The 40,477-nt window shown below is 69.4% G+C and carries 44 protein-coding genes and 1 tRNA gene (1 of these 45 only partly in view); 28 read left to right on the top strand and 17 right to left on the bottom strand.

All coding sequences use genetic code 11. From position 1 onward, the window contains the following. Nucleotides 1-69 precede the first annotated feature (69 nt). Nucleotides 70-1,743, bottom strand: coding sequence for a GMC family oxidoreductase (locus AB6A69_RS15155; protein ID WP_371061394.1), 1,674 nt, complete (start codon nucleotides 1,741-1,743; stop codon nucleotides 70-72). 117 nt (nucleotides 1,744-1,860) lie between these two features. Between AB6A69_RS15155 and AB6A69_RS15150 the strand changes: the two genes are divergently transcribed. The 4 genes from AB6A69_RS15150 (at nucleotide 1,861) to AB6A69_RS15135 (ending at nucleotide 6,026) form a co-directional block, all read left to right on the top strand. Continuing rightward, a complete protein-coding gene (locus AB6A69_RS15150) occupies nucleotides 1,861-3,096 on the top strand; it encodes a TRAP transporter substrate-binding protein (RefSeq protein WP_371039441.1) in 1,236 nt (411 codons plus the stop codon). A gap of 105 nt (nucleotides 3,097-3,201) precedes the next feature. After that, nucleotides 3,202-3,870: a TRAP transporter small permease gene (locus AB6A69_RS15145; protein WP_371061393.1), complete on the top strand. Its 669-nt coding sequence runs from the start codon at nucleotides 3,202-3,204 to the stop codon at nucleotides 3,868-3,870. A gap of 4 nt (nucleotides 3,871-3,874) precedes the next feature. Then, nucleotides 3,875-5,233 carry a TRAP transporter large permease gene (locus AB6A69_RS15140; protein WP_371061400.1) on the top strand — a complete coding sequence of 453 codons (1,359 nt, stop codon included), beginning with the start codon at nucleotides 3,875-3,877 and terminating at the stop codon, nucleotides 5,231-5,233. 13 nt (nucleotides 5,234-5,246) lie between these two features. Then, nucleotides 5,247-6,026 (top strand): IclR family transcriptional regulator, encoded by a 780-nt coding sequence (locus AB6A69_RS15135; protein ID WP_371061392.1) that lies wholly within the window; start codon nucleotides 5,247-5,249, stop codon nucleotides 6,024-6,026. A gap of 403 nt (nucleotides 6,027-6,429) precedes the next feature. Here the strand turns inward: AB6A69_RS15135 and AB6A69_RS15130 are convergent, their stop codons facing one another. From AB6A69_RS15130 to AB6A69_RS15120, 3 genes are all read right to left on the bottom strand, one after another. Next, on the bottom strand, nucleotides 6,430-7,278 hold the full coding sequence (locus AB6A69_RS15130) for a polyphosphate kinase 2 family protein (RefSeq protein WP_371061391.1): 849 nt from the start codon (nucleotides 7,276-7,278) through the stop codon (nucleotides 6,430-6,432). Between the two features lie 100 nt (nucleotides 7,279-7,378). After that, nucleotides 7,379-8,902, bottom strand: coding sequence for a malonyl-CoA synthase (locus AB6A69_RS15125; protein ID WP_371061390.1), 1,524 nt, complete (start codon nucleotides 8,900-8,902; stop codon nucleotides 7,379-7,381). A 13-nt stretch (nucleotides 8,903-8,915) separates the two neighbouring features. Continuing rightward, the gene (locus tag AB6A69_RS15120) at nucleotides 8,916-10,163 is read right to left on the bottom strand and encodes a malonyl-CoA decarboxylase (protein ID WP_371061389.1); all 1,248 of its coding nucleotides are present in this window, start codon (nucleotides 10,161-10,163) and stop codon (nucleotides 8,916-8,918) included. A gap of 293 nt (nucleotides 10,164-10,456) precedes the next feature. On the opposite strand from AB6A69_RS15120, the gene AB6A69_RS15115 reads away from it, so the two are divergent. After that, the gene (locus tag AB6A69_RS15115; RefSeq protein ID WP_371055387.1) at nucleotides 10,457-10,654 is read left to right on the top strand and encodes a hypothetical protein; all 198 of its coding nucleotides are present in this window, start codon (nucleotides 10,457-10,459) and stop codon (nucleotides 10,652-10,654) included. A 58-nt stretch (nucleotides 10,655-10,712) separates the two neighbouring features. Here the strand turns inward: AB6A69_RS15115 and AB6A69_RS15110 are convergent. Together AB6A69_RS15110 and AB6A69_RS15105 are read right to left on the bottom strand one after the other, a co-directional pair. Next, nucleotides 10,713-10,788: transfer RNA gene (locus AB6A69_RS15110), tRNA-Ala, on the bottom strand. Between the two features lie 104 nt (nucleotides 10,789-10,892). Then, nucleotides 10,893-11,213, bottom strand: coding sequence for a TIGR02300 family protein (locus tag AB6A69_RS15105; protein ID WP_371061388.1), 321 nt, complete (start codon nucleotides 11,211-11,213; stop codon nucleotides 10,893-10,895). 102 nt (nucleotides 11,214-11,315) lie between these two features. Between AB6A69_RS15105 and AB6A69_RS15100 the strand changes: the two genes are divergently transcribed. The 3 genes from AB6A69_RS15100 (at nucleotide 11,316) to AB6A69_RS15090 (ending at nucleotide 13,899) form a co-directional block, all read left to right on the top strand. Next, nucleotides 11,316-12,002, top strand: coding sequence for a M48 family metallopeptidase (locus AB6A69_RS15100; RefSeq protein ID WP_371061387.1), 687 nt, complete (start codon nucleotides 11,316-11,318; stop codon nucleotides 12,000-12,002). 62 nt (nucleotides 12,003-12,064) lie between these two features. Further along, entirely contained in the window at nucleotides 12,065-12,718 is a 654-nt protein-coding gene (locus AB6A69_RS15095) for a GntR family transcriptional regulator (RefSeq protein ID WP_371061386.1), read from the top strand. Further along, the gene (locus AB6A69_RS15090) at nucleotides 12,715-13,899 is read left to right on the top strand and encodes a cation:proton antiporter (protein WP_371061385.1); all 1,185 of its coding nucleotides are present in this window, start codon (nucleotides 12,715-12,717) and stop codon (nucleotides 13,897-13,899) included. Before AB6A69_RS15095 ends, AB6A69_RS15090 begins: the two co-directional genes overlap by 4 nt. An 87-nt stretch (nucleotides 13,900-13,986) precedes the next feature. Here the strand turns inward: AB6A69_RS15090 and AB6A69_RS15085 are convergent, their stop codons facing one another. After that, nucleotides 13,987-14,949 (bottom strand): acetyl-CoA carboxylase carboxyltransferase subunit alpha, encoded by a 963-nt coding sequence (locus tag AB6A69_RS15085; protein WP_371061384.1) that lies wholly within the window; start codon nucleotides 14,947-14,949, stop codon nucleotides 13,987-13,989. 59 nt (nucleotides 14,950-15,008) lie between these two features. Then, on the bottom strand, nucleotides 15,009-15,599 hold the full coding sequence (locus AB6A69_RS15080; protein WP_371061383.1) for a LysE family translocator: 591 nt from the start codon (nucleotides 15,597-15,599) through the stop codon (nucleotides 15,009-15,011). 72 nt (nucleotides 15,600-15,671) lie between these two features. Between AB6A69_RS15080 and AB6A69_RS15075 the strand changes: the two genes are divergently transcribed. Next, on the top strand, nucleotides 15,672-16,124 hold the full coding sequence (locus AB6A69_RS15075) for an Lrp/AsnC family transcriptional regulator (RefSeq protein ID WP_371061382.1): 453 nt from the start codon (nucleotides 15,672-15,674) through the stop codon (nucleotides 16,122-16,124). An 81-nt stretch (nucleotides 16,125-16,205) separates the two neighbouring features. Here AB6A69_RS15075 and AB6A69_RS15070 read toward each other — a convergent pair whose 3' ends face one another. Further along, nucleotides 16,206-17,183, bottom strand: a complete 978-nt coding sequence (locus AB6A69_RS15070) for a CoA ester lyase (RefSeq protein ID WP_371061381.1) — start codon at nucleotides 17,181-17,183, stop codon at nucleotides 16,206-16,208. A gap of 393 nt (nucleotides 17,184-17,576) precedes the next feature. On the opposite strand from AB6A69_RS15070, the gene dgcN reads away from it, so the two are divergent. Genes dgcN through AB6A69_RS15055 form a run of 3 tightly spaced genes read left to right on the top strand, consistent with a single transcriptional unit; the run spans nucleotide 17,577 to nucleotide 20,452 of the window. Further along, nucleotides 17,577-18,578 (top strand): N-acetyltransferase DgcN, encoded by a 1,002-nt coding sequence (gene dgcN / locus AB6A69_RS15065; RefSeq protein ID WP_371061380.1) that lies wholly within the window; start codon nucleotides 17,577-17,579, stop codon nucleotides 18,576-18,578. Nucleotides 18,579-18,610: 32 nt separating this feature from the next. Then, nucleotides 18,611-19,576, top strand: a complete 966-nt coding sequence (gene dgcA, locus AB6A69_RS15060) for an N-acetyl-D-Glu racemase DgcA (protein WP_371061379.1) — start codon at nucleotides 18,611-18,613, stop codon at nucleotides 19,574-19,576. Between the two features lie 15 nt (nucleotides 19,577-19,591). Next, entirely contained in the window at nucleotides 19,592-20,452 is an 861-nt protein-coding gene (locus tag AB6A69_RS15055) for a D-amino-acid transaminase (protein ID WP_371061378.1), read from the top strand. Between the two features lie 52 nt (nucleotides 20,453-20,504). Here AB6A69_RS15055 and AB6A69_RS15050 read toward each other — a convergent pair whose 3' ends face one another. Then, entirely contained in the window at nucleotides 20,505-20,819 is a 315-nt protein-coding gene (locus tag AB6A69_RS15050) for a DUF1244 domain-containing protein (protein ID WP_371061377.1), read from the bottom strand. A gap of 14 nt (nucleotides 20,820-20,833) precedes the next feature. Then, nucleotides 20,834-21,580, bottom strand: a complete 747-nt coding sequence (locus AB6A69_RS15045; protein ID WP_371037991.1) for an N-formylglutamate amidohydrolase — start codon at nucleotides 21,578-21,580, stop codon at nucleotides 20,834-20,836. Nucleotides 21,581-21,695: 115 nt separating this feature from the next. On the opposite strand from AB6A69_RS15045, the gene pyk reads away from it, so the two are divergent. From pyk to AB6A69_RS14975, 14 genes are all read left to right on the top strand, one after another. Continuing rightward, complete coding sequence (pyk, locus tag AB6A69_RS15040; protein WP_371061376.1) at nucleotides 21,696-23,141, top strand: pyruvate kinase; 1,446 nt, start codon at nucleotides 21,696-21,698, stop codon at nucleotides 23,139-23,141. A gap of 35 nt (nucleotides 23,142-23,176) precedes the next feature. Beyond that, the gene (locus AB6A69_RS15035) at nucleotides 23,177-23,401 is read left to right on the top strand and encodes a hypothetical protein (RefSeq protein WP_371037993.1); all 225 of its coding nucleotides are present in this window, start codon (nucleotides 23,177-23,179) and stop codon (nucleotides 23,399-23,401) included. A gap of 105 nt (nucleotides 23,402-23,506) precedes the next feature. Beyond that, nucleotides 23,507-23,707: a 50S ribosomal protein L35 gene (gene rpmI / locus AB6A69_RS15030; protein WP_371055375.1), complete on the top strand. Its 201-nt coding sequence runs from the start codon at nucleotides 23,507-23,509 to the stop codon at nucleotides 23,705-23,707. A gap of 12 nt (nucleotides 23,708-23,719) precedes the next feature. Continuing rightward, entirely contained in the window at nucleotides 23,720-24,085 is a 366-nt protein-coding gene (gene rplT / locus AB6A69_RS15025) for a 50S ribosomal protein L20 (RefSeq protein WP_371037995.1), read from the top strand. Nucleotides 24,086-24,279: 194 nt separating this feature from the next. Continuing rightward, complete coding sequence (locus tag AB6A69_RS15020) at nucleotides 24,280-25,389, top strand: Hint domain-containing protein (RefSeq protein WP_371061375.1); 1,110 nt, start codon at nucleotides 24,280-24,282, stop codon at nucleotides 25,387-25,389. Between the two features lie 59 nt (nucleotides 25,390-25,448). Further along, nucleotides 25,449-26,522: a phenylalanine--tRNA ligase subunit alpha gene (gene pheS, locus AB6A69_RS15015; protein ID WP_371061374.1), complete on the top strand. Its 1,074-nt coding sequence runs from the start codon at nucleotides 25,449-25,451 to the stop codon at nucleotides 26,520-26,522. A 151-nt stretch (nucleotides 26,523-26,673) separates the two neighbouring features. Next, nucleotides 26,674-26,991: a YecR family lipoprotein gene (gene yecR / locus AB6A69_RS15010; RefSeq protein ID WP_371037999.1), complete on the top strand. Its 318-nt coding sequence runs from the start codon at nucleotides 26,674-26,676 to the stop codon at nucleotides 26,989-26,991. Nucleotides 26,992-27,268: 277 nt separating this feature from the next. Continuing rightward, nucleotides 27,269-27,790, top strand: coding sequence for a DUF6647 family protein (locus AB6A69_RS15005; RefSeq protein WP_371038000.1), 522 nt, complete (start codon nucleotides 27,269-27,271; stop codon nucleotides 27,788-27,790). A gap of 30 nt (nucleotides 27,791-27,820) precedes the next feature. Beyond that, nucleotides 27,821-28,057: a phenylalanyl-tRNA synthetase subunit beta gene (locus AB6A69_RS15000; RefSeq protein ID WP_371038001.1), complete on the top strand. Its 237-nt coding sequence runs from the start codon at nucleotides 27,821-27,823 to the stop codon at nucleotides 28,055-28,057. A gap of 142 nt (nucleotides 28,058-28,199) precedes the next feature. Continuing rightward, the gene (locus AB6A69_RS14995) at nucleotides 28,200-29,075 is read left to right on the top strand and encodes a nitrilase-related carbon-nitrogen hydrolase (RefSeq protein ID WP_371038002.1); all 876 of its coding nucleotides are present in this window, start codon (nucleotides 28,200-28,202) and stop codon (nucleotides 29,073-29,075) included. A 67-nt stretch (nucleotides 29,076-29,142) separates the two neighbouring features. Beyond that, nucleotides 29,143-29,961, top strand: a complete 819-nt coding sequence (locus AB6A69_RS14990; RefSeq protein ID WP_371061373.1) for a sulfite exporter TauE/SafE family protein — start codon at nucleotides 29,143-29,145, stop codon at nucleotides 29,959-29,961. A gap of 120 nt (nucleotides 29,962-30,081) precedes the next feature. Further along, a complete protein-coding gene (gene pheT / locus AB6A69_RS14985; protein ID WP_371061372.1) occupies nucleotides 30,082-32,490 on the top strand; it encodes a phenylalanine--tRNA ligase subunit beta in 2,409 nt (802 codons plus the stop codon). A gap of 89 nt (nucleotides 32,491-32,579) precedes the next feature. Continuing rightward, nucleotides 32,580-33,224, top strand: coding sequence for a phosphoribosyltransferase (locus AB6A69_RS14980; protein ID WP_371061371.1), 645 nt, complete (start codon nucleotides 32,580-32,582; stop codon nucleotides 33,222-33,224). A 20-nt stretch (nucleotides 33,225-33,244) separates the two neighbouring features. After that, the gene (locus AB6A69_RS14975; protein ID WP_371061370.1) at nucleotides 33,245-33,691 is read left to right on the top strand and encodes a YtoQ family protein; all 447 of its coding nucleotides are present in this window, start codon (nucleotides 33,245-33,247) and stop codon (nucleotides 33,689-33,691) included. Nucleotides 33,692-33,808: 117 nt separating this feature from the next. Here AB6A69_RS14975 and AB6A69_RS14970 read toward each other — a convergent pair whose 3' ends face one another. The 5 genes from AB6A69_RS14970 to AB6A69_RS14950 all read right to left on the bottom strand — a co-directional run bounded on the left by AB6A69_RS14970 (nucleotide 33,809) and on the right by AB6A69_RS14950 (nucleotide 38,577). After that, nucleotides 33,809-35,557 carry a SulP family inorganic anion transporter gene (locus tag AB6A69_RS14970; protein WP_371061369.1) on the bottom strand — a complete coding sequence of 583 codons (1,749 nt, stop codon included), beginning with the start codon at nucleotides 35,555-35,557 and terminating at the stop codon, nucleotides 33,809-33,811. A gap of 63 nt (nucleotides 35,558-35,620) precedes the next feature. Next, the gene (locus AB6A69_RS14965) at nucleotides 35,621-36,574 is read right to left on the bottom strand and encodes an OmpA family protein (RefSeq protein ID WP_371061368.1); all 954 of its coding nucleotides are present in this window, start codon (nucleotides 36,572-36,574) and stop codon (nucleotides 35,621-35,623) included. Continuing rightward, nucleotides 36,549-37,121 (bottom strand): peroxidase-related enzyme, encoded by a 573-nt coding sequence (locus AB6A69_RS14960; RefSeq protein ID WP_371061367.1) that lies wholly within the window; start codon nucleotides 37,119-37,121, stop codon nucleotides 36,549-36,551. The genes AB6A69_RS14965 and AB6A69_RS14960 overlap by 26 nt, the downstream gene beginning before the upstream one ends. Then, a complete protein-coding gene (locus AB6A69_RS14955; RefSeq protein WP_371061366.1) occupies nucleotides 37,118-37,855 on the bottom strand; it encodes a GNAT family N-acetyltransferase in 738 nt (245 codons plus the stop codon). The genes AB6A69_RS14960 and AB6A69_RS14955 overlap by 4 nt, the downstream gene beginning before the upstream one ends. Beyond that, a complete protein-coding gene (locus tag AB6A69_RS14950; protein WP_371061365.1) occupies nucleotides 37,852-38,577 on the bottom strand; it encodes a competence/damage-inducible protein A in 726 nt (241 codons plus the stop codon). Before AB6A69_RS14950 ends, AB6A69_RS14955 begins: the two co-directional genes overlap by 4 nt. A gap of 48 nt (nucleotides 38,578-38,625) precedes the next feature. Between AB6A69_RS14950 and sfsA the strand changes: the two genes are divergently transcribed. Together sfsA and map are read left to right on the top strand one after the other, a co-directional pair. Next, the gene (gene sfsA, locus AB6A69_RS14945) at nucleotides 38,626-39,339 is read left to right on the top strand and encodes a DNA/RNA nuclease SfsA (protein WP_371061364.1); all 714 of its coding nucleotides are present in this window, start codon (nucleotides 38,626-38,628) and stop codon (nucleotides 39,337-39,339) included. A 114-nt stretch (nucleotides 39,340-39,453) separates the two neighbouring features. Further along, entirely contained in the window at nucleotides 39,454-40,284 is an 831-nt protein-coding gene (map, locus tag AB6A69_RS14940) for a type I methionyl aminopeptidase (protein ID WP_371061363.1), read from the top strand. On the opposite strand, the gene AB6A69_RS14935 is transcribed toward map, so the two are convergent. Continuing rightward, nucleotides 40,269-40,477, bottom strand: the 3' portion of a protein-coding gene (locus AB6A69_RS14935; RefSeq protein WP_371061362.1) for a hypothetical protein. Its footprint extends 1 nt past the window's final position; the window shows 209 of its 210 coding nt (coding positions 2-210); the start codon is cut by the window's right edge — 2 of its three bases fall inside, at nucleotides 40,476-40,477; it ends in the stop codon at nucleotides 40,269-40,271. The two genes, map and AB6A69_RS14935, sit on opposite strands and share 16 nt — an antisense overlap.

Here is a 40,477-nt window from a genome sequence, read left to right as displayed (position 1 = left end):
TGATCCCGAACGCATGCGCGATCCCGTGACGCTGCAGAACTTTGACGAAGGCTTCCTCGGTGGTCATCTTCATGGGGATTGGTTCCTTTCGCGGGTTGGATGTGTGTCTCGGGCCGTCCGGGCGCCGGAGATGGCCGACGTCCTGTCCTCGAGGATGAGGTCGGACGCCTTTTCGCCGATCATGATCGCGGGCGCGTTCGTATTGCCCGAGACGATCTCGGGCATGATGGAGCAATCCGCCACGCGCAGGCCCGCGATGCCGTGTACCCTCAGCCGCGCATCGACGACGGCGTTGCTGTCCCGACCCATCCTGCAGGTGCCGGTGGGGTGATAGATCGTCGTCGAGTAATTGCGCGCCCAGTCGAGCGTGCCTTCGTAGTCGTCGATCTCCAGCGTCCGGTCCGGGCGGAACTCCTCCGAAATCTTGTTGCTGAGCGGCGCATGGCGGGCGATGCGGCGGGCGATGCGGATCCCGTCCACGATGGTCCGGCAATCGGTTTCCGTGGAAAGGTAATTCGGATGGATTTCCGGGTAGCGCGCGCCGTCGGCGGAGGCGAGGCGGATCTGCCCGCGGCTTTCGGGGCGCAGCTGGCATACCGACATGGTGAAGGCCGAGAAGGGATGTACGCCTTCGCCGGGGCTGTCGGCCGACCATGGCTGCACGTGGAACTGGATATCGGGGGTCTCGACATGATCCCCGCTGCGCATGAACCCCGTCGCGAGGCTTGCGGCCATGGCCATCGGACCGGCGCGGAACATCGCGTATTTCAGCGCGATCCGCGCCTGGTTGTAGAGGCTGCGCACCTCGTCGTTCAGCGTGGGCTCGTTGCATTTGAAGACGAGCCGCGCCTGGAGGTGATCCTGCAGGTTCCTGCCGACGCCGGGCAGATCGTGGCGCACCTCGATCCCGTGGTCCTGCAGATGCGCCGCGTCGCCCAGCCCGGAGAGCATCAGGAGATGTGGCGAGCCGATGGCTCCGGACGACAGGATCACTTCGGTTCCCGCGCGCACCACATGCTCGGCACCCGCGCGGTCGCGCCAGACGACCCCCGTGGCCCGCTTGCCCTCGAGCAGGATGTGGCTGGCCTGTGCCCTGGTCAGGATCGTCAGGTTCTCGCGCTTGCGCACCGGATTGAGAAACGCAACGGCGGCGGAACAGCGCCGCCCGTTCCGCGCGGTAAGCTGGAAGTAGCCCACGCCTTCCTGCGTGGCGCCGTTGTAATCGGGGTTGAAAGGGTATCCGGCCTCCCGCGCCGCGGCGACCCACGCATCGCAGATGGGCCGCTGAAGCCGCATGTTGGACACCGACAGGGGGCCCTCGTCGCCGTGAAACGCGTCGGCGCCGCGCTCCTGTTTCTCGGAGCGCTTGAACAGCGGCAGGACGTCATCCCAACTCCAGCCCGGGTTGCCCATCTGGGCCCAGCGGTCGTAATCCTGCGGCTGGCCGCGCACGTAAAGAAGCCCGTTCAGCGAGGACGAACCGCCCAGGACCTTTCCCCGCGGCCAGTCGAGCCGCCGTCCGTTCAGGCCCGGGTCCGGCTCGGTCCGGTAGCACCAGTCCACCGACGGGTTGTGCATCGTCTTGAAATAGCCGACCGGGATATGGATCCACGGGTTCCAGTCACGACCGCCGGCCTCCAGCAGGACGACCTTGATCGACGGGTCGGCAGAGAGACGATTCGCGAGCACGCATCCGGCAGAGCCCGCGCCGACGATCACGTAGTCTGCTGAAATTTCCGACATTTGGCCGCCTTCTGTGCGTTCTCTGTGCGCGGAAAAGTTTTTCTTGCCAGCGCGACAATAGTTCGACGAATATTGAGACTGCAAGTATCAAAAAAGTTGCATTCTAGGGAGGAGACCATGAAAGTATCGAAAGCCCTGGGCGGGATTTCCCGTCGGGATCTGTTTCGTCTGTCGGGTCAGTTCGGCCTGTCTTCGGTGGTATTGGGCGCGGGCGCGCTGACGGGGGCGGTGTCTTTGCCGTCTCTCGCGCGCGCAGCCGAAAGCACGTATGAAAAGCGCTTCGCCAAGGAGCCCAAGCATACGTTGACGCTGGGTGCGTCCGGCTTCAACGCGCGCAACCTGCTGATCGAGCGCGCCGGCGTTCTGGAATTCGCCCGCGACCTGGAGGAGCGGACCGAGGGCGAGATCCGCGTGGAATTCATCGGCGACAACCAGATCTGCGGCCAGCTCAACTGCGTGGAAAAGACCCAGACCGGCGTGATCGACATGTACGCCGCCTCCACCCAGAATTCCGCTGGCGGAGCGCCTTACCTGAACGTGCTCGACTACGCCTACATGTTCCCGAGCCGGGCATCCCAGTATTACTTTCTCTACAGCCCCGCGTCGCAGCGGATCCTGCGCGAGCCGCTTGAGCGCCGGCACGGCCTGAAGTTCCTGTTCAGCCATTGCGAGCTGCGCGGTATCCAGCTGGGCAACTCCTTCGCCGACAGGCCGACGGTGACGAAGCTGGAGGAGCTTTTCGGCACCAAGAACCGCGTCACCGGCACGCAACTCGGCCGGATCGCCATGCAGCAGCTCAACCTCAACCCGGTTCCGGTCGCGTGGGAGGAAACGCTCGACGGGCTCAAGCAGGGCCTGATCGACGGTGCAGAGACCTGGGCATCCGCGGTGGCCTACGCCAACATGGCGCCCGTGGTCAGCCAGTCGGTCGATCTGAGGTTCTTCTGCGGCACCGAGCACACGTCGATGTCGTTGCGGGTGTTCGACGCGATGGAGCCGCATCTGCAGGATGCGATCATGGAGTCGGCCTATCTGGCGCAGGTGCACGTTCAGGCGGCGAACGAGGCCGCGCTGGTCAAGACGGTCGGTTTCTCCGATCCGCAGCTGCCGGGCACGATCTTTGCCGAGAACAACGTGCGCCCTGCCTTCCTGCCGGAAGACCAGATCAGGATGGCCGAGGAAATGTGCTCCCCCGAGTTCAACCCGGAGCCGTGGGCGCAGTGGCGCGAGCGGCTGAACAACTGGGCGGGTGGTATCGACACCTACCAGGAGATCTACGACGTCGCGCGCGAGATTCCCGTCGACATGCCGCCGGAGAACGTCGAGCCGCGGCGCTGGTGGCGCTCGGCCTGATCGGGCGCGGCGATCGCGGGCTGCCCCTCGAAAGGGCAGCCCGTCTTCACGATCCGCGCGGCGCGCGGCAATAATCATACCGGACCCCCAACGGGAGGAGTGGGCATGACGGAGTGGTTTCAGGGCTCGGGAGAGATCCTGAGCGCCCTTGCTGCGGGCGACTCATGGATGCTGAGCGAGGCGATGCGGCAGCCGGCGGTCTGGCCGCTGGGCCTTGTCGCGATGCTTGGCCTGGCGATCGTGATCCTGGTGTTCTATCGCGTCAGCCCCTGGGCGGAGCGAAACCTGGAGTCCACCGTCATGGTGGTGTCCTACCTCGGCATCGGCGGCATCATCTTCGTGGAGGTGTTTCGCCGCTTCGTGCTGCAGGAACAGGCGCCATGGTCGACAACCCTGCCACCGTTCCTCTTCCTCATCATGACGTGGTTCGGCTGTTCCTACAACGTCAAGCTGCGGACCCATCTGGCCTTCGCCGAGTTCCGCACGGCCATGCCCCGCACGGGGCAGATGGCGTGTCTGGTGCTCGACGCCGTGCTCTGGATCGTCTTTTCCTGGGTCGTTGTCGTGACGGCCTCCAAGGTGGCGGCGAACTCCGCGTCCAACTTCCAGATCATGCTGGGCACCGACAACGTCATGCAGTGGTGGTTCCTCGTATCGGTTCCGCTGGCCTTCACCACGCTGGTCGCACGCGTGATCGAGAACCTGCTGGCGGACATATCGAACTTCCGAAGCGGCGAGGTTCTCGTCACCCAAGCTGTCATCGGGGGCGACTGACATGATGGATACGTCCACGCTCGTCACGCTCATTTCGGTCGGGGTGACGTTTCTGTTCATGCTCGGCGTGCCGGTTTTCCTGGTCATCGGCTACTGGGTGATCGGCGTCTCGCTCGTCCTGGGCATGCCGCTTCAGAATATCGGCGGCGCGCTTGCCGATGTCTTCACCGACGGCTTCGCCCTGCTCGCGATGCCGCTATTCATCCTCACCGGGGATCTCATCAACCGCTCCGGGATCGCGCGGCGGCTGTCCGATTTCGCCTATGCCTGCCTCGGCTGGATCCGCGGTGGTCTGGCGATGGCATCGCTCGGGGCCTGCGGGCTCTTTGCCGCCATCTCGGGATCGAATTCGGCCACCACGGCCACCATCGGCTCCATGCTGCATCCGGAAATGGTCAAGGGAGGATATGACGAACGCTTCTCGGCGGCCACCGCCGCGGCCGGCGGCACGGTCGGGATCATCATTCCGCCCTCGATCATCTTCATCGTCTACGGGTTCCTCCTGAACCTCCCGATCTCGGAGCTTTTCGTGGCCGGTATCCTGCCCGGGGCCATGATGGTCGCGGCGATGATGCTGGCGGCTTTCCTGATCAGCTGGAGCAATGCGTGGGGAGTCGTGATCCCGCTCAGCCCGCTGCGCGTGTTCAAGACGGCGATCGGCGCGTGGCTGGGCTTCTTCGCCATCGGGCTGGTGCTCTGGGGCATCTACACCGGCAAGTTCTCTCCCACCGAGGCGGCCGGCGTGACCGTGGGGTTCTGCGTGATCGTCGGGTTCCTGAGCGTGCCGCTCTACCGGATGATGGGCGGGACCAGGGGACGCGACGTGTCGGAAAAGCGCATCTCGGAGATGCTCGTCGTAGAGGGGTTCGGCCCCCTCGAACTTCCGTCGATCACGATGCGCTCGGCGCAGATCACGGGGATCCTCGCCCCGCTGATCGCCGTATCCGTGGTGATGCAGCAGATCCTTTCGGTCCTCGGCGCGCAGGACGTCATCGGGGGTTTCGTCACCTCCATGGGCGGCTATTACGCGGTGCTGTTCACGTCGATGCTGATCGTCTTCATCAGCGGCATGGTTCTGGAAAGCCTGCCGGTGACGATCATCCTCGCGCCGATCCTCGCGCCGATCGCGCATTCCGTCGGCATCGATCCCATGCAGTTCGCGGTGATCTTTCTCGTCGGTGCCTCCATCGGGTTCGTGACCCCACCCTACGGGCTCAATCTCTACGTGGCGTCTGGGGTCACGGGCGTTCCCTATTTCAGGCTTTTGCGCTACACGGTGCCCTACCTCGTGGCCCTTATCAGCGTCTGGCTGGTGATCGCCATGGTGCCCCAGCTTTCAACCGCGCTGTTGCCCCAGCGTTGACGATGGATCGCGCATGGACGCCGACAGCAAGGAAACCATTCCGACGAACCTGCGCCTGCTTCTGGTGATCGAGCAGATCGCCGAGGCAGGCGTGCCCGTCACGCCCACCCATGTGAATTCGCGGCTGGGTCTGCCCAAGCCGACCATTCACCGCCTGTTCGCCACGCTGGAGGAGGAGGGTTTCCTCCAGCGCGACATGGACGGGCGGTCCTATTCGCCGGGCCCGCGGCTGCGGCACATGGCCGGGGGCATCCTGTCCTCGCTGCGGATACGGACGGCGCGGCAGGCCATCCTGAGGCGCCTGAGCCGCGAAATCGGCGAGACCTGCAATATCGCGCTGCCGGACCGCGATGCCATGACGTATCTGGAGCGAGTCGAAACCGAGTGGCCGCTGCGCATCCAGCTGCCGATCGGCACGCGCGTCCCATTCTACTGCACGGCCAGCGGCAAGATGTATCTCAGTTCGCTGGACCGAACCCACCTGAAGAAATACATCGCCACCACGCGGCTGGAACGGCGGACACCCAACACGATCACCGATCCCGCGGCCCTGATCGAAGAGATCGCGACCGTTCGCAGGAACGGGTACGCGCTGGATCGGGAAGAGTTCATGCAGGACATGATCGCCGTCGCGGTTCCCGTTCTGGACATCAACCGCCGGCTCATGGTCACGCTTTCGTTCCACGCGCCCTCGCAGCGCTTCGACGTGGAGAGGGCGCTGGGCTTTCTCGAACCGCTTCGCGCGGCGGCCGAGGATCTTTCGCAACTGGTCATCGACGGTCGGAGCGACTGATAGGGTCGCAGCGCCCCGCGAAGGGGACCGCCCGGATCGATTGGCCCGGTGCCGGGCCTGCCCCCGTTTTTCACCTGTGGCGCGCAGCGTCGGAACGCGTTTCGCTCGGGCCGCATTCGCGCTCTGCGTGTGCGTTCCCCAGGCGCCGACGGAGGCTTGGGCGGCGTAGGCCGCCGGGATGGCGTATCCCGGCGTCGCGTGCGGGCGATGCCGGTTGGCGGTCAGCGCGCCGACGCGCGACCGGCCCCCTTGCCCGATCGCGGCTGAGGGATGGCGTCTTAGTCGATGGCGCATCCCGCATTCCGCCTTCGAACGCCGCGCTCGAACGGATCGAGGGAGACCGGCGTTCGTCGAGAACCCGGCGCCGCGACCACCGATGACGAATTCCGGCGCGACCGCCCGGTCACTCGGTCCGCCCGCGCAGGCCCGCGATCAGGTCGGGCTCGACATCGAGAACCCTGTCGGCTTCTGTCAGGAGCTGGCGGTCCGGCAGTGGCGGGCTCAGGTCGAGCCCGGCGCCTAGCGTTCGCGTCACGATGTCGAGCGCCGCGATACGGGCGTGGCGCTTGTCGTTCGCGGGGATCACGTGCCAGGGCGCCTCCGGCGTCGAGGTGCGGGCGAACATCTCGTCGATCGCGGCGTTGTACTCGTCCCATTTCTCGCGGTTGCGGAAGTCCTCGTATGTGAGTTTCCAGCGCTTCAGCGGGTTGCGCAGCCGCTCCTCGAACCGCGCGAGCTGACGCCCGGGCGAGATGTGGAAGAAGAGCTTCACCAGACGGGCTCCATCGTCGAGGAGCGACTGCTCGAAATCCCGGATTTCCTTGTAGGCCTGCCGCCACCGTCGCTCCGGTGTCAGGGCCTCGACACGCTCGACAAGGACGCGGCCGTACCAGGACCGGTCGAATGCCGAAATCGCGCCCCGCGGCGGCAGCCGTTCCATGAAGCGCAGCAGGTAGTGCCGGTCGAGGTAATAATTCCCGGGCGGGCCGATCGGCCAGACCTTGAAGCTTCGGGGGTCGAGCGCGGCCGAAAGGCGCCGGATGGTTCCCCCCTTGCCGGCGGCGTCCCAGCCCTCGAAGACGATCACCGCCTTGTCGCCGTTGAAGAGATAGGTCTGCTGGATCCGCGCGAGGGTGAGCCGGTGCCTCGAAAGCGCCTCCCGGTAGGCCGGTTTGTCGAGGCGCCTCGTGAGGTCCGCATCCGCAAGCCTCGGCGGCTTGGCGATCTTCGCGGCATCGCGCTCCTCCCCCATGCAGGTCTCCCGAGGTCATCCGCCGTGCGGCCGGCGCCGGCCGCCGCACGTGACGCAGACTGGGCGATGCGGGTGCGAAAATCCAGCCGCAGCGTGCGCCTCAGCCTTCGACCCCGGCGAAAAGGTCGCGGTAGCGCGCGCGAAGCGCGTTCTTCTGAACCTTGCCCATGGCGTTGCGCGGCAGGCTTTCCACCACGAGAAGCTTGCGCGGATGCTTGAAACGGGCGAGCGCGCCGCGCACCGCCTCCTCGATCGCGGCGATATCCGGGCGCGCGTCGGGCTCGGCCACGATCAGGCCCACCGCGGTCTCGCCGAGATCGGGATGCGGCACGCCGACGACCGCGCTTTCCAGAACGCCGGGCTGGGCGTCCAGCACCAGTTCGATCTCCTTGGGATAGACGTTGAGCCCGCCCGAGATCACGAGGTCCTTGCTGCGCCCGACGATGTGAACGTAGCCGTCCGCATCGATCATGCCCAGATCGCCGGTGATGAAGAAGCCGTCGGGGCGAAGCTCCTCGGCGGTCTTGTCGGGCATTCTCCAGTAGCCCTTGAAGACGTTCGGGCCGCGCACCTCGATCATCCCGATCTCGCCCCGGGGCAGGGCCGCTCCGGTTTCGGGATCGGTGATCTTCAGATCGACATCGGGCAGCGGAACGCCGACGGTGCCGGGCCGGCGCTCGCCCTCGTAGGGGTTGGAGGTGTTCATGTTGGTTTCCGTCATCCCGTAGCGTTCGAGGATGCGGTGGCCCGTGCGCGCCTCGAAGCGCCGGTGGGTCTCGGCCAGAAGCGGCGCGGAGCCCGACACGAAAAGCCGCATGTGCGCGACGAGCTCTCCGCTGAAGCGCTGATCGTCCAGCAGGCGGGTGTAGAAGGTGGGAACCCCCATCATGGCGGTGGCCTCGGGAAGCCGCGCGATCACCGCGTCGGGATCGAACTTCGGCAGGAAGATCATCGCGCCACCCACCGCCAGCATGACATTCGTCGCAACGAAAAGACCGTGGGTGTGAAAGATCGGCAGCGCGTGCAGCAGCACGTCGTCCGCGTCGAAGCGCCAGGCTTCGGCAAGCGTGAGCGCGTTCGACAGAAGGTTGCCCTGCGTGAGCATCGCGCCCTTGGAACGCCCCGTCGTGCCCGAGGTGTAGAGCAGGCCCGCGAGATCGTCCTCGCTCCGAGCGACGGTCTCGAAGGCGGCCGGCATGTCCCGTGCCGCGTCCATCAGCGACCCGGCGCCCCGGGCGTCGAGCGTCTCGATCTGCGCGCCCAGGCCCGCGGCCACGGGCGCGAGCGCGGCTTGCTGCCCGGGGTCGCAGACCACCAGCCGCGCGCCGCTGTTCTCGATGAAGTAGGACAGCTCCTCGACCGTGTAGGCGGTGTTGAGCGGCAGGAACACCACGCCCGCCTGCGCACAGGCGGCATAGAGGGCCAGCGCCTCGGGCGATTTCGGAACCTGCGCCGCGAGCCGGTCGCCGGGCGCGAGCCCGGCCGCCGCGAGCACGTTGGCCAGCCGCGCGGAGAGCGCGAGGAACTCCGCGTAGCTCATGGCGCCGCCATCGGCGAGGTGCAGGAAGGTCTCCGCCCGCCCCTCATGCGCGGCGAAGAGGCAATCGTGGAGCGGGTTGGCCATGGCGCTCTCCCTGTCAGGCGGCGGTCGTCTCGGACGCGGCGGCGAGGGCGCGGACCTCGCGCGCGGCGGCGACCTCCCGCGTGGCGGCGAAACGCTCGTGGTTCTGCGCCAGGGCATCGAGATCGTAAAGATAGTTCACCATGGTTCCGAAGGACTGCGCGCGGCCCTTGTCGGAGGTGTCGGCCTCGGCATGGACGGCATGCACCACCGCGCCGTTCCCGAGATGGAAGCGCGCCACCGGGTCGCGCGGCAGCCCGTCCTCGCGCTTCGCGGTCAGCAGGTAGCGCGCGGCGAGCCGGCGCAGCGCCTCGGGGTCGCCGCTCTGGACGGTCTGGCCGGTCTCTTCGACCCAGCGCGCGAGCCCGGGGATGGGCGAAAGCGTCACGAAGGTCTTCAGCGATGGCAGTTCCGCCGAAAGGTCCGCGGCAACCTGTTTGATGAGCGAATTGCCGAAGGAGATGCCGCCAAGCCCCGCCTGGCAGTTCGAGATCGAGTAGAACACCGCCGTGTCGGCCTTCGCCGAGGGAAGCGGCGCGCGGTCCTCCGCCAGAAGCGCCTGGATCGAGCCGGGAACGCCGGAGGTGAGCGCCACCTCGACGAAGATGAGCGGCTCGTCCGGCATCGCCGGGTGGAAGAAGGCGAAGCAGCGCCGGTCCGCCGGCGCGAGGCGGCGGCGCAGGTCGTCCCAGCTGTCGATGGCGTGCACCGCCTCGTAGGCGATGATCTTGTCGAGGATGTGCGCGGGGCTTTCCCAGTTGATCGGGCGAAGCACGAGGAAGCCGCGATTGAACCACGACAGGAAGAGGTGCCTGAAATCGAGATCCAGCGCCTCCAGCTCGGGGTCGCCCGCCCCGAGGCGCAGAAGGTCGGCGCGCATCCGCACGAGCCGGCCCGTCGCCCCGGGCGCCTGGTTCAGCCGGCGCAGAAACTCCTGCCGCGGCGCCTCGGCAGCGGCGACGAAGGCACGGTAGGTGGCCTTGCTTGGTTCGGCCTCGTAGGCCGCGAGCGCCGTGCGCACGGCGTCGGGCGTGATGTTCATGTCCCGTGCGAGGTGACCGAAGAAGGCGCGCTTCTCGGCGTCGTCCATCGCTTCGAAGCGGTTGAGGATATGCTGCGCGATGGCAAGGCCCGACACCTCCCCGGTCGCGCCGACGAGCGCCGAGGCGAGTTCCCCGGTGGACCGGTCGTCGCGGCCGAGCGGACGCGACGCCCGAAACCGGCGTTCGAAGATCGTGGAAAGAAGATCGGCAAAAAGCGTCATCTCAAGGGTTCCGTTGCGTGGCAGGTTTTCCCTGCGTCACCTGCAGGCGGAGGCGGCTTGCAGCCTGCCGCGCCGCGATCTAGGGGGATGGTGCGGCCGGCGGCCGGCAAGATCAACCCGATCCCGCATGGACCGACGGCGCCCCCCTGGACACGCGTGCGCGCAGCGCTAGCTCGCGCAGCGACGGAACAAGGGAAAAACCGATGGATGGACAAGATGTCTCGCCCGCCGCCACAGCGGCCGATTCCGCAGATTCGAGGACGGAGGCCCTGCGCCGTCGCCGCGAGCTCGCCATGGCGTCGATCGAGCGCGAGCGCCTGCGACGCGAAGCCGCGGGTTTCGTCGCGGGCGCCGCGATCATGAATTTCACCGCCGCCAACGAACCGGGATCCCTGCTGGCCCGCGCGGTCCATGCCAGCAAGCTATTCCTGATCGCCTTCGTCTGCGTCGCCCCGAACTACCTGGTCTGGAGGCTGCTGCTGGCGGGCTGATGCATGCCGCCCCCGTCGCCTGCGTTGCGGGCGGCGGGCCGGGCTGATTTCGGGGGATTGGTGGAGCCTACCGGGATCGAACCGGTGACCTCTTGCATGCCATGCAAGCGCTCTCCCAGCTGAGCTAAGGCCCCTTTGAGCGACGGTCGCTTCCGACCGTGCGCCGGTGTCTAGGCAAAGGCCGGGGCGGGATCAAGCGGAAAAATCCGCGGCCGCCACGACGCTTCCGCGATGGGCGTCAGCCCTCGTCGTCCTCGTTGGACACATCGGCGATATCGTCGAGAGAGACGTTGCTGTCCTCGTCGTCATCCTCGAGAACGTCGTCCCCCAGTTCGACGTCCACGTCGTCCTCCTCGATGACCGTGTCGTCGGTCTTCTTGGCCTTCGACTTCGCGGTGGCCTGGTCCTCCGCATCGGCCGCGATCATGCGCCCGCGGCTCTTGTCGAGCTCGACGACTTCGCCCGTGTAGGGGCTGACGATGGGATCGCGGTTGAGGTCGTAGAACCGTTTCCCGGTTGTCGGGCACACGCGCTTGACGCCCCATTCTTCCTTGGGCATGGAAATCCCTCGCAACTGCTCTTGCCGGTGACTCGGCGCTCCTGCCACAAGGCCGGGGGCGTGTCAAAGCCTTTGGCCGAGCGCGGAACGGAGATGGTGGATATGGGTGAGCACGTCCTTCCGGGCAACCCCCCGATCCAGCTCACGCTGCGCCACTCGGCGCGCGCGCGGCGCATCTCGTTGCGCGTCTCCTCCCTCGACGGGCGGGTGACGCTGACCCTGCCGCCCGGCGTGCGGGAAAGCGAGGCGCTGGCCTTCGCCCGCGACAAGGAGGGCTGGCTTCGCACGCATCTCGCAAGCCACCCCGGAACGCTCGACGTGTGCCATGGAACGGAACTGCCGGTGGAGGGCCGCCCGCTCGTCATCGCCGCCGGGACGGGCCGCTCGGTGCGGGCCGAAGCCGGACGGCTTCTCGTGCCGGGCGCCGAGGCCGACTGCGCGGCCCGCCTGCGCGGCTGGCTCAGGGCACTGGCGCGCACGCGCCTCGCACAGGCCTCGGACCGCTACGCGGCGGTCCTCGGCCGGCCCTATGCCGGTCTTGCCGTCCGCGACACGCGCTCGCGCTGGGGATCCTGCTCGGCGCGGGGCACGCTCAGCTATTCGTGGCGCCTGGTGATGGCGCCACCGGAGGTGCTGGACTACGTCGCGGCGCATGAAGTCGCGCACCTGGAGGAGATGAACCATTCGCGCGCCTTCTGGGCCGTGGTGGAACGGCTGCACGGCCCCTTCGACGGTCCGCGCCGCTGGCTGCGGCAGAACGGGGCCACGCTTCACCGCTACCGCTTCTGAACAGGCGGCAGGGGTGGAAAGCCGATTGACCCCCGCGGCGACCGTGATCACATTCCGGGTCGATGCTGCTGAACCCCCGACCCTCCGACGCGGCGCCGCCGGCCGCCCATGACCGCGTGTACCGCGGGCTGCGCACCCGCATCATGCACGGCCAGCTGGCGCCGGGCCAGGCGCTCACGCTGCGCGGCATCGGGCGGGAGTTCGATGTCTCGATGACACCCGCGCGCGAGGCGTTGCGGCGGCTCGTGGCGGAAGGCGCGCTGTCGATGTCCGCCTCCGGGCGCGTCGCCACCCCCGAACTGTCGAACGAGCGGATCGAGGAGCTGGCCGCGCTTCGCGCGCTTCTCGAGGTGGAGCTTGCCAGCCGCGCCCTGCCGCGCGCCCACATGGCGCTGATCGAGCGCCTTCAGACGATCAACACCGGCGTCGCCGAGGCCGTGGCCCGCCACGATGCCGTGGCCTATATCCGCGCCAACCTGGAGTTTCACCGGGCGCTCTACCTGCGCGCGCAGGCGCCGGCGATGCTGGCCATGGCAGAGACGGTGTGGCTTCAACTCGGCCCCACCATGCGGGCCCTCTACGGAAAGCTGCGGCGCAAGGAGCCGCCCCACTACCACCGGCTCATCATCGCAGCGCTCAAGGCGGGCGACGAACCGGGGCTGCGCCTCGCCGTGCGTTCGGACGTGACGCAGGGGCTGAAGATGCTCACGGCGTGACGGGCCACGGCGATCCCTCCGGCCTGGCGCCGCTTTTCGTGGCGCTCGGCGCGCTCTTCCTCTCGGGTCTGGTCGCGGATGCGCTGGGCCAGCGCACCTCGCTGCCGCGTGTCACGCTGCTTCTGGGGATCGGGATCGTTGCGGGCGGGTCGGGGCTCGACCTGATCCCGGCCGCCGCCCGCGAGGCGTATTCCTTTCTCTCGGTCACGGCGCTCAGCCTTGTCGCCTTCCTTTTGGGCGGCACGCTGAAGCGCGAGACGCTCGCCGCCCACGGCCGTTCGATCCTGCTGATCTCGCTTGCCATCGTGGTGGTCACCGTCCTGGGTGTCGGCGCGGGCCTATGGGCGCTCGGCCTGGCCCCCGGGGTCGCACTGGTTCTGGGCGCGATCGCGACGGCGACCGATCCCGCGGCCGCGACCGACGCGATCAACCAGTCCGGCGCCAAAGGCGGCTTCGTCGACACGCTGCGGGGCATCGTCGCCATCGACGACGCCTGGGGCATGCTGACCTTCGCGCTCGCCGTGGTGGCGGCGAAGGCGCTCGCCGGCGCGGCAGGCGGCGAGATGCTGCTTGAGGCCGCTTGGGAGATCGGCGGCGCGCTCGCCCTCGGGCTGGCGCTCGGCCTGCCCGGCGCCGTGCTCACCGGACGGCTGAAGCCCGGGGAGCCCTCCCTGACCGAGGCGCTCGGGCTCGTGTTCCTGGCCGCGGGGCTGTCGCTCTGGCTCGAGGTCTCGTTCCTGCTTACCGCGATGACGGCGGGCGCGGCGATCGTGAACCTCGCGCGTCACCACGAGCGGGCGTTCCACGAGATCGAGCATGTGCAGTGGCCCTTCATGATCCTGTTCTTCGTGCTCGCGGGCGCCTCGCTCGAGATCGGGAAGCTCCTGGCGCTGGGCGCGCTCGGGGCGGGCTATGTCGCGCTGCGGATCGCCGCGCGTCTCGCCGGCGGCTGGGCCGGCGGATGGCTCGCCGGCGCGTCGGCGCGGGACCGCGCGCTTTACGGCCCCGCCCTGCTGCCCCAGGCCGGGGTGGCGGTGGGCATGGCGCTCGTGGCCGCGCAGGAGTTTCCCGAGGCGGCGGACACGATCCTCACGCTGACGATCGGGACGACGGTGCTTTTCGAGCTGATCGGCCCGGCCGTCACGGTCTGGGCGGCCCGTCGCGCCCGGGACGAGGGCTAGGCCATCCGGCGCAGGCTGTCGCGACTCGTGCGGGTGCCGCGCGACCGGCGGATGCCGCGCGTGCGGTTCTGGCGGAAGCGATGCCGCTCAGGCGGCGAGGCCGCGGGCCCCCATGTCGAGGAACTTCTGCCGGCGGTCGGTGCGCAGCTTGTCGCGATCCTGCCCGTCGAGCTCTGCCAGCATCTCGCGGAGTGATGCGCCCACCGCGTCGATCGAGGCGCCTGCATCGCGGTGCGCCCCGCCCAGCGGCTCGGGAACGATGCGGTCGATCACCCCGAGCTTCAGCAGGTCCTGCGCCGTCAGCCGAAGCGCCTCGGCCGCCTCGCGCATCTTTTCCGCGTCCTTCCAGAGGATCGACGCGCAGCCCTCGGGCGAGATCACGGAATAGACCGAATGCTCCAGCATCGCCACGCGGTTCGCCGTGGCGAAGGCCACCGCGCCGCCCGAGCCGCCCTCGCCGATCACGACCGAGACGAGCGGCACGCCGAGCCTCAGACAGGCCTCGGTGGAGCGGGCGATCGCCTCGGACTGGCCGCGCTCCTCCGCGCCCTTGCCGGGATAGGCGCCGGGTGTGTCGACCAGCGTGACCACCGGCAGGCCGAAGCGATCCGCCAGGTCCATCAGCCGGATCGCCTTGCGGTAACCCTCGGGCCGGGCCATGCCGAAATTGCGTTCTAACCGGGATTTGGTGTCGAAGCCCTTCTCGTGGCCGATCACCATCACCGGCCGGTCGCCGAGCCGCCCGAGCCCGCCGATCACGGCATGGTCATCCGCGAAGTTGCGGTCGCCCGCGAGCGGCGTGAACTCCTCGAAGAGACGGCCGACGTAATCGATGCAGTGCGGCCGCTGCGGGTGGCGCGCCACCTGGCATTTCCGCCAGGGCGTCAGGTCCTTGTAAAGCTGGGCGAGCATGGCCGCGGCCTTGCGGTCGAGCGCGACGGCCTCCTCCTCGACATCCATGCCTTCGGACGTCCGCGCGAGCGCGCGCAACTCCTCTGCCTTGCCCTCGATCTCGGCAAGCGGTTTCTCGAAATCCAGATAATGGGTCATCGGGCGTCCTCGCTAGCGGCGTGTATGCCGACCGCTGCGGCCGGATGCAATGCGCTGGATCAGAGAAGAACCGGCAGCATTGACGCGATCAACAGCACCGCCATGACCCGGTTGAAGACCCGCAACCGGCGCAGATCGGCCATCAGGCGTCGCGCGGCGGTGCCCAGCGTCACCCAGGCAAGCGCGGACAGGGTGCCGAGCGCCGCGAAGACCCCGGCGATCCAGAGGGTGGAGGAGAGATCGCGCTCGGCCGCGTAAAGCGTGATGGCCCCGAGCGCCATGGACCACGCCTTGGGATTGACCCACTGGAACCCCGCCGCCTGGAAGAACCCCAGCGGCCGGGCGTCGGTCTGCGCCTCGGGCGGCGGGGCGGCATGCGCGATCTTCCACGCGAGCCAGAGGATGTAGGCGACCGAGAAGACCGTCAGCAGCGTGTAGGCGGTCGGCCAGAGGTCGAAAAGCTGCATGACGCCCAGCCCCACGGGAACGATCATCAGCGGGAAGCCGAACGCCACCCCCGCCAGGTGCGGAAGCGTGCGCCGCAGGCCGAAATTCGCGCCCGATGCCATGAGCATCAGGTTGTTCGGCCCCGGGGTGAAAAGCGTCGCGCCGGCGAAAAGGGCGAGGGCGAGAAGGATATCGGGCGTCATGGCACAATACTTCGCCACATTTCGCGGCGATAAATTGCAATCATGCAGCGCAAGACGGTATAGACGCAATTCATGACCGAGTTGGACGACATTGACCGCCGGATATTGCGTGAACTGACCTGCGACGGCCGGATCAGCAATCTCGCCCTGGCGGAGCGGGTCGGCCTGTCGCCCTCCGCCAACTTGCGCCGGGTGGCCGCGCTCGAGAAGGCGGGCGTGATCGCGGGCTACCGCGCCGTGCTGTCGCCGGAAAAGACCGGGATCGGTTTCGTCGCCTACGTGACGGTCGGGCTCAACCACCACACGAAGTCGAGCCAGGACGCCTTCGAACGCGCCATGGCCCGCGCGCCGGAGGTCCGCGAATGCCACAACATCACGGGCGCGGTGGAATATCTGCTGCGGGTCGAGGTGCCGGACCTGCCCGCCTACAAGCGGTTCCACACCGACATCCTGGGCGCCCTGCCGCAGGTGCAGACCCTGCAGACCTACGTGGTGATGGCATCGCCGAAAGACGAAAGGGGCTGACGGAAGGACGCGCCACCCGGCGCGTCTGCCCGGGCGCAGGGGCGCCCGGGCGGGCCTTCGAGGTGCGCCTTCTAGTGCGGTCTACTGCGCCTCGATCAGTTCGGACTGGCGCACGATCACCTCGGCCTGCTTGATCGACGCGATGTCGATGAGCTTGCCGTTGTAGGTTACAGCACCCTTGCCCGCGGCTTTCGCCTCCTCCATGGCGGCGATGATGGCGCGGGCGTTGTCCACCGCGGCCTGCGAGGGGGTGAAGATCTCGTTGGACAGCTCCACCTGGCTGGGATGGATCGCCCATTTGCCGACGCAGCCCAGCGTCGCCGAGCGCAGCGCCTGCGCCCTGAACCCGTCGGGATCCGAGAAATCCCCGAAGGGTCCGTCCACCGGCAGGAGGCCATGCGTCCGGCAGGCCGCGACGATCGCCACCAGCGGATAGTGCCACGGATCGGCGTAATGCCTCTGGCGGGCGCCGTCCCCCTCTTTGGGCGACAGCATGTAGTAGTTGTCCTGCGTCCCGCCGATGTGGGTGGTCGCCATGCCCATGTAGGCGGCGTAGTCCGCGGGTCCCAGGTGCAGCGACTCCATCCGCGGGCTCGCCGCCGCGATCTCCTCGACATGAGCGAGGCCCGCCGCCGTCTCGATGATCGCTTCGAACCCGATGCGCTTGTCCTTGCCGCTGGCGGCCTCGACGGCCGTCACCAGCGCATCCACGGCATAGATGTCGCCCTCGCACCCCGCCTTCGGGATCATGACGGCATCGAGCCGCCCGTTCGTCTGCTCGAGCAGGTCCACCACGTCGCGATACCAGTAGGGCGTGTCGAGCCCGTTGATCCGGACGCTCAGCGTCTTCTTGCCCCAGTCGAGGCCGTTGATCGCCTCGACGACGTTCGCGCGCGCCTTGTCCTTGTCGTCGGGCGCCACGGAATCCTCGAGATCGAGGTTGATGACGTCGGCCGCGCTCGCCGCCATCTTCTCGAAGAGTTCCGGGCGCGAGCCCGGGCCGAAGAGCTGGCAGCGATTGGGGCGCGCGGGCGGCTGAGGGGGGATGCGGAAGCTCATGGGCGGGTCCTCGTCTGATGTCACTGTCCGTCCGCCCCGGGGCTAGACAATCGGCCCCTCGCGCGCAAGACGCTTTCGCCGGAGAGGCCGCGCGCGACGCGATCTTGCGCGAGCGCGGGCGACCCGCCACCGGACCGCGGGCGCGGCCCGACGCGCGGCCGGACTGGCGCACGCGCTTAGCGACGCCATTTCCCCAAGGGGCGGCTATCGTCGGCCGACCGCCGCCGCAATCGAAGGAAGTGATCCCTGGTGCTGCGAAGGGCGGAGCATCCTGCGCGGAATCGGGGTAATTTTTCGAAGAACCTTGCGTCCGGCCCCTTTCAGTCTTCAGCTTTGCAATGCAATTGCTTCAGCCCGCGGTAAGGTGGCAGAACGAAGGACGGGAGGCCCGCGATGATCGAAACACCCTATCTGCTCTTCCTTGGCGACGCTCCGGATCCGCTGGCCGCGAAGGTGGCGCAGGGCATCAAGGACTGGCGTCCCGAGAACGCCGTCGGCCAGTACCGGATGGAGGGCTGCAAGGCCGATCTCGGCCTCGAGGACATGGATCTCGCGGCTGCGAGGGCCGCCGGCGCGAAAACGCTCGTGATCGGCGTGGCCAACCGCGGCGGCGTGATCTCGAAAGCGTGGAAGAAGGTGCTGGTGACCGCGCTCGAGGAAGGGTTCGACCTCGCCTCGGGGTTGCACAACCTGCTGCGCGACGAACCCGATCTCGTGGCGGTGGCCAAGGCCACGGGCCGCGCGCTCCACGACGTGCGCGTGCCCGAGGTGAAGTATCCCATCGCCGACGGCAAGACGCGCACGGGCAAGCGCGTGCTCGGCGTCGGCACCGACTGCTCGGTGGGCAAGATGTATACCGGGCTCGCGATCGACGCGGAGATGCGCGCGCGCGGCATGAAATCGAGCTTCCGCGCCACCGGCCAGACCGGCATCCTCATCACCGGCGACGGCGTGCCGCTCGACGCGGTGGTGGCCGATTTCATGGCCGGCGCGGTGGAATGGCTCACCCCCGACAACGACACCGACCACTGGGACGTGATCGAAGGGCAGGGCAGCCTGTTCCATGTCAGCTATTCCGGCGTCACGCTGGCGCTCGTCCATGGCGGTCAGCCGGATGCGCTGATCCTGTGCCACGAACCCACGCGCCAGCACCTGCGCGGCCTGCCCGATTACGCGGTGCCGAGCCTCGAAGCGCTGCGCGACACGGCGCTGCCGCTCGCCCGCGTTGCCAATCCGGCCTGCGAGGTGGCGGGCGTGTCGGTGAACACCCAGCACATGGGCGAGGACGAGGCGCGCGATTACTGCGCGAAGGTCGAGGCGCGCATGGGCCTGCCCACGGTCGATCCGTTCCGCCACGGCGCGGGCCGTCTCGTGGACGCGCTCGCCGCCATCTGACGGCGGCGCGCCCGCGGAAAGGAGCCGGACCCTTGGCCATCGAAACCAGCCGCGACGTGTTCCCGCTCGCACAGGCGTTCACCATCTCGCGCGGCTCGCGCACCGAGGCGCGGGTTCTGACCGCGCGGGTGACGCGGGCGGACGCGACCGGGTGGGGTGAATGCGTGCCCTACGCGCGCTACGACGAGACGCTGGAGAGCGTGGAGGCCGAGATCGCCGGCCTGCCCGACGGCATCGACCGTGCGGCCCTGCAAGAGGCGCTGCCCCCCGGCGCGGCGCGGAACGCGGTGGACTGCGCGCTTTGGGACTGGGAGGCGAAGCGCGCCGGAAGGCGCGTCTGGGACCTCGCGGGATTGCCCGCGCCCGGCCCGGAGATCACCGCCTACACGCTCTCGCTCGACACGCCGGAGGCGATGGAGGCGCAGGCCGCGCGACACGCGCATCGCCCGCTTCTGAAGATCAAGCTCGGCACGCCCGAGGACATGCCGCGCGTCGAAGCGGTGCGGCGGGGCGCGCCGCGGTCGCGGATCATCGTGGACGCCAACGAGGGCTGGAGCGCCGAGGTCTACGCCGATCTCGCGCCGCATCTCGTGCGGCTCGGCGTGGAGATGGTGGAGCAGCCCCTGCCCGCCGGAGAGGACGACGCGCTCGCCGGCATGGCGCGCCCGCTGCCCGTCTGCGCCGACGAAAGCTGCCACGACAGGGCGAGCCTGCCCGCGCTCGCGGGCAAGTACGACATGATCAACATCAAGCTGGACAAGACAGGCGGCCTGACCGAGGCGCTCGCTCTGCGCGACGCGGCGCGGCAGGCGGGCTACGGCATCATGGTGGGCTGCATGGTGGGCTCCTCGCTCGCCATGGCGCCCGCGGTTCTGGTGGCGCAGGGTGCGGCGGTGACGGATCTTGACGGGCCGCTTCTTCTGGCAGAGGACCGCGCCGCGCCGCTCGCCTACGACGAGACCGGCGTGCACCCGCCCGCGCCCGCCCTCTGGGGCTGACAAAGGAGACTGCCCATGCGCACCGTTTACGTGAACGGCGACTACCTGCCCGAGACCGAGGCGAAAGTGTCGGTCTTCGACCGTGGCTTCCTTTTCGCGGACGGGGTCTACGAGGTGACGAGCGTGCTCGACGGCAAGCTGATCGACTTCGACGGCCACGCCGCGCGGCTGGACCGGTCGCTCACCGAGCTTTCCATGTCCTCGCCGGTGGACCGCGACGAGCTGCTGGAGATCCACCGCGAACTGGTGCGCCGGAACGGCATCGAGGAGGGGCTGGTGTATCTCCAGATCACGCGGGGCAATCCGGGAGACCGCGATTTCGCCTTTCCCGACGCGGAAGAGACGGCGCCGACCGTGGTGCTCTTCACGCAGTCGAAGCCCGGCCTCGCGGAAAGCCCGCAGGCCGAAACCGGCCTCAAGGTGATCTCGATCGCCGACATTCGCTGGGGGCGGCGCGACATCAAGACGGTGCAGCTGCTCTACCCGTCGATGGGCAAGATGATGGCGAAGGCCGCGGGCGCCGACGACGCCTGGATGGTCGAGGACGGCAAGGTGACCGAGGGCACCTCCAACAACGCCTACATCGTCAAGAACGGCAAGATCGTCACGCGGCATCTGGGCAACGAGATCCTCCACGGCATCACCCGCGCCGCCGTGCTGCGTTTCGCCCGCGAGGCGCAGATGGAAGTGGACGAGCGCGGTTTCACCCTCGAGGAGGCGAAAACGGCCGACGAGGCATTCGTGACCTCGGCCTCGGCCTTCGTCATGCCGGTGGTGCAGATCGACGACGAGACGCTGGGCGACGGCACGCCGGGTCCCGTCGCGCGGCGCCTGCGCGAGATCTACCTCGAGGAAAGCCGGAAGGCCGCGATCTGATCGGCCACGCGGGCCGGGGTGCAGGCGCCCGCCGCCGGCGGGCCGGGCGGTCTCAGCCCCTGTCGCCCACGTTCTCGGCGAAACTCTTTTCAAAGGCGGCCTGCGTCTCCGCGTCCGCCTCCGTCTGGTTCCGCGCCTTCCAGTCGGCATAGGGCATGCCGTAGAAAACCTCGCGGGCCTCTTCCTTGCCCATCTCGATGCCGCGCTCAGCGGCGGCCTCCTGATACCAGCGCGACAGGCAGTTGCGGCAGAACCCGGCGAGGTTCATCAGGTCGATGTTCTGCACGTCGGGCCGGTCCTCCATGAGGTGCCGGCGGAGCCGGCGGAAGGCGGCGGCCTCGAGTTCGATGCGGGTCTGGTCGTCCATGGGGTCCTCCTCGGTCACGCCGGAAGCTGGGCTTCGGCAAGCGCCGCGTCAAGCATGGGCGCGAGGCGGGCCGCCCAGCCCCGCTGCTCCGCCTCGGTGCGGATGATGTCGTTGCGAAGCTCGATCAGCACGTTGAGCCTGCCCTCGGCCAGCGCGTGCCGCGCGATGGAATCCCCCGGAAGATGCCCGCCATAGGGCTGGTTCCGCCCGACGCAGAGGTCCGGCTCCGCCATCAGCCGCGCGATCACGGGATCGGCGAGCCGCCGGTCGTGCCCGTGCAGCACGCCCACATGCCAGGGCCGGGGCGGGCGCCCGCGCAGCTGGCGCGTGTAGGAATGGATGGCCACGATCACCGTGTCCGGGCGCCGCGCGGCCAGCCCGGCCAGCGCGGCGTGGTAGGGCCGGTGGAAAAGGTCGAGCCGGCGCTCCACCTCCGCCGCGTCGGCGCGGCGGTTCGCCGGGATGATCGTGCCGTCGTAGAGCTTCATCAGAAGCGTCGGATCGTCCTCGCCGCGGTTGGGATCGATCACGAGGCGCGAGAAGTTCGACAGGATCGCGGGCGCGCCCAGCGCGTCGGCCAGCGCGCGCGAGAGCCCCGCGGCGCCGGGGTCGTAGGCGATGTGGCGCGCCATCTCCTCGGCGGGCAGGCCCAGGCAGCCGCCATTCACGCTTTCGGGCACCGTGTTCGCCGCGTGATCGCAGGTCACGAGCCAGCGGCTCTCCCTCGCCGCGCCATGAACATGGAAGGGATGATATGTCATTTCCGCGTCACCTTGCCGGGCCATTGCATAGGACAGTTGCGGGCGGAAGTGAAATGCCCATGATGCGCCGCGACGCGACGGGCATGCCCGGCCCGGTCCGGTTGAAGGAAACCCCATGAGACGCCTGCGCAACGTCAAGATCGTCGCCACGCTTGGCCCGGCCTCGAGCGATCACGCCCGCATCCGCGCGCTGCACGAGGCCGGCGCCGACGTGTTCCGCCTCAACATGAGCCACGGCACCCACGAGGAGATCGCGGAGCGTCACCGCATCATCCGGCAGGTGGAAAAGGAGCTCGACAGCCCCATCGGGATCCTCGCCGACCTGCAGGGGCCGAAGCTGCGGGTCGGGACCTTCGCGGACGGCGAGGTCGAGCTTGCCGAGGGCGCGCGGTTTCGCCTCGACCTCGACGCGGCGGAGGGCGACGCCACGCGGGTGCGGCTGCCGCATCCCGAGATCTTCGCCGCGCTCGAACCGGGCGCGCAGCTTCTCGTGGATGACGGCAAGGTGCGCCTCCGGGTCGAGGATTGCGGCGCGGATTTCGCCGACTGCACGGTGATCACCGGCGGCACGGTCTCGAACCGCAAGGGCGTCAACGTGCCCGACGTGGTGCTGCCCCTGGCCGCGCTGTCCGACAAGGATCGGGCCGACCTGGAATTCGTCTGCGCGCTCGGCGTCGACTGGCTCGCGCTGTCCTTCGTGCAGCGCCCCGAGGACGTGATCGAGGCGCGGCAGCTCGTCCAGGGCCGCGCGGCGGTGCTGTCGAAGATCGAGAAACCCGCCGCGGTGCGCTGCATCGACGACATCATCGCCGCCTCGGACGGGATCATGGTGGCGCGGGGCGATCTGGGCGTGGAACTGCCGGTGCAGAACGTGCCGCCGATCCAGAAGCGGATCGTCCGCAAGTGCCGCGCCGCCGCGAAACCCGTGATCGTGGCCACGCAGATGCTGGAAAGCATGATCGAAAGCCCGATGCCCACGCGCGCCGAGGTCTCGGACGTTGCCACCGCGATCTACGAGGGGGCGGACGCCATCATGCTCTCGGCGGAGAGCGCGGCGGGGCAGTACCCGGTGGAGGCGGTGACGACAATGGACGCGGTCGCCCGCGAGGTGGAAAGCGATCCGACCTACACCGAGATCATAGAAGCCTCCCGGGTGGCCCGGCGCGAAAGCATCGCCGACGGCATCGTCGCGGCGGCGCGCGAGATCGCGGAGACCACCGAGATCAAGGCCATCGCCTGTTTCACCCAGTCGGGCACCACCGCGCTTCTGATCGCGCGCGAGCGTCCGCGCGTGCCGATCATCGCCATGACGAACCTGCGCGGCGTGGCGCGGCGCCTCGCGCTGACCTGGGGGACGCATTGCGTGATGACGGCCGAGCTCCACCGTTTCAAGCAGGCCGTCGTGAATGCCGCGCGCGCGGCGCGGGCGGCCGGCTATGCCGACGGCGACGACCAGATCGTCGTCACCGCGGGCGTGCCGTTCAACGTCCCCGGCACCACGAACATCCTGCGCGTGGCGCCCTGCGACGAGCGTTTGATCTACAAGTCCGATCCGGAGTAGCCTTCCCCTGCGGAAAGCCAGCGGAGGCGCGCGCCATGGACGCCGACACGGCGTTGGTCATCGGGCTTGGAATCGGGGTGTTCGCCATTCCGGCCATGGTCTCGGCCTATTCGGAAAGGCGCGTGTCGCGCGTGGCCATGCTCGCCCTGCTGGGGGCGGGCGGGCTCGTGGTCTGGGCGCTCGCGCAGAAGCCGGGCGGCTACAGGCTGGCCGACGTGCCCGAGGCGGTGATCGCCGTCATCGGCCGGGTGCTTCAGTAGCCCTTGCCAGCGGCGCGCGCGGCCTGTAAAAGGCGCGCTCGCACCGCGCGGCCGGCCGGAACGGCATGCCGAGTCGCGCGCTCACCGACCCTGAAGGAGACGGAAATGCCGAAGCTCAAGACGAAGTCGAGCTGCAAGAAGCGGTTCAAGGTGACGGCCTCGGGCCGGATCAAGTTCCAGCCGGCGGGCAAGCGCCACGGGATGATCAAGCGGACGAACAAGTTCATCCGCAACGCCCGCGGCACGGACGTGATGTCGAAGGCTGACGAGCAGATCGTCAAGCCGATGATGCCCTACCAGCGCTGAGGAGGATTCGGGATGTCGAGAGTCAAGGGCGGAACCGTCACCCACGCGCGCCACAAAAAGGTCATCAAGGCCGCAAAGGGCTATTACGGCCGGCGCAAGAACACCTTCAAGGTGGCCAAGCAGGCCGTCGACAAGGCCAACCAGTACGCCACCCGCGACCGCAGGAACCGCAAGCGCAGCTTCCGCGCGCTCTGGATCCAGCGGATCAACGCCGCGGTGCGCGCCCATGACGAGGCGCTGACCTACTCGCGCTTCATCGACGGGCTGAACCGCGCCGGGGTCGAGGTGGACCGCAAGGTGCTCGCCGATCTCGCCGTGCGCGAGCCGCAGGCCTTCGGCGCCATCGTCGAGAAGGCCAAGGGCGCGCTGGCGGCCTGATCGCCGCGGGAGGAAAGGCGACGCACCGCCCGTAACGCACGGGCAACAAACTGGTGCCATGATCGGGGCGCAGGCTTTCACAGGCCCGCGCCCCTTTGCTATGGAACGCGCAGGGCAGGGAAGCCGGACAACGAAACCGGTGCGTCCGGCCGCACGCGGTCACCGCCGCGACGGCTGGCAGGAGCAGGCATCAGATGCCGAATTATTCGGTCTGGGCGCTTGGCGCGTCCAACATCACGGTCAGCGGCGGCAAGTCGCTCAGCGGCGTCACCCAGGGCGACGGCACGCATCTGGTGGGCGAGACGATCCGCCTCGATTCGCGCGCCTGGCAGGAAACGCGCATCGGCGACAACGACACCACCTTCGACGACAACGACGGCAACCAGGTCCTGCGCGGGAACCAGAGTTTCGACGGCACGTCCTATTCCAACAACACGGTGGTGGAGGGCGAGTATCGCCTCACCCTGCGCAACGAGGCGACCGGCGAGGAATGGGACGTCGTCGGCTACAACATCAACGAGCCGGGGCAGTCGCCCGCCTATGGCACGGTCGAGGGGCTGGCCTTCGTCGGCGATCCCGGGGCCTTCCCGCCCGCCGGGGTCGATCTGCGCGTGGTCGGCGCCTTCGAGGGGCCGGGCTTCGCCGGGGAGCCCACGACCGAGGCCGGCGACCTGGTCTCGCCGATCTGCTTCGCCGCCGGCACCCGGATCGCCACCCCCGACGGGGAGGTTCCCGTCGAGAAGCTGCGGCCCGGCGATCCGGTGCGCACCGCGGCGGGGCAGGTGCGCCCGCTGCGGCTTTGCCTGTCGCGATGCGTTCGGCCCGAGGCCTTCGCGCAGGAGCCGCGCCTGCGCCCCGTGCGGATCGAGGCCGGTGCGCTCGGCGGCGGCCTGCCGCACCGGACGCTGCGCGTCTCGCGACAGCACCGGATGCTCGTCACCTCGCCGATCGTCCGGCGCATGTTCGGAACATCCGAGGTCCTGATCCCGGCCGTGCGCCTGCTCGGCCTGCCCGGCATCCGCAGCGAGACGCCCGCCGGGGCGCTGACCTATGTCCACCTGGTGCTCGACCGTCACGAGGTGATCCTGGCCGAGGGGGCTCCGAGCGAAACGCTCTTGCTGGGGCCCGAGGCCGCGCGCCGGCTGGAACCGGCGGCGCTGCGGGAGCTCGAGCTCATGTTCCCGGGCGTCACCGTCACGCGTCTGTGCGATCCGGCGCGCCCGATCCCCGCCGGTCACCGCCAGCGCGGCCTCGTGCGGCGGCATCGCCGGAACGGCATGGCGCTGACGGGCCTGCCCGCCTGAGCCGCTTGCGCCGCCGCGGACCGCCCGCTAGGTAGACCGCGCAATTCCCGGGGGGCGGCATGGACGATCTGCGCGAGACATACCTCAACGCCATCGCGGAAGCGGCTGACGAAGCCGCGCTCGAGGCGCTGCGCGTCCAGGCCCTGGGCAAGAAGGGCGAGATCAGCCTGAAGATGCGCGAGCTGGGCAAGATGAGCCCCGAGGAGCGCCAGGTCGCGGGCCCGGCGCTCAACGCGCTGAAGGACGAGATCAACGCGGCGCTGGCCGCCAAGAAGGCCGCGCTCGCCGACGCCGCGCTCGACGAGCGGCTGCGCGCGGAATGGCTCGACGTGACGCTGCCCGCCCGCACCCGGCGGCACGGCACGATCCACCCGATCGGCCAGGTGACCGAGGAGGTCACCGCCATCTTCGCCGACATGGGCTTCTCGGTGGCCGAGGGCCCGCAGGTGGAAAGCGACTGGCACAATTTCGACGCGCTCAACATCCCAGGCCACCATCCCGCGCGGGCGGAGATGGATACCTTCTACATGCACCGCGCCGAGGGCGACGACCGACCCCCCCACGTGCTGCGCACTCACACCTCGCCGGTCCAGATCCGGGCGATGGAGATGGCGGGCGCGCCGCTCCGGGTGATCTGCCCGGGGCGCGTCTACCGTGCCGACTACGACCAGACACACACGCCCATGTTCCACCAGGTGGAGGGGCTCGCGATCGACCGCGACATCTCCATGGCGAACCTCAAATGGGTGCTGGAGGAGTTCGTGCGCGCCTTCTTCGAGGTGGAGGAGGTGGAGCTGCGCTTCCGCGCCTCGCACTTCCCGTTCACCGAGCCCTCGGCGGAGGTGGACATCCGCTGCTCCTGGGAAGGCGGCCAGCTCAAGGTCGGAGAGGGCGACGACTGGCTGGAGATCCTCGGGAGCGGCATGGTCCACCCCAAGGTGCTGATGGCCGGCAACATCGACCCGGCCTACTGGCAGGGCTTCGCCTTCGGCATGGGCATCGACCGCATCGCCATGCTGAAATACGGCATCCCCGACCTGCGGGCCTTCTTCGACAGCGACCTGCGCTGGCTCCGCCACTACGGCTTTGCCGCGCTCGACGTGCCGACGCTGCATGGCGGATTGAGCCGGTAAGGCGGGCTCGTTTCACCGCGGAACGTCGCGCGCTTCGGCTTCCTGAATTAACCCTCTGTTAGCACATTCCCGCGACGGTGATGGCGACGGTTGTCGCATCCGCCTGACGATCGCGCCGTCATGTCTTGTTGCGCCATGAGCCGAGGGAAAGATGAACTGGACCAGAATACTTGTCGCCGTGCCGTTCCTTGTCGCTGCCTGCACGGAGGTTACCAAGGTTCCGGTTCCCACGGCCGGCAGTCGTGCCGACGCGAACGTCGTGTTGTCTTACCAGCAATCCTCCTACGAGATGGTCACGCCCGACTGGGAGGCCGCACAAGGGTCCGCGGATGCGCGCTGCCGCGCATGGGGCTACAGGAAAGCCGAGCCGTTCGAAGGCACCAACACGCAGTGCCAGGCTTTCGACGGTTGGGGCAATTGCATGATGTCGACGGTATCCAGAACCTACCAGTGCCTCGGGCGCGGATAACGCGCCGCATCGCGGTCACAGCTGGGGCGCGGCGTTGCCGCTGGGCACCCCGCGACCGCGGCGAGACGCCCGGACGCGGAACGGCAAGGCCCGGCTTTCCGGCCGGTGTCCCGCTCCGACCGGCTCATCCCCGCATCACGTGCGCCGGCGTCGGCGTCGCGTCCTTCGAGGAACGTGCAACAGGGTCGCGATGGGGCGGGACATGAACCCGACCGCGTTGAGAGGGGCTGAAACCGGGCGATGACGCACGGGGCGAGGTCCGGTATCCTGCCGACCCATGCATACTGCCCTTCGCGCCTTCGCGGTCCTAGCCGTCCTTGCGGCACCGTTCCCTGCCAATGCGGAGATCGTGCCGGAGCGCGAGGACTGCATGCGCCCCTCGCCCGGCCTCGTCGCCGGGCTGTTCGACTGGATCGGGGCGGCGTCGGGCTACGAGGTGGCCGGGGTGAAGACGGACCCGCCGGCCATCTTCTTCTGTGACGAGGGCGACGTGCTGGACTATCCCGGCGGCAACGCGCTCGTGGAGCCCGGGGAGCGCGGTGTCTACGACTACGAGGCCCGGGTGATCTATCTCGTGGGGCCATGGGATCCCGCAAACTTGCGACAGCGCTCCGTCCTGCTGCACGAGCTCGTCCACGACGTGCAGTTCGCCAACCGCGCCTGGCAGTGCCCCAACGCCACGGAGTGGGAAGCCTACAAGCTGCAGGAAGCATGGATGGCCGAGCAGGGCCTCGTGGCGGAATTCGACTGGCTTCAGATCTGGTTCTGGTCGAAATGCGGGCAAACCCCGCACCCCTGACGCGGCGCGCCGGCGCGCTACCCTCCCTATATGCGCATTCTTCTCGCAATCGGCGTCGTCGTGCTCGTGATCCTGGGAAATGTCGGGCTCTGGACGTCGCCCCACGTGCCGCCGGAACTGAAGGCGGAGCTGACGCGGATCAACGTCCTGGCCTGGGCCGTCGTGCTTCTGCCGGCCGGCGCGGTGGCGCTCTGGCTGCGTGCGCACCGGCGCGACCGACAGGACCGGGCCGCCAGGGACGACGGACAGGCGCCGAAAAGACAGTGACGCCGCCCGCCCCCCGCGCCGCGGCGCGTGCCCCTTGACGCGGCGCACCGGCCGGCCCCCGCGCCCGCCGCACGCGGACCATGCTTGACCCGGGTCCCGGCCCGCGCCAAGGGGGGCCGGTCCGCACGACACCGGAGGCGCCATGACCCGCACGCTCACCATCGCCGCCGCGCAATGCGCGAGCCATATCGGCGATCTCGAGGCCAATTTCGCCGAGCATCGCCGCTGGGTCGAAGAGGCCCGCGCGGCGGGGGCGGAGCTTCTGGTCTTCCCCGAGCTCAGCCTCGTCGGGCATTACGGGGCCGAGCGGCTTCTCGACATCACCATGAAACGAGACGACCCCCGCCTGCTGGAGCTGAGCCGCGCCGCGGGCGACATGATCGTGGTCGCCGGTTTCATCGAGGAGGGGCCGGCGGCGCAGTTCTACAACGCGGCGGGCGTCTACAGGGGCGGGCGCTGCATCTACCTGCACCGCAAGATCAACCTGCCCTCCTACGGCAAGCTGATCGAGACGAAGTACTACGCGCAGGGCCGCTTCGTGGACACCCATGCCATCGACGAGGACTGGCGGCTGGGGCTGCTCATCTGCGCCGATCTGTGGAACCCGGCACTGACGCATCTTGCGTTCCTGCATGGCGCGACGCTCCTCGTCTCGCCGATCTCGTCCGGCGTGGAAGCCGTGGGCGAGGGCTTCGACAACCCGGCGGGCTGGGCGGCCACAATGCATTTCTACTCGATGATGTACGGCGCACCCTCGGTCATGGTGAACCGCGTGGGCCCCGAGCTCGACCTGACCTTCTGGGGCGGCTCGCGCATCCTCGGGCCTTTCGGCGAGGCGCTCGCCGTGGCGGGATCCGAGCCCGAACTCATCACCGCCGAGGTCGACTACGGCGAGGTGCGCCGCGCCCGGGCGCTTCTGCCCACGGTGCGCGACAGCAACATCGGCCTCGTCGCGCGCGAGACCGACCGCCTGCTCGACCGGCTTGGCGTGCCGGACATCATCCGCGAAGAGGATTGAGGGCGCGGTCTCGGACCTCGCTGGATGCGGGAGACCGCCCTCCCCTCGAACACGAAAGGCCGGCGGCATGAACGAACGCAGGGGCGTCAAGACCGGTGGGACCGCGCCGCGCAACATGCCGGCCGCCTTCGGGGGTGGCGCGGTGATCGGCATCCTCGGCGGGCTGATCGGCCTCGGCGGGGCGGAGTTCCGGCTTCCCCTGCTGATCGGCCTGTTCCGGTTCGCCGCCCTCGAAGCGGTCATTCTCAACAAGGCCGTCAGCCTTATCGTCGTGGCGAGCGCCCTTCCGTTCCGGGCCGGGTCGGTGCCCTTCGCGGAGATCGCGGCCAACTGGCCGATCGTCGTCAACCTCCTGGCCGGCAGTCTGGCGGGCGCCTGGCTCGGTGCGGGGTGGGCGACGCGGCTGCGCTCCGAAACGCTTTACCGGGTGCTCGCCGTGCTGCTCGTGCTGATCGCGGGAGTGCTGCTTCTGGGCCATGATCCGTCGGCGCGGGGCCCCCTCCTTTCTGGGCCGCCGCTGATGGCCGCCGGCCTCGCGGCGGGTTTCGGCATCGGGGCCGTGGCGTCGCTGATGGGGGTCGCCGGTGGCGAGCTTCTGATCCCGACGCTTGTGCTGCTCTTCGGGGCCGACGTGAGGCTGGCCGGATCGCTCTCGCTCGTCGTCAGCCTGCCGACGATGCTGATGGGGTTCGCTCGCTACAGCCGGGACCGCAGCTTCGCCGTCCTCGGGCGGAACAAGGGCTTCCTTCTGTGGATGGCCGCCGGGTCGATCCTCGGCACGTTTCTCGGCGGCCTTCTCCTCGGGATCGTCCCCGGCAGCGTGCTTCTTCCGGTGCTGGCGGCCATCCTGCTCCTCTCCGCGGTCAAGGTGTGGCGCCACGGGTAGAGCGAACGCGAGTGGCCCAGGCCGGGCGCGCCGGCCGCGGGCGGGTAGCGCCCCTTCCCCCCCGCCGGCGGATGGGCTATGCCCGCCCGCGACCGCGCGGGATCCGAGGGACGCTTCACGATGAAATTCACGCTCTCCTGGCTCAAGGACCATCTCGAGACCACGGCCACGGTGGCCGAGATCGCCGAGGCGCTCACCGATCTCGGGCTCGAGGTCGAGGAGGTTTCGGACCCGGCGACGCGGCTGGCCGGGTTCACGCTCGGCCATGTTCTCTCGGCCGAGCAGCACCCAGACGCCGACCGCCTTCGGGTCTGCCGGGTGCAGACCGACCTGGGCGAGAAGCAGATCATCTGCGGTGCGCCCAACGCGCGCGCCGGCATCGCCGTGGTGGTGGCCCATCCCGGCACCTACGTCCCCGGCATCGACACCACGATCCAGGTGGGCAAGATCCGCGGCGTCGAGAGCGAGGGCATGATGTGCTCCGAGCGCGAGATGGAACTCTCCGACGAGCATGACGGCATCATCGAGCTTTCCTCGGGCGAGGTGGGCGAGAGCTTCGCCGACTGGCTTGCCGCGCATGATCCGGCGAAGGTGGACCCGGTGATCGAGATCGCCATCACGCCCAACCGCTCCGACGCGCTGGGCGTGCGCGGCATCGCGCGCGACCTGGCCGCCCGGGGGCTGGGGCGTCTTCGCGAGCGCGTCATCGACCCGGTTCCGGGCGAGTTCCCGTCGCCCATCGGCGTGCGGATCGAAAAGGATACGCTGGATGGCTGCCCGCTTTTCGCGGGTCGCGTGATCCGGGGCGTGAAGAACGGGCCGTCGCCCGCCTGGCTTCAGGCGCGCCTGCGCGCCATCGGGCTGCGCCCGATCTCGGCCCTGGTGGATATCACCAACTTCTTCACCTTCGACGCGAACCGCCCGCTGCACGTCTTCGACGCCGACAAGGTGACGGGCGACCTGCGGGTCCACCGCGCCCGGGGCGGCGAGACGCTGACCGCGCTCGACGAGAAGACCTACACCCTGCCCGCCGGCGCGATGGTGATCTCCGACGACGCCGGCCCGGAAAGCATCGCCGGCATCATGGGCGGCACGGCGACCGGCTGCACCGAGGAAACGGTGAACGTGTTCGTCGAAAGCGCCTTCTGGGATCACGTGCAGATCGCCTCGGCCGGGCGCGCGCTCAGGATCAACTCCGACGCGCGCTACCGCTTCGAGCGCGGCGTGGATCCCGAGTTCACGCTGCCGGGGCTCGAGGCCGCGACGCGGATGATCGTGGATCTTTGCGGCGGTGCGCCGTCCGGGGTGGTCGTGGCGGGCGAGGTTCCCGATCACGCCCGCGCCTACCGTCTCGACCCGGATCGCGTACGCTCCCTCGTGGGGATGGAGATTTCCGAAGCGCAGCAGCGCCAGACCCTGACCGCGCTCGGCTTCCGGCTGGACGGCGACATGGCGCATGTGCCGCCCTGGCGTCCCGACGTCGGCGGCGAGGCCGACCTCGTGGAGGAGGTGGCGCGCGTGGCCAGCCTCACGAAACTCGAGGGCAAGCCGCTGCCACGCCCCGCCGCGCGGGTGACGAAGCCTGTGCTCACGCCGCTTCAGCGCCGGGAACAGGCCGCGCGCCGGGCCATGGCCGCGCTCGGCTACAACGAATGCGTGACCTACAGCTTCATCGACCGGGAGGCCGCGCGCCTCTTCGGCGGGGGCGGCGACGGCACGCGGCTGGAAAACCCGATCTCCTCCGAGATGAGCCACATGCGTCCCGATCTGCTGCCGGGCCTCTTGCGGGCGGCCGCCCGCAACCAGGCGCGCGGCTTCTCCGATCTGGCGCTCTTCGAGGTCGGACCGGCCTTCGGGGGCGGCGAGCCGGGGGAACAGCACCTGCAGGCGGCCGGGCTGCTCGTGGGGCGCACGGGCCCCAGGGACGTGCACGGCGAAAACCGCCCGGTGGACCTCTTCGACGCCAAGGCCGACGCCGAGGCCGTGCTGGCCGCGATCGGCGCCCCGGCCCGGATGCAGATCTTCCGGGACGGCGCGGGCTGGTGGCATCCGGGCCGGCACGGGCGGCTCTGCCTCGGGCCGAAGAAGACGCTGGGCGCCTTCGGGGAACTGCACCCCAAGGTCCTTGAGACGCTCGACATCAAGGGGCCTGCGGTCGCCTTCACGGTCTGGCCCTCCGAGGTGCCCCAGCCGCGCAGGGCGGGCGCCGCACGGCCGGCGCTGCACCTTCACGACCTGCAGGCGGTGGAGCGCGATTTCGCCTTCGTGGTCGACGAGAGCGTCGCCGCGGGGGATCTCGTGACCGCGGCGCAGGGGGCCGACAAGACGCTGATTTCCGAGGTGCGCGTCTTCGACGAGTTCTCGGGCCCGAAGGCCGAGGCGCAGATGGGCGCGGGCAAGAAGTCCGTTGCGCTGACCGTGCGGCTGCAACCCTTCGAGAAGACGCTCAAGGACGCCGAGATCGAGTCGGTGGCCCGGCGCATCGTCGAGAAGGTGGCCAAGGCCACGGGCGGCACGCTGCGCAGCTGAGCCGCCCGCGCGGGTGGCCCGCGGCGCGCTTTCATGCTTTGATGCCCGGGCGATCCACGCAGCGCGAGACCGCCCGGGAGGGGATGTTCATGTTCAGCGACCGGACCGACGCCGGTGAAAGGCTGGCCGACGCCGTGGCGAAGGCAGAACCGGCCCATCCGGTCGTGCTCGCCCTGCCGCGGGGCGGGGTGCCGGTGGCCCTGCCCGTGGCCCGCGCGCTCGACGCGCCGCTCGACCTGCTGCTCGTGCGCAAGATCGGCATGCCCGGCCAGCCCGAACTCGCCGCCGGCGCGCTGGTCGAGGGCGACCCGCCGGAGGCGGTCTACAACGCGGAGATCCTGCGCCTCTCCGGGCTGTCGGAGGACGATTTCGCGAAGCAGGTCGCGGAAAAGACCGAGGAGATCGCCGAACGCCGGCGGCTCTGGCTGGAAGACCGCGCGCCGGTCCCGCTGGAGGGCCGCACCGCGGTGGTCGTGGACGACGGCATCGCGACGGGCGCGACCGTGCGCGCGGCGTTGAGCGGACTGCGCGCCCGGGGGCCGGGATCGGTCTGGCTTGCCGTGCCGGTGGCGCCCGCGGACACGCTGCGGGCGCTCCGGCCGCTCGCCGACCGGGTGATCTGCCTTTCGACGCCCGCGGATTTCCAGGCCGTCGGGCTTCACTACCGGCGGTTCGGGCAGGTTTCCGACGCCGAGGTTGCGGAGCTGATGCGGCAGGACGACAGCGAAGAGTGAACGAGAACGGAGGCGAACGGATGCTCAATGTCCATCTTTCCGGCGAGATCCATACCGACTGGCGCGACCGCATCGTCGACGCCGCGCGGGGGCTCGACGTGTCTTTCACCGCACCCGTGACCGACCACGCGGCGAGCGACGATTGCGGCGTGGCGATCCTCGGCGCGGAGCCCAACAAGTTCTGGCACGACCGCAAGGGCGCGATGCTGAACGCGATCCGGACGCGCACCGAGATCGAGCGGGCGGATGTCGTGGTGGTGCGCTTCGGCGACAAGTACAAGCAATGGAACGCCGCCTTCGACGCGGGCTATGCCGCGGCGCTCGGCAAGCCGCTCGTGATCCTGCAGCCGCCCGAGCACGATCACGCGCTCAAGGAGGTGGACGCCGCCGCCCTCGCCGTGGCGCGCGAACCCGAGCAGGTCGCGGACATCCTGCGCTACGTACTGACGGGACGCCTGCCGGGCTGACGGGCGTTCGGGAGCGGCCGCGCCTTCGGCGCGACGCTGTCCAGGCGGCTGCCTTCGTCAGCCGCGGCCTCCGGCGGGAGTATTTGGGCCAAGAAGAAGGTCAAGGACCGTCCGTCCTCACTCCGCCGCCCCGCGCCCGCTGTCGGGCGCGAGCGCCGCGATGGCGTCGTGCTGCGAAAGGAATACCCGGCCGGTCAGGTCGTGCAGGAAATGGCTGCGCCTGAGGCGGTCCATCACCGGGCCCTTCACCTCGCTCAGATGGAGCTTGATCCCGAGGCTCGCCAGGCGGTCGTTGATGGCCTCGAGGCTTTCGAGCGCGCTCATGTCCACCGCGTTCACCGCCGAGAACATCAGCACGACGTGGCGGATCGCGTCGTCGCCCACGACCCGGTCGTAGACATGGTCCTGGAGAAACGCGGCGTTGGCGAAATAGAGGCTTTCGTCCACGCGAAGCGTGACGATCGAGGGATGCGTTTCGACCTCGTGGCGCAGGATGTTGCGGAAATGCTGGGTGCCGGGCACGCGGCCCACCTCGGCCACGTGCGGGCGCGAGGTCTTGTAGAGGTGGAGCGCCACCGAGATCACCACGCCCGCGGAGACGCCGATCTCGACCCCGAGGCCGAGGGTGAGCAGGATGGTGGCGGCGACGGCGGCGAAATCCACCTTCGAATAGCCCCAGGCCTTTCGCAGGATCGACAGGTCCACGAGGCTGAGCACTGCCACGATGATCGTCGCGGCGAGCGTGGCCTTGGGCAGGAAGTAGAGCAGCGGCGTGAGCAGCAGCGCGGCGAGAAGGATGCCCACGGCCGTGAACGCTCCCGCCGCGGGCGTCTCGGCGCCCGCGTCGAAGTTCACCACGGAGCGCGCGAAGCCGCCGGTGACCGGGTAGCCGCCGGAGAAGGCCGCGGCGAGGTTCGCGGTGCCGAGTCCGACCAGTTCCTGGTCGGGCAGGATCCTCTGCCGGCGCTTGGCGGCCAGGGTCTGCGCGACCGAGACGGATTCCACGAAGCCGATGATCGAGATCAGCAGTGCGGGGACGAGCAGTTGGCCCAGCAACTCCGCGTCGAGCATGGGCACGGTCAGGGGCGGCACCCCGGTGGGCACCTCGCCCACGATCGCGACCCCGCGCGTGTCGAGGCCGAACCCCCAGACAAGGAGCGTGGTGACCGCGACGGCGGCGACGGGACCGGCCTTGGCCAGCACGCCCGCGAGGCGGGGGCCGAGGCCGGCGCGGGCCAGAAACGGCCGCAGCCCCTTGCGGACCCAGAAGAGGAACCCGGTGGCCGCCGCGCCGATGGCGAGGGTGTAGGGATTGGTGTTGCCCAGGTGAGCGAGAAGCGAGCCCGCCGTTTCGACCAGCGTGTGGCCTTGCGCCTCGATCCCGAGAATGTGCTTGAGCTGTGAGGCCGCGATCAGGATCCCGCTCGCCGTGATGAAGCCCGCGATCACCGGATGCGACAGGAAATTGGCCAGGAAGCCGAGGCGCAGCACGCCCATCACGGTGAGGATCGCGCCCGAGAGGAACGCGAGCGTGATCGCTGCGGCGGCGTATTCCGCGGGATCCTGAAGCCCCAGGTTGCCGATCGCCGCTGCGGTCATCAGCGACACGACCGCGACGGGCCCGACCGCGAGGGCCCGCGAGGTGCCGAAGATCGCGTAGGCCACGAGCGGCAGGATCGAGGCGTAAAGGCCCATCTCGGGCGGCAGCCCGGCGAGCAGCGCATAGGCGAGCGACTGGGGAATGAGCATGATGGTCACGATGACCGCCGCCACCAGGTCGGAGGTGAGCGTCTCGCGGTCGTAGTGTCGCGACCAGTCGAGGATCGGCAGATGGCGTGCTAACGCGGCGCGGGCGGGTCGTGCCATGGGGTCCTCCGGAGGCCGGCTTGGTGCCGTATATATTCAGAAAGCGGAATAGGTAAAGCCCCCTCACCGCGTCGTGAGCAGAACCGCCTCCACGCGCCGGTTCGCCTCGCGTCCCTCCGCCGTCAGGTTGCTCGCCCGCGGCGCGAGATAGCCCGTGCCTTCCGCGCCCAGTCTCGCCGGATCGACGCCATACGTCTCGACGAGCCGGGTTCTGACCGCCTCGGCCCGCCGGCGCGAGAGCCCGATATTGGCGTCGAGGTCGCCGACCGCGTCGGTGTGACCCACCAGCACGACGCGTGCGTCCGGATTTTGTCGCAAATACGCCGCGAGCGCCGCGAGCGAGGCGAAAGGACCCGGGCCGAGCGCGATCGCGCCGCTTTCGAAGGCGAGATCGTCGAGCACGGCGTGGCCCGCCCGCTCCAGCGCCTCGCCCAGCGGGGTGCCGGGCCCGACAGGCGCGGCGGCGGGACCGCCCGATGCCTGCAGGCGGCCATCGGTTCCCGACGCGACATGCACGATCTGGAGAAAGCCGCCCGACGGCGAGCGGCTCGCGAGGAGCGAGACGAAATCCGCCGCGTCGCCCTCCGTCGCCCGGATCGCCGAAAGAACGCGATAGCGCGAGAGATCGACATGCATGGCCGGCGCCGGCAGTACCTCGATCGCGTGACGGAAGTCGAACCCGCCGCAGGCGGTGTCCCGGCACTCGAAGACGATCTCGAAGCCCGCCGCGCGAAGCTGCTCGCGCAGCGGCGCGATGATCTGCAGCGTGGTGCGTCCGGGGCCGGGCAGGCGCCAGGCCTGCCGCGTCACCCGGCCCTCGGCCGTGATCGAAGGCACCCCCGCGCCGTCCCAGGCCGCAACCGGCAGCGCGTGGCTGCCCGCGACGCTCGTCTCCTCGGCCTGCAGGCGGGCCGTGTCGGGCAGGACGAACTCCACCGCCGCGGCGACCGGCGCGGCAAGCAGGAGGCCCGCCAGCGCCAGCGCCAAGGCGCTAGCGCGCCTGCGCGTGATACTCATCGTTGGGGCGCATGTCGGTGGCACTGGCCAGCCGGTTGGTCATGTTGAAGAAGGCGGCGACCGACGCGATGTCCCAGATGTCGCGGTCCGAGAACCCTTGCGCCCGCAGCCCGTCGCGGTCGATCTCCTCGATCTCGGCGCTGGCGCGGGTCATCTTCTCGGCGAAGGCGAGCATCGCGCGCTGGCGCGGCGGCAGATCGGCCACGCGCCAGTTCATCACCAGCGTCTCGCCGAGTTTCGGGTCGCCCGAAAGCTGCCGGACCGCGGCGCCGTGGGCCGTCAGGCAGTAGAAGCAGCGGTTCACCGCCGAGACCACGACGGCGATCATCTCGCGCTCGAGCTTCGTCAGGGCCGAGTCGCCCAGCATCAGGTCGTTGTACATCGCGCTGAACGCGTCGAGCTTGGCCGTGTCGAAGGCGTAGGCACGCAGCACGTTCGGCACGAAGCCGAGCTTCTCTTCGCAGACGGCGAAGTATTTCGCCGTGGGCCCGGGCAGCGGGTCGGCCTCGGGCAGGTCGAGCGCGGTGGGGCGTCGGGTGTCCGTCATGCGGCGTCCTCCCCGGTCAGGATGCGGTAGTGATAGCCGCCCGCGGGCGTCATGCCCAGTGCCGCGTAGAGCGCGTTGCCGGGGGCGTTGTCGCGGGTGACGAGGGCGGCGACATGCGCCGCGCCCTGCGCCGCGGCCCACAGCGCGGCGGCGCGCATCATCCAGCCGGCCACGCCCTGCCGGCGATGGTGGGCCAGCACCTCGAGGGCGTGCACCATGGCCACCCTGTCGTGGACGCCGACATAGGCCGCCCCCGCGGGACTGTCGTTCCACCGGCCGAGGATGCCCGTCCGGGCGCAGTCGGCGCGTTCCATCACCGCCTGCCGGGCCGGGCCGATGCCGGCCTCCGTCCAGATCTCGCGCATGATCTGCAAGGGTTCCCAGATCGTGAGGGCAGTCACGCGCGGCAGGGGGCGGTCGGTAAGCCTCGCGATCTCGCACAGATAGATCGTCGTCGGGTCGATGAGGGCGTAGCCACGCCGCGCGAGCCGCGCGTCGAGCGCCGCATCGCCGGGCCGGATCATGAAGAGCGGCGTCTGTTCCAGCGCGCGCATCTCCGTCTCGGCGGCGTCAAGACAATCGTCGCCCGCCTCTCCGGCGACGGTGGCCGCGCTGACGCGCTTGCCGCCGCCCTGCCCGTCCCGGAGGGTCACCGGACCGATCCGCGTCACCGCCGCGGGGGGCCAGGTGGCCTCGGACACGGCGAGCAGATCGGCGGCGTCGGGCGTCTTCATGTCTCTTCCAGCAGGGCCGAAAGGCGCACCACGGCGCCGTCGATCCGGCCCGCGTCGGTGCCCCGAACGACGACGTTCACGCCATGCGCCCCGGCGCGGATGAACGGGTAGGAGCCGACCGAGAGATCGGGAAACTCGGCCGCGATCGTGCCCACCGCCGCGGCGATGTCGCCTTCTCCGCGCGCCACCGTCAGCGTCTGCGACAGGACGGGCGCCCCGCCGGTGATCGTGGGCAGGACGCTCGCCACCATCGCCTCGAAGATCTGGGGCACGCCCGCCATCACATGCACGTTGCCGATGGTGAAGCCGGGCGCGGCCGAGATCGGGTTCTCGATCAGCGTCGCGCCCTCCGGGATCCGCGCCATCCTGAGCCGCGCGTCGTTCACCTCCAGCCCCTGTGCGTCGTAATGGGCCTGCAGAAGCGCGCGGGCGTCCTCGCGCACGCCGATCGGAACGCCCATCGCCTCGGCCACCGCCTCCGCGGTGATGTCGTCGTGGGTGGGCCCGATGCCGCCCGAGGTGAAAAGGTGATCCACCGCCCCCGCAAGCGTCTGCACGGCCCCGACGATCGTCGCGTGATCGTCCGCGACCACCCGGGCCTCGCGCAGCGCCACCCCGGCGCGCGACAGCGCCTTCGCGAGATGGTGCATGTTCGAGTCGCGCGTTCTGCCCGACAGGATCTCGTCGCCGATCACGAGCATGGCGGCCGTGGGATTGGGCATGGGGCGCGTTCCTTGCGAGGCTTGCCGACCCGGTATAAGCGCCCGCCCATGCGCTTTCAAACCCCCCTCGTCCCCGCGACGCTGCTGCGCCGCTACAAGCGTTTCCTCGCCGATGCGCGGCTCGCCTGCGGGCGCGAGGTCACGGTGCATGTGTCGAATCCGGGCTCGATGATGGGCCTCGCGGAGCCGGGCAGGCGCATCTGGCTCGAGCCCGTGGACCACCCGCGCCGCAAGCTGAGCTGGGCCTGGCGCCTCGTGGAGGATGACGCGGGCGCCTTGATCGGGGTGGACACCGGCGCGGGCAACCGGCTGGCCCGCGCGGCGCTGGAGGCGGGCCTTGTCCCCGACCTTGCGGGCCACGACGAGATCCGCGCCGAGGTGCGCGCGGGACGATCGAGCCGCATCGACTTCCGCCTCTCCGCGCCGGGCGGGCCCGACACCTATGTGGAGGTGAAGAGCGTCACGCTTTCGCGCCGGGCCGGCGTCGCGGAGTTTCCCGACAGCGTGACCCGGCGCGGCGCGAAGCATCTGGCCGAGCTCTCGGCGCTGGCGGCGGCCGGCCACCGGGCGGTGATGCTCTACGTCGTGCAGCGCAGCGATGCGCGGCGCGTGACGCTGGCCGCCGATCTGGATCCGGACTACGCCCGTGCCTTCGCCGCGGCGCGGGCGGCGGGCGTCGAGGCGGTGGCGCTGGGCTGCCGGCTCTCTCCCGACGGGATCGCGCCCGCGGGTCCGCTGCCCTTCGACGTGCCTGCCGGCTGACCGGTCCCGCGGCCGTCACATTTTCGTCAGCACCCGGCGCCGCGCCGGCCCCGTGCGCGCCGGCACTGGCCCTTTCGGCACAAAGCCATTAATTACAGGCGCAAGGAGCGGCGCATGGAGCGAGACGTGAACCAGACCCATCATGGCCGGCTGACCCGTGACGGCATCCGCATCCACGAGGCGGCGGACTTCGCCGGGATGCGCGCGGCGGGCGCGCTCGCCGCGAAACTGCTCGACGAGGTGATCCCGATGATCGAACCCGGGGTCATGACCGGCGACATCGATGCCTTCATCGAGCGCCGGGTCGGGGAAGAGGGGGCGACCTCCGCCACCATCGGCTACAAGGGCTACCGCCACGCCTCCTGCATCAGCGTGAACCATGTCGTCTGCCACGGCATCCCCGGCGACAAGCGGCTGAAGGACGGCGACATCCTCAACATCGACGTCACCGTCATCCTCGACGGCTGGTTCGGCGACACGAGCCGCATGTTCGTGGCCGGGCGTCCCAGCCGCAAGGCAGAGCGCCTCATCGACGTGACCCACGACGCTCTGTTCGAGGGCATCGCCGCGGTGAAGCCCGGCAATACCTTCGGCGATATCGGCCATGCCATCCAGAGCTTCGTGGAGGGCAACCGCATGTCGGTGGTGCGCGATTTCTGCGGCCATGGCCTCGGGCGCGTCTTTCACGCCCCGCCCAACGTCCTGCACTACGGCCGCCCCGGCACGGGGCCCGTTCTGGAAGAGGGCATGTTCTTCACGATCGAGCCGATGGTAAACCTCGGCCGCCCCGAGACCAAGGTGCTGGCCGACGATTGGACCGCGGTGACCCGCGACAAGTCGCTCTCGGCGCAGTTCGAGCATTCCATCGGGGTGACGGCGGAGGGGGCGGAGATCTTCACCCTCTCTCCCGCGGGCCGGTTCCACCCGACCTATTCGCCCGACTGATCCCGCGTGTCTGGGCGATCCGCGCGCGCCTCCGCCGCCCGCCACTCGCGAAGGAAGATCGGCGTGCCGGCCTGGCTTGCAAGGATGTCGCCCATCAGCAGCGGCCCGGTGACGCGCCTGGGCGGCGCCGGGGCGGCACGTTCGGCCGCTTCGGACGTGAAGGGCACGGGGGCCCACCGCGCGAGTGTCGCCA

This window comes from Rhodosalinus sp. 5P4, assembly GCF_041365695.1.
Classification (GTDB): domain Bacteria; phylum Pseudomonadota; class Alphaproteobacteria; order Rhodobacterales; family Rhodobacteraceae; genus Rhodosalinus.
The sequence above is the reverse complement of the archived record's forward strand: the minus strand, read 5'-3'. Positions and strand labels throughout refer to the sequence as shown.

Coding starts and splice junctions, on each gene's coding strand:
- dgcN (WP_371061380.1), top strand. CDS start 17,577: ATGATCGAAACACCCTATCTGCTCTTCCTTGGCGACGCTCCGGATCCG.
- AB6A69_RS14975 (WP_371061370.1), top strand. CDS start 33,245: ATGCTCAATGTCCATCTTTCCGGCGAGATCCATACCGACTGGCGCGAC.
- AB6A69_RS15125 (WP_371061390.1), bottom strand. CDS start 8,902: ATGGCCAACCCGCTCCACGATTGCCTCTTCGCCGCGCATGAGGGGCGG.
- AB6A69_RS14980 (WP_371061371.1), top strand. CDS start 32,580: ATGTTCAGCGACCGGACCGACGCCGGTGAAAGGCTGGCCGACGCCGTG.
- pheT (WP_371061372.1), top strand. CDS start 30,082: ATGAAATTCACGCTCTCCTGGCTCAAGGACCATCTCGAGACCACGGCC.
- AB6A69_RS15105 (WP_371061388.1), bottom strand. CDS start 11,213: ATGCCCAAGGAAGAATGGGGCGTCAAGCGCGTGTGCCCGACAACCGGG.
- pyk (WP_371061376.1), top strand. CDS start 21,696: ATGAGACGCCTGCGCAACGTCAAGATCGTCGCCACGCTTGGCCCGGCC.
- AB6A69_RS15150 (WP_371039441.1), top strand. CDS start 1,861: ATGAAAGTATCGAAAGCCCTGGGCGGGATTTCCCGTCGGGATCTGTTT.
- AB6A69_RS15075 (WP_371061382.1), top strand. CDS start 15,672: ATGACCGAGTTGGACGACATTGACCGCCGGATATTGCGTGAACTGACC.
- AB6A69_RS14995 (WP_371038002.1), top strand. CDS start 28,200: ATGACCCGCACGCTCACCATCGCCGCCGCGCAATGCGCGAGCCATATC.
- AB6A69_RS14990 (WP_371061373.1), top strand. CDS start 29,143: ATGAACGAACGCAGGGGCGTCAAGACCGGTGGGACCGCGCCGCGCAAC.
- AB6A69_RS15020 (WP_371061375.1), top strand. CDS start 24,280: ATGCCGAATTATTCGGTCTGGGCGCTTGGCGCGTCCAACATCACGGTC.
- pheS (WP_371061374.1), top strand. CDS start 25,449: ATGGACGATCTGCGCGAGACATACCTCAACGCCATCGCGGAAGCGGCT.
- AB6A69_RS15055 (WP_371061378.1), top strand. CDS start 19,592: ATGCGCACCGTTTACGTGAACGGCGACTACCTGCCCGAGACCGAGGCG.
- AB6A69_RS15115 (WP_371055387.1), top strand. CDS start 10,457: ATGGCGTCGATCGAGCGCGAGCGCCTGCGACGCGAAGCCGCGGGTTTC.
- AB6A69_RS15005 (WP_371038000.1), top strand. CDS start 27,269: ATGCATACTGCCCTTCGCGCCTTCGCGGTCCTAGCCGTCCTTGCGGCA.
- AB6A69_RS15130 (WP_371061391.1), bottom strand. CDS start 7,278: ATGGGGGAGGAGCGCGATGCCGCGAAGATCGCCAAGCCGCCGAGGCTT.
- AB6A69_RS14970 (WP_371061369.1), bottom strand. CDS start 35,557: ATGGCACGACCCGCCCGCGCCGCGTTAGCACGCCATCTGCCGATCCTC.
- sfsA (WP_371061364.1), top strand. CDS start 38,626: ATGCGCTTTCAAACCCCCCTCGTCCCCGCGACGCTGCTGCGCCGCTAC.
- AB6A69_RS14950 (WP_371061365.1), bottom strand. CDS start 38,577: ATGCCCAATCCCACGGCCGCCATGCTCGTGATCGGCGACGAGATCCTG.
- yecR (WP_371037999.1), top strand. CDS start 26,674: ATGAACTGGACCAGAATACTTGTCGCCGTGCCGTTCCTTGTCGCTGCC.
- map (WP_371061363.1), top strand. CDS start 39,454: ATGGAGCGAGACGTGAACCAGACCCATCATGGCCGGCTGACCCGTGAC.
- AB6A69_RS15140 (WP_371061400.1), top strand. CDS start 3,875: ATGGATACGTCCACGCTCGTCACGCTCATTTCGGTCGGGGTGACGTTT.
- AB6A69_RS14965 (WP_371061368.1), bottom strand. CDS start 36,574: ATGAGTATCACGCGCAGGCGCGCTAGCGCCTTGGCGCTGGCGCTGGCG.
- AB6A69_RS15135 (WP_371061392.1), top strand. CDS start 5,247: ATGGACGCCGACAGCAAGGAAACCATTCCGACGAACCTGCGCCTGCTT.
- AB6A69_RS14960 (WP_371061367.1), bottom strand. CDS start 37,121: ATGACGGACACCCGACGCCCCACCGCGCTCGACCTGCCCGAGGCCGAC.
- AB6A69_RS15035 (WP_371037993.1), top strand. CDS start 23,177: ATGGACGCCGACACGGCGTTGGTCATCGGGCTTGGAATCGGGGTGTTC.
- AB6A69_RS15050 (WP_371061377.1), bottom strand. CDS start 20,819: ATGGACGACCAGACCCGCATCGAACTCGAGGCCGCCGCCTTCCGCCGG.
- AB6A69_RS15155 (WP_371061394.1), bottom strand. CDS start 1,743: ATGTCGGAAATTTCAGCAGACTACGTGATCGTCGGCGCGGGCTCTGCC.
- AB6A69_RS15080 (WP_371061383.1), bottom strand. CDS start 15,599: ATGACGCCCGATATCCTTCTCGCCCTCGCCCTTTTCGCCGGCGCGACG.
- AB6A69_RS15100 (WP_371061387.1), top strand. CDS start 11,316: ATGGGTGAGCACGTCCTTCCGGGCAACCCCCCGATCCAGCTCACGCTG.
- AB6A69_RS15000 (WP_371038001.1), top strand. CDS start 27,821: ATGCGCATTCTTCTCGCAATCGGCGTCGTCGTGCTCGTGATCCTGGGA.
- rpmI (WP_371055375.1), top strand. CDS start 23,507: ATGCCGAAGCTCAAGACGAAGTCGAGCTGCAAGAAGCGGTTCAAGGTG.
- rplT (WP_371037995.1), top strand. CDS start 23,720: ATGTCGAGAGTCAAGGGCGGAACCGTCACCCACGCGCGCCACAAAAAG.
- AB6A69_RS15070 (WP_371061381.1), bottom strand. CDS start 17,183: ATGAGCTTCCGCATCCCCCCTCAGCCGCCCGCGCGCCCCAATCGCTGC.
- AB6A69_RS15120 (WP_371061389.1), bottom strand. CDS start 10,163: ATGACGCTTTTTGCCGATCTTCTTTCCACGATCTTCGAACGCCGGTTT.
- AB6A69_RS14955 (WP_371061366.1), bottom strand. CDS start 37,855: ATGAAGACGCCCGACGCCGCCGATCTGCTCGCCGTGTCCGAGGCCACC.
- AB6A69_RS15145 (WP_371061393.1), top strand. CDS start 3,202: ATGACGGAGTGGTTTCAGGGCTCGGGAGAGATCCTGAGCGCCCTTGCT.
- AB6A69_RS15085 (WP_371061384.1), bottom strand. CDS start 14,949: ATGACCCATTATCTGGATTTCGAGAAACCGCTTGCCGAGATCGAGGGC.
- AB6A69_RS15095 (WP_371061386.1), top strand. CDS start 12,065: ATGCTGCTGAACCCCCGACCCTCCGACGCGGCGCCGCCGGCCGCCCAT.
- AB6A69_RS15045 (WP_371037991.1), bottom strand. CDS start 21,580: ATGACATATCATCCCTTCCATGTTCATGGCGCGGCGAGGGAGAGCCGC.